The following is a 56,900-nucleotide window of genomic DNA, read 5'->3' as shown; positions in this document are numbered from 1 at the left end:
GGTCAACCTCATCAAGGCCAACATCCCCACCGGGGACTACCTGGCCATCGGCGGTGACTTCAACACCAGCAGCCGCACCGAGTCCTGCCTCACCACCTTCTCGCAGGTGGTGTCCACGGCGAGCCCCTACCCGGCCGACCGCAACGGCAACACCAACACCAACGCCAGCCGCGCCAGCCCCTATGACCACGTGCTCGTCGACAGCGACCTGCGCGCCTACCAGGTGGCCACGGTCATCGGCTCGAGCAGCTTCTCCGCGGGCCTGGTGGCGGACACGCGCGTGTACTCGCCCATCTCCGAGATTTCCCCCGCGCTGAGCACCGACAGCGGCGCCACCAACATGCAGCACATGGCCATCGTCAAGGACTTCTCCATCCCCGGCGACACCACCACCACGGGCATCACCGTCACCTCGCCCAACGGCGGCGAGAGCTGGGCCGGTGGCAGCTCGCACGCCATCACCTGGACGGCCTCGGGCGTGACGAACGTGAAGGTGGAGTACACGCTCAACGGCGGCACCAGCTGGACCGTCCTCACCTCCAGCACCGCCGCCTCCACGGGCAGCTACACCTGGACGGTGCCGAGCACCGCCACCACCACCGCGAAGGTGCGCGTGAGCGATGCCGCCAACGCCGCCGTGACCGATAGCAGCAACGCGTCCTTCACCCTCACCACCTCCACGGGCGGTGGCGCCGCGGTGGTGTTCATCAACGAGATCATGGCCAACGAGCCGGGCTCGGACGTGAACGCCGAGTTCGTGGAGCTCGTCAACTCGGGCGGCACGGCGGCGGACCTGTCGGGCTGGACCCTCTCCGACGCCGCGGGCGTGAAGCACACCTTCGCGAGCGGCACGAGCCTGGCGGCGGGCAAGGCCATCGTGGTGTTCGGCGGGGCCTCGGGCATTCCCACGGGCCTGACCAACGCGGTGGCCTGCACCTCGGGCACGCTCGCCCTGGGCAACAGCGGCGACACCGTGACGCTGAAGAGCTCGGCGGGCACGACGGTGGACACCACCACCTACGCCTCGTCGCTCGCGGGCACGGACGGCGTGTCGATGAACCGCAGCCCGGATGCGACCAGCGGCGCCACCTTCGTGCTGCACACCAGCGTGTCGAGCCTCACGTCCTCGCCGGGCACGCGCGCCAGCGGCACCGCGTTCTGATTCGCTCCTGATTCGCTGAACACGTAACAACCCGGGGCCGGTCTCCACCGCGAGGTGTGGACCGGCCCCGTTTCGTCCCCCCCGGGTGCGGCTTCGGGCGAAGATGGGCCCCCTTTCCGCTGCACCGGGAGCCCCATGGAAACGACAGACCCTCGCATCACCCTCGACGTGCGTGGCCACGTCGCCGTGCTCGGCATCAACCGCCCCGACAAGCGCAACGCCTTCGACCTCGCGATGCTCCGGGCCTTCTCCGCCGCGATGACCCACGCGGACCGCCACCCCGACGTGCGCTGCATGGTCGTGCTCGCCGAGGGAGACCACTTCTCCGCCGGCCTGGACCTGGCCAACGTGGCCCCCGCCCTCTCCAGCGGACAGCCCCTCTACCCCGAGGGCGCCATCGACCCGTGGGGCGTCCAGGGCGCGGTGCGCACCCGGCCGCTCATCGTCGCGGTGCAGGGCCTGTGTCTCACGCTCTCCATCGAGCTCCTCCTCGCCGCGGACATCTCCATCGCCGCCGAGGACGCGCGCTTCGCACAGATTGAAATCAAGCGCGGCATCTTCCCCTTCGGCGGCGCCACCCTGCGCTTCCCCCAGGTGGCCGGCTGGGGCAACGCCATGCGCTGGCTGCTCACCGGCGACGAGTTCGACGCGCGCGAGGCGCACCGCATCGGGCTCGTGCAGGAGGTCGTCCCGCCCGGACAGCAGCGCGAGCGCGCCCTGGCCCTCGCGGAGACGGTGGCGAAGCAGGCCCCCCTGGGCGTGCGGGCCACCCTCGCCTCGGCCCGGCAGACGCTCACCGAGGGCCCCGCGGCCGCCGCGCGCTCCCTGCTGCCCACGCTGCTTGGACTCTCCCATTCGGAGGATGCGCGCGAGGGCGTCCGCTCGTTCGTCGAGCGCCGCGAGGCCCGCTTCACCGGCCGCTGACGGCACGGCGCCGTCCATTTCCCACCACTGGCGGGCGGGCGGTCCGTTCGAGAGGACACACCCGCTCCCGTGGAACAGGTGTCACTCCGGGCAGGCAGCCCCACCGTGCGCGAGCCCTGGTTGCTCGCCCCCAGGAGGTGCCATGGAAACCCGGACCCTGCCGCTGTCCCCAGCTCCCCACGACGAAACGGCGCGCGGTGAAGGCGCCGGCGCCCTCCTGCTCTCCGGTGTCGCGAGCGCGCTCCTCGGCGTGCTGCGCAACCTCGCGCTGGCCGCGAAGTGCCTCGCGCTCGGGCTCGGCGCGCTCCTGACGGGGAAGTTCGCGCGCGGGGGCAACCTCCTGCGCCGGAGCGTGATGGCGCTCGTACAGGTGCCCCTGGAGGGGGTGCTGGGCCTCGGCGGACGCGTGCTGAGCGGAGTGCAGACGGTGCTCGGATGGGAGCCCGTGGGATGCGGGCTCGGCGCGAAGCAGCTCACCGAGCTGCGCAAGGTGTTCGGAGAGGGGCTCGACTACTCGCGCGTGCGCCTCAAGGTCGGACGGCTGGGATTGCTCGCGCTCCCCGGCGGACTCTTCACGCTCGGCAATACGCTCTACGTGCCCCGGGACCTTCCCCGTTCCGCCTCGGGAGCGCTGCTGCTGCCCATGCACCTGCTCATTCGCGGCGTGGGCCACCTCTGGCAATACCAGACCGGCCGCACGGACCACGTGTGCGAGACGCTGTGGGCACGGGAATTCGGCGACGGCTCGGACTGGCGCTCGGCGCTGGACGAGGGCCGCGGCTGGCGCGAGCTGGACCCCGCGCAGCAGGCCCGCTTCCTCCAGGCCGCCTACGCGCGCTCCGGCTACTTCATGGCTCCGGGACAGCGCTTCGTCGACGAGGACACGGGCAAGGACTACACGCAGCAGCTCGAGGCCGCGCTCGAGCAGGTCCGCTCGCGGCGGGGCGCTCCGTAGCGCCGCCCGGGGCGGAGGGGAGGCGCCGGCTCATCCCGCCGTCAGCCGGATCAACGCCCAGAGCACCACCACGTGCAGCGACCAGAGGGTGAGCGCGAAGGGCAGCTGGAAGCGGATGACGCCGTACTCCCGAGCAGCTTGAGCGATTCGTGCATGGGGCCATGGCGTAGCGCACTCGCGGGGAGCGAGACCACCGGCGCCAGGCGCGCTACCGCGGCCTCACGCTCCAAGGGCGGCCCGGCGCTTCAGCTCCGAGCCACCCCGTCATCGCCTACTTCGAGGACTTCGCGCGGCTCGCGTCCTGGGCCAGCGGCTTCACCGTGCGCAGCCGCGCACTCGCCGTGAGCTGGGTGATGATCTTCGCGGCCTTGCCCGCCACGTCTTCCTCCTCCAGGCGGCGATCAATCCGCTGCTCGATGTCCTCGCGCAGGCGGCGGCCCTCGGCGAGCGCGGCTTCGATCTGCTCCCTCACCTGGACCGCGTGCTCATCCGCGGCGGCGCTCCGGTACGGGGCGGTGTTCCGGCGCACCGCGATGCGGCCCGCCGCCCCCGCCGTCGTCCGGCGCCGACGCACCACCGTCCGCTTCTGCGTTCCTTCCTTCCGCTTGTCCGCCATCCGAGCCTCCTGGTGCACTCCTCACCTCCCCGGAAGGTGGGACGTGCCCCCAAGCGCTGGTAGTCCCCTCCCAGTGCAGTCCCCTCGCGGCCAGGCAGACAGCCGGCTCGCACGCCGCTCGCCCCCCTCCGCTTCCCTGCTCCCCAGCCGACATCCCCCGTCATCTACGAAGGTCTTCGTTGACATCTACGAACCCCTTCGTATACTTTCTCCAACGAAGCTGACGGGAGGGAATGCGATGAGTGAACCAACGCTGCCGCGTCCGACGGACTCGGAGCTGGGCATCCTGAGAGTGCTCTGGGAGCGCGGCCCGAGCACGGTGCGCGAGGTGCACGAGGCCCTGAACAAGGGCACCGACGGCACCGGCTACACCACGGTGCTCAAGCTGATGCAGATCATGACCGACAAGGGGCTGGTGCAGCGCGACGAGTCCCAGCGCGCGCACGTGTACACCACGCGAGCCACGCAACAGAAGACGCAACGGCAGCTGGTGACGGATCTGCTGGACCGGGCGTTCGGTGGCTCGCCCGCCCAGCTGGCGATGCAGGCGTTGTCGACGAAGAAGGCCTCGGCCGAGGAGCTCGCCGAGCTGCGCAAGCTGCTGGACACCCTCGAGGGGGAGGAGACGCCATGAGTGGAGCCGTGTCGCAGTCCCTGGGTTGGGCGTTGCTGCACCTGCTGTGGCAGGGCGCTCTCGTGGCGGCGGCGCTCGCCGTGGCCCTGCGCGTGCTCGACCGGCGCGCGGCCTCCCTGCGCTACCTGCTGGCCTGTGGCGCGCTCGCGCTGATGCTCGTGCTGCCCGCCCTCACCGGCTGGCGGCACTACGTCTCCCTCGAGGCAGCACAGCCGCTCGCCGTGGCCCCGGCCCCGGTGATGCGCGCCACGACGGCACCCGTGCCCACGCTCGCGCGCTCCGCGGTGCTTCCGGTGGAGGCCCCTCGCGCCGCCGAGCCCACGCCCGTGATGGAGCGGACGCTGTCGCTCCTGGGCGAGCACATGCACTGGCTGGTGCTCGCGTGGGGACTGGGCGTGGCGCTCTCCTCGATGCGGCTGCTCTCCGGGTGGCTGAAGCTGCGCCGCCTGGTGCGTGAGGCCGGGCCCGCGCCCGCCGAGTGGCAGGAAGCCCTGGAGCGGCTGGCGAAGCGCCTGGGCATGACGCGCCCGGTGCGGCTGCTGCGCTCGGCGGCGGTGGACGTGCCCGCGGCGGTGGGCTGGCTGCGGCCCGTGGTGCTGCTGCCCGTGTCGGCCCTCACCGGCCTGTCCACCCGTCAGCTCGAGATGGTGCTGGCCCACGAGCTGGCCCATATCCGCCGCCACGACTACGTGGTGAACCTGGTGCAGACGATGGTGGAGACGCTCTTCTTCTACCACCCGGCGGTGTGGTGGATGTCGCGCGTCATCCGCGTCGAGCGCGAGCACTGCTGCGACGACATCGCCGTGAGCACCAGCGGCAACGCCGTCTCCTACGCCCGCGCCCTCACCGCGCTCGAGGCCCTGCGCGTGCTGCCCCTCGGCGCGACGAGCCCGGCCATGTCCGCGCTCGGAGGCTCGCTCTCGGAGCGCGTCCGCCGGCTGGTGGTGGCGCCCGCGGCACGCTGCTCGTCGCGGTGGGTGGCGGGAGCCTCGGTCGTCACGCTGATGAGCGGCGTGGCGGTGGCGGCGCCCCTCGCGGCCCTCGTCCTCCCCGAGCGTCCCGCGGCCCCCGCCGAGGCTCCGGCCGCTCCGGTCCCCGCGAGCGCTCCGGTCCCGGCCGAGCCCTCCGTCCCCGGCGCTCCGGCGCTCGCGATGAACACGAGGCCCCTGGCCCGGGGCGTGGTCACCGCCGTGGTGGCCCAGGCTCCGGTGGCGGTGCCCTCGCCGAAGCCGGTGATCGCCGGCAACCCGAATCCCAATCCCAATCCCAATCCAAAGGGGGATGACGACTCGGATTACGACGAGGACGAGGACACCACGCGCGTGGGCAGCAAGCCGCTGTCGGTGGATCAGCTCGTCGCGCTCAAGACGGCCGGCGTCACCCCCGAGCGGGTGAAGGAGCTGGAGTCGCTCGGCTACGAGCCCACGGTGGGCAACCTGGTGCAGTTCGGCCACGCCGACATGACGCCCGAGTACGTGAAGCAGATGACGGACGTGCTGGGCCGCAAGCCCACGGCCGAGGAGCTGGTGGAGATGCGGCACGTCGGCGTCACCGTGGAGAGCGTGAAGGCGCTCGCGGCGGCGGGCTACGGCAAGCTCTCGGCGGACGAGCTCACGCAGGCGGCGGCGGTCGGCGTGGACGAGCGCTTCATCAACGAGCTCAAGGCCGCGGGCTACGACAAGCTGGCCTTCGATGACCTCGTCGAGCTGCGCGCCGTGGGAGTGAATCCCCCGTTCATCCAGGCCCTCAAGGCCGCGGGCTACGACAAGCTGTCGGCCGAGGACCTCACGCAGTTCAAGGCGCTCGGCGTGTCTGCCGAGTACCTGCGCTCGCTGCGCGAGGCGGGGCTCGACAAGCTGCCCGCCGACGAGGTGGTGGAGCTGCGCGCCATGGGCGTGGACGCGGACTTCATCCGCAAGCTGCGAACCGAGGGGCTCGACAAGCTCTCCGTCGAGGACCTGGTGCGCCTGAAGAGCAGCGGCGTGGACGCGGACTTCATCCGCGAGCTGCGCAAGAAGCAGTAACCGGCAGTCCCCTTCCCCTCACCTCCCACGGGCCCACGGCCGCGCACTCCGCGCGCGCCGCCGGGCCCCCTTTTGTCCGAAGTCCCGAAAACCGGAGACCGAACCATGAGAACCTCGAGGACGCCGTACCCGCTCTTCGCCGCCGCGCTGCTGTGGACCCTCACCGCGCTCGCCGCCGTGCCCAACGCCGGCACGTGGACGGCCACCGCCCACGACGACAAGCTTCAGCTCAACTTCCACTTCCAGGAGCACAACAACCTGGGCATCGGCGTCGCCCGCTCGGCCTTCCAGGGGCTGAGCACCGCGGACGGCGACACGAAGTTCCAGCTGGTGCGCGAGGCGGGCACGCTGAGCTTCGAGGGCCGTTTCGCCGCCGGTGAAGGCGCGGGTCACTACCAGTTCAGCCCCAACGCCGCGTACCAGCAGGAGATGGCGAAGCTCGGCTACCCGGATATCTCTCCGGACGAGCAGCTCCAGTTCGCGCTCTTCGACCTGGGCCCGGCGCGGGTGAAGGCGCTGGCGGAGCTCGGCTACACGAAGCTCTCGCATGACGCACTGCTCCAGGTGGCCATCTTCCAGGTGACGCCCGAGCACATCCGCGCCCTCAAGGCCGCCGGCTACGACAAGCTCTCCATGGACGACCTCGTCGCCTCGCGCATCCACGGCGTGACGCCCGAGCACATCCGCGAGCTGGCCGGCGTGGGCCTGAGCAAGCTCGACTTCGATGACCTGGTGGCCACGCGCATCCACGGCGTCACCGCGCAGTTCATCCGCGAGGTGAAGGGCCTGGGCTTCGCCAACCCGAGCCTGGAAGACCTGCTCTCCATGCGCATCCACGGCGTCACCCCCGAGTACGTCCGGGAGATTCGCGAGGCCGGCTACCCGAATGTTACGCTCGAGCAACTCGTGGAGATGCGCATCCACGCAATCGACTCGAACTATGTTCGTTCGCTGTCTGGGAATAAGAAGGCGGGCGGGAAGTAGAAGCGCGCCTCGGGCCACGAGGGGGGTCCTTCAACATGTTGCGTCACTGGGTGCTGAGCGCGGGAGTGGTGTGGGCGGCGGGGGCTTCCGCCGCCGTCGAGGGGCCGGGGCGCAACCAGTTCCTCCACGCGGCACGTGCGAGCGGACCCGTGGTGGTGGATGGCAAGCTGGACGAGGACACGTGGGCGAAGGCCCCCGTCTTCGACGGCTTCGTGCAGCGCTTCCCCGTGGAGGGCGCGGCCCCCAGCGAGCGCACCGAGCTGCGCGTCCTCTACGATGACCGCAACGTCTATATCGCCGTCACCTGCCACGACTCGGAGCCGGCGCTCATCAACCGCAACCTGGGGCGGCGCGACAGCGACCTGTACTCGGACCGGGTGAAGGTGCTGCTGGACACGACGCACGACCACCGCACCGCCTACGTCTTCACGGTGAACGCGGGCGGGGTGCAGTCGGACGGCCTGTACTACGACGATCGCAACTACACCTCGGACTGGGACGGGGTGTGGGACGCGGCGGCGGGCGACACGAAGGACGGCTGGGTGGCCGAGCTCGCCATTCCCCTCTCGCTGCTGCGCTTCCCCGAGGCGCCTGTGCAGACGTGGGGCTTCTCGGTGCGCCGGGACATCGCGCGCCGCAACGAAGAGCTGGAGACGGTGCTCAACCCACGCAACAGCAACGCGACCGTGTCGCGCCTGGGGCACCTCACGGGGATGGAGAACCTCCAGCCGCATACGGCGCTGGAGCTGGTGCCGTACCTCGCGGCGCGCACCGTGGCCCGCCCGCAGTTCTCCGACGAGGCGAGGCCCTGGCCGCGGCTGGTGGACCCCTCGCTGGACGTGGGGCTGGATTTGCGCACGGCCCTCACGAGCAACCTGGCGCTGACGGCCACGCTCAATCCGGACTTCGGCCAGGTGGAGGCGGACCAGCTCATCCTCAACCTCTCCACCTTCGAGGCCTTCTTCCCGGAGAAGCGCTCCTTCTTCACGCAGGGCATGGAGCTGTTCAACTCCGTGGGCGGACAGGGCAGCCCGCAGACGCTCTTCTACTCGAGGCGCATCGGGCTGGAGACACCCATCCTCGGGGCGGCGAAGCTCACGGGCACGGTGACCGAGGGCCTGGAGGTGGGCGTGCTGGACGCCGTCGTCACCAGCCCGTGGAAGCGGGACGTGGACGAGGAGCGGCCGGACCGGAACGTGGGCCTGTACCTCACGCGCCCGCTGCACCTGGGCCCCAACAACGCGCTGCCCACGGACCCGGCGGTGCCCATGAACTACCTGGCGGCGGTGCTGCGCGGCAAGGTGGGCCCGAGCTCGCGCGTGGGCGGCATGGTGACCCTGGCCACGCCGCTCACCGGGGGCTGCTCGGCCGAGGACGCGGCGCTCGACGAGGACGTGCAACCGGCGCAGTGCCTGGCCCGGGGCGGCAACGCCGCGGCGGTGGACTTCGACCTGAAGACGGCCGATGGCCAGTACGGGGTGATGGGACAGCTGGACGGCTCGCAGGTGGTGGGCGGCCTGCCCGAGCTCACGCTGCGCGATGGCACCGTGCTGCACCGCGGGGACACGGGCTTTGGCGGCTTCCTGCGCGCGGGGAAGTACGGCGGCGAGGGCTTCCGCTGGGACATGAGCTACGACTTCACCTCGCCCCGGTTGGACCTCAACCCGAGCGGCTTCCTGCCCTCGCAGAACCAGCACGCGCCGCGCGCCTGGCTGCACTACCAGCGCCCCAACGGGATGGGGCCCTTCAAGAGCGTGTTCGCCAACCTCGGCGGAGGCACGCAGTGGACGACGGATGGCCGGGGCGTGAACCGGGGAAGCTGGGCCAACTTCAACGCGAGCGTGCAGCTGCCGAGCTTCGACGTCCTCGCGATTGAAACGGGTGTGAACGTCGGAGGCTGGGACGTGCGCCAGCTGAAGGGCTCGGGGGTGCCGCTGGAGAACGAGCAGTCGGCCTTCTTCGTGATTGGCGGGGACACCAATCCGAACCGGCCGGTGGCGGCGGGAGGCTTCGCCGCGGTGGCGTACCACCCCGAGATGGGCCCGGTGGCTCCGGCCTGGGGCTGGACGGCGAACCTGTATGGGACGGTGCGGCCGCACCCCTCGCTCGAGACGCGGCTGGAGGCGCTGGTGGATCGCACACCCACCGGGCCGCGCTACATCGACAGCCTGGACGACAACCGCTTCCTGCTCAGCCCGCTCTTGTCGGAGACGCTGTCGCTGACGCTGCGGCAGCAGTGGGTGATGACGCCGAAGCTGACGTTGCAGGCGTATGCCCAGCTCTTCACGAGCTACGGCTCCTACGGCACCTATTACGAGGGCCTGTCCGACGCGGCGCGCTCGCCCATCCGCTTCTCCAGCCTGGTGCCGGTGGCGCACGAGAACACGGACGACTTCCACGACGTGGGGCTGAACCTGAACGTGGTGCTGCGCTGGGAGTACCGGCTGGGCTCCACGCTGTACGTGGTCTACACGCGCGGGCAGCAGCGCTTCCCGGTGGAAGACGGCGTACAGCCCCCGCACACGCTCCTGCCCCAGGGGCTGCTCGCGGGCGCCGCCAACGACGCGCTGATGGTCAAGTGGTCCTGGTACTGGGGGGTGTGAGCCACAGGGGCGGTAGCACGAACATTAAATGGCGTTTAATGTTCGTGCATGGAGGAAACTCGCCCCAACGGACCCGAGTGGGCGCGGCTCTACGAAGTCGCCGCGGGCCAGGGGGGTTACTTCAGCGCACGGCAGGCGCAGGAGGCCGGTTACTCCCTGCCGCTATTGGCCCACCACATGAAGCGGGGCCGTATCCAGCGGGCTCGCCGGGGAATCTTCCGGCTCACGTACTACCCCGCGGGAGAGCATGAAGATCTCGTGGTCCTCTGGCTATGGAGCGAGCAGGCCGGCGTCTTCAGCCATGAAACCGCGCTGATGCTCCAGGATCTCTCGGATGCCCTGCCGGCGGTGTACCACCTCACACTTCCCGCGGCCTGGGCACGCCGACGGCTGCGCGTGCCTGAAAGCGTACGCCTGTACTTCGCGGACATCCGCGCACCGGAACGGCGCTGGGTGGGCAATGTTCCGGTCACCTCCCCGCTCCGCACCCTCGTGGATTGCGTCCGCGCTCACGCTTCCCCCGAGTTCATCCACTCCGCACGCCAGCAGATCCTCGAACGAGGGCTCGTCAGCCCTACCGTACTTCAGAACGAATGGCGTAGGTTGAGTCTACCTGACTTCTAGAGTAATTGATGAGGGGTGAGCATCCGTCAGTACAAGACTCCCTCCGCATTCAAACAGGCTCTTGAAGACCGTCTGAAGGATGCATCCCGGACAAGCGGTAGGCCTCTCGACCGAATACGCCAGCAGCTCGTCTTCGACCGATTCCTCACGCGTGTCTTCACGATCCTGGGGGAGGCCGTCGTATTGAAGGGTGGAGTCGTCCTCGAGCTGCGCCTCGCGCGAGCCCGCTCGACCAAGGATGTCGACCTGCGTTGCGCGGGGAACCCGAATCTCCTGTTGGCCCAACTACGGGAAGCAGGCCAGCTCGACATGGGAGACCATCTCCTCTTCGAGGTGGCGGTCGGGCCTCACGGGGACGTCATTGACGGCGAAGGCATGGTGTACGAGGGACGCCGGTTCCGGGTACAGGGCCGTCTGGCGGACAAACCCTACGGCCATCCCTTCGGGGTGGACGCGGCCTTTGGCGACGTCCTCGTGGGGACTCCCGAAGTCATCGCGGGCAGCGACGTCCTCGCCTTCGCGGGCGTGCCGCGCTCATCGCTGCGTGTCTACCCTCGCGAGACCCATGTCGCCGAGAAGCTGCACGCCTACACCCTCCCGCGCCAACGCGAGAACTCGCGGGTGAAGGATCTCCCAGACCTCGCACTTCTGGCCCAGACCGGCACCTTCTCCCGCGGGCTCCTGCGCACAGCACTCGAGAAGACGTTCTCCTTCCGAGGCTCGCATCTCTTGATGGAGAAATTGCCTCCACCGCCTGCTTCGTGGCTCTCCGCCTATGAGTACATCGCGCGAAACGATCGGCTGCCCTGGAACACGCTCGCGGACGTCTACCGTGCCGCGAGCGCCTTCCTCGACCCAGTCCTGAAGAGCGGTGGGGAGACGTGGAGCCCCGACCGCTGGCGCTGGGAGTGAGGCGCCCTCGTGCCTACTCCAGCGACGGACCCGTGTCCCCCGGCATCAGCGCCTGCCGCGCCAGTGACACCGGCAGTCCGAGCCTCAAGAACCGGTCGTGGAAGTCTCTCAGCGAGAACGTCTGTCCTCGCGCCTCCACGTAGCGCTTGTAGTCCTCGCGCAGCTTCAGAATCTGCATCCGCCCCAGCGCGTAATAGAGATACGTCGGGTTGAACGTGCCGCGCTGCACCTCGCGCAGAGCCGGGAAGGGCTCGAAGTAGGCGATCTCCGCGTACCGCTTCGCCGCCCCCTCCACCGACTCACCGAAGGCGTGCATCGACAGCCCCGCGTGCCACCGCGCGTGCCGCTGCAGCGCCCGGCGCAACTGCCCCAGCCTCACGCCCGGGTCTCCCCCGCCGAAGCCCTCGTCCACCATCATCTGCTCCACGTAGTGCGCCCAGCCCTCCACCAGCGACGCCGGCGCGAACACCTTGCGCACCTCCGTGGGAATCTGGGCTTCGTACAACAGCTGCACGAAGTGGCCCGGCATCGCCTCGTGCACCGTGACGCCCAACAGCCCCGCGTGGTTGAAGTACGTCAGGTGCTGCGCCTTCTGCTCCTCCGTCCACCCCGCTTCCACGTTCGTGATGTTGTAGAAGGCCTCCGTCGCCCGCGTCTCGAACGGCCCCGGCGTGTCCATCGACGCGAAGCCCATTCGCGCGTACGGCGGCGTCTCGCGCACCGCCGGCAACCGCTCCGACGGCAGCGTCATCAGCCCCTTCTCCAGCACGAAGCGCTGGCACTCCTCCAATTGCTCGCGCGCCGTCGGAATCAGCGCCTCCGCCGTCGGATGGTCGTGCACCAGCGCATCCATCACCTCCACCGGGGACTTCCTCGCATCCACCCGCGCCGCCTCCGCCGCCACCCTCGCCTTGTAGTCGCGAATGGCCCGCTCGTTGAGGTCGCGCAGCTGCTCGGCCGTCAGCGCCACGTGCTCCTCCAGCGCCAGCTTCCGCTCGAAGAGCTCCTTGCCCAGCCGGAAGTCTCCGTTCGCCTTCGGCAGCAGCTCCGTCTCCTGCCACCGCGCGAACTCCTCCACCTCGGCCGTGGCCTTCGCCAGCGCGGCGGAGAACGCCTGGTTCAGCTTCCCATCCGCGCGTCCCAGCCCCTGCGCCCCCAGCGCCGCCGGCAGGTCCGAGCGCAGGAAGTTCACCGTGCCCCGCGTGTCGCGCAGCGCCTGCTCGGCCCACGGCTTCGGCACGTCGCGCAGGTTCGCCTTCGCCGCCGCCACCACCCGCGGAATCTGCCCCATCCGCGCCATCAGGCTCGCCACCCGCTCCTCCACCGGAGCGAACTCGCGCTGCGACAGCGACGAGAGCCCGTTCGCGATGGTGCCGTTGTAGAGCATCGGGTTGCGCTGCCAGCCACGCTCCTCCTCCAGCTCCAGCAGCTCCGCGCGCAGGGCGTTCTCCAGGATGCGCACGTCGAATACCGCGTCCCCGGTGAGCCCCGCCCGGTCCAGCTTCTCCAGCCGCGCGAGCCACCCGTGCAGCTCCTTCGCCCGGCGCTCGAAGGCCCCGGCCGAGACGTCCGGCAGCCGGGTGTCGTAGGGGTGCAGGCCCAGGCTCGTCGAGCGCACCGGGTGGGCGGCGTAGTACGCGTCGAGGTACTCACGGGCGAAGCGGCTGTACTCGGCATCCGCGGGCGTGGGCGTCATGGGGCTCGAGGAGGCCGCGGCTCCAGCTCCCGTGCGCGGAGCACAGGCGGGCGCCAGGAGCAGGGCGGCGCAGCAGAGGGTGGTGCGAAGCATCCAGGGGCTCGGGCGAAGAAGGGGCCCGCAGTGTCCCCGGGGCGCGCCGTGCTCGCAACCCGGGCGGGCAGGCGGACCCGCCGTGAAGGGCCGGATTGCATGTTCACCATCGACTGCCGTCCCAGCCCATGAATGCCATCTTCAACATTCAGCGCCGGGCCCCCGTGCACACGAAACGTGCGGGAGAAGTCCTCCTGGGCTAAGGGTCTCCCTGACTGCCAGCCCGGGCTGCGTGCAACCCCTCGAGGCCCGCTCGCTGGAGGAGGTACCGAGTCATGTCCGAACCGCAGCAGCCCCAGAAGAAGCGCTGGCCCTATGTCGTCGGCGGCATCGTCCTGCTCCTCGTGGTGGTGGTGGCCATCGCCCTGTGGCGGCTCGACGCCTTCCTGCTCTCGCGCGCCCGCACCGAGGCCGCGCAGCTCTCCCAGACGCTCGGCCGGCCCGTGGAGATTGGCGACATCGACACGCAGCTCATCCCCCACGTGGGCATCGAGGTGGAGAACGTGGTGGTGGGCGCCGCCGAGGGCGAGCAGGTGCCCCTGGTGGAGCTGAAGAAGCTCGACGTGGCCGTGGCGCTCTGGCCCGCGCTCACCTCGAGCGGCAAGGACATCCAGGTGAAGAACGCCGAGGTGTCCGGGCTCACCGTCAACGTGGTGCGGCTGCCGGATGGCACCACCAACGTGTCGCGGTTGCAGGAGAAGCTCGCCCAGCAGCAGAAGCCCGAGGAGGAGCAGCCCCCCGCCGGGAAGCAGCCGCCCAGGGACCTGTCGGGCGTGCGCGTGGACCGGGCGGCGCTCACCGACGCCACCATCCGCTTCATCGACCGCAGCGCGGCACAGGCGCGCGAGCTGGCCATCTCCGACCTCGACGTGGAGGTGAAGGACCTGCGCGTGGGCAAGCCGCTGGAGGTGGTGCTCCACGCCGCGGTGCTGGCGCAGCAGCAGAACTTCCACCTCACGGTGCAGATGGCACCGCTGCCGGCCACGCTCACCCCGGTGCCCGAGCGCGTGGTGCTCAAGTCCGAGCCCATCGACCTGGCGCCGCTGGGGCCCTTCCTCGGGCCGGAGGTGGGGCTGCAGGCGGGCACGCTGCGCGCGGACTGGACGGCGGACCTCGGCGCGGCGGTGCCCGGCGGCAACGGGCCCACGAAGCTCCAGGGCGGCCTGCGGGCGCAGGGCCTGCGCTTCGCCGGGGCCGAGGGCGGCAAGGCGCTCGACGTGGTGCTGGACACCGACGTGACGGGCGACATGAAGACGGGCGACCTGACGCTGAGCAAGTTGTTGATGGAGCTCGGCCCCGCGCGCCTCACCGGCAAGGGACAGGTGAAGGGACTGCTCACCGAGACGCCCTCGATGCAGGACTTCGAGCTGGTGGGCCAGAACCTCGACCCGGCGGTGCTCGCCGAGTACTACCCGCCGCTGCGCAAGTCGCTGGCGAACCAGGTGGCGGGCCCCCTTGGCCTCGTGGTGCGCGGCGGCGGCACGCAGCAGGCCCAGGCACTCACGGCGGAGCTGGACCTGACGCCCGTGCGGCTGCGCATCCCCGAGCAGCTCTCCAAGGAAGCGGGCGCGCCCATGCGGCTGACGGCCCGGCTCACCGGCGCCGCGGCCAGCGGAGGGGCGCTGCGCTTCGATGCGAAGACGGACCTGACGGGCGTGGACATGCGGCCGGGCCTGCTGCTCGACAAGCGGCCGGGGCAGACCTTCACCGTGGACACGGCGGGCACCTACCAGCCCGCGAGCGGCAAGACGCCCATGAAGGTGGACCTGAGCCGGCTCAACATCGCGATGCTCGACTCCACGATGAGCGGCACGGCGTCCTATGCCCAGTCCGGCAAGGGGGCGAAGCAGACGACACAGTTCTCCCTGGCGCTCAAGAGCCCCAGGCTCAACGCGGACGAGCTGCTGATGACGGACGAGGAGATTGCTTCAGCGGCCGGCGGCACCGCGCCCAAGGAGGACGGGCCCAACGACCCCAAGCGCTTCAACGGCATGCGCGGGGACATGCTCTTCGAAATCGGCGCGCTGCGGATGAATGAGATGGACCTGTCCAACATGGTGGCCGAGCTGAAGATGGCGGACGACCTCATCACCGTGGAGCGCTTCACCACGGGGGTGTACGGCGGCACGGTGTCGGCGGGAGGCAGCTCGGTGCGGCTGGGGCCGGACCCGGCGCAGCGCCCCTTCGAGCTGAAGGCGCAGGTGCGCGGCATGGACGTGGCGCAGGCGATGTCCAAGCGGGTGCCGCGCCAGGTGATGAATGGGAAGTTCGACGGGCAGCTGAACCTGTCGGGCGTGGGCTACGAGACGAAGAGCCTTCAGGAGCGGCTCGCGGGAGGCATCGATGGCACGCTGCTCGGCGGGGCGTTCACCGGCCTGGACATCCCGGCGGCGGTGACCGGGCCGCTGGTGAAGGCGCTGCCCTTCGCGGGCAAGGTGCTGACGGATCAGGGCGTGACGCAGCTCGCGGACCAGCTGCCGTTCGGAGTGACCATCAAGAACGGCGTGGCGCAGCTGTCCAAGCCCATTACGTGGACGCGGCCCGAGGCGGCGATGAGCTTCGACGGAGGCATCCGGCTGGACGGGACGCTGGATCTGGCGGGGACGGTGAACCTCCAGCCGCAGACCATCCAGAAGATCACCGCGGGGAAGGCGGCGCCGACGGGGCCGGTGCCAGTGGCGCTGAAGCTGACGGGCAAGGCGTGGGCGCCGCAGGTGACGGGGCTGGACGTGAGGCCGGCGGCGACGGCGATCGCGAAGATGGCGGCGGCGGGCGTGGCGACGGAGCTGCTGGGCGAGAAGGGCAAGGAGGTGGGGAAGGTCATCACCGGCGGCACGGACGCGGCGAAGGAGGCCGCGAAGGCCGAGGCGGAGAAGCACCAGAAGGAGCTCGAGCAGAAGGCGCAGCAGGAAGCGGAGGCCGCGCGCAAGAAGGCCGAGGACGAGGCGAAGAAGCGCCTCGAGGGCATCTTCAAGCGCTAAGCTGGAGCTTCGATGCCCACCACGCTCGACCGAATCGAGATCGAAGGCTTCAAGTCCATCCGCCAGGTGCGGCTGGATTTGAAGCCGTTGAACGTGCTCATCGGCGCGAACGGCGCGGGCAAGAGCAACTTCATCTCGGTCTTCGGGCTGCTGCGTCACATCGTCGAGGGCCGACTGCAGTTCTACGTCGCGCAGGCGGGAGGCGCCGATGCGCTTCTGCATTATGGGCGAAAGCAGACTCCGGAGTTGATGCTACGGCTCTCCTTCGAGACCAGCAGCTACGAGGCAAAGCTCGCACCTTCCGCAGCTGATTCCCTGATCTTCGCACTGGAATCAGGCATGACCTCCTGGGGGGCAGAAAACCCTCAACCCGGGGCGATAAGCGGGCAAGACGAGGCCAAGCTAAGCGGACACGACGAGAGCGTGCTGCTGAAAGCAGGAACCGAGCAGGACTCAGTCCGGAGCGCGCTCAAGCGTATTCAAGACTGGCGCGTCTACCACTTTCACGACACCAGCGCGTCCGCGAAGGTGAAGCAGACAGGGGACATCGGAGACAACGAAGCGCTCCGCCCCGATGCGGCAAACCTCGCGGCTCTCCTGTTCCTTCTGCGCACGAAGCACCCCGAGAGCTACCGCCGCATCGTCTCGACCCTCCGGCTCGTCGCGCCCTTCTTCGGCGACTTCCGGCTGCGCCCCAGCCCCTTCAACGAACAGAAAATCCAGCTCGAATGGTCCGAGCGGAACTCGGAGGCCTACTTCAACGCGCACGCGCTCTCGGATGGGACGCTGCGCTTCATCTGCCTCGCGACCCTGTTGCTCCAGTCCCACCTGCCCTCCCTCATCCTCATCGACGAGCCGGAGCTGGGCCTGCATCCCTACGCCATCCAGGTGCTGGCCGGGCTCGTGCGAAGCGCCTCGGAGAAGACACAGGTCATCCTCTCCACCCAATCCGTCTCCCTGGTGAATCAGTTCGAGCCGGAGGACCTTGTGGTCGTCGATCGAAGCAAGGGAGAGTCCGTGCTCCGCCGCCTCTCCGCGGAGGACACGAAGGACTGGCTCGAGGGCTACAGCCTCGGAGAGCTCTGGGAGAAGAACGTCTTCGGCGGGCGGCCCGGCTGAGCCATGAAGCGCGTCCTCATCCTCGTCGAGGGACAGACCGAGGAGACCTTCGTGCGAGACGTGCTGTCACCGCACTTCCTCGCGCGCGGCGTGGCCCTGATACCGAAGCTCCTCGTCACCAAGCGGGTCAAATCCGGAGGCCACTTCAAGGGCGGTGTCGTCAGCTACGCCCAGGTGAAGGGAGACCTGCACCGGCTGCTCGCGGACACCGGTGCCGAACGCATCACGACGATGCTCGACTACTACGGGCTCCCCGAGGAGTTCCCGGGCCTCGCCACCAGGCCCCCGGGTACCGGCTACCAGCGCGTCGCGCACGTCGAGCGGGCCTTCCAGGCGGACCTCTCCCATCCGCGCTTCCTGCCCTACCTCGCGCTGCACGAGTTCGAGGCCCTGCTCTTCACGGACCCGGCGCGCTGCGATTGGATCTTCTCGGACGCACCCGGAACCCTCGAAGGCATGAAGGCCATTCGCGCCAGCGTGGCCTCTCCCGAGGAGATCAACGAGGGCCCGACGACGGCTCCCTCCAAGCGCCTCCTGGGACTCTTTCCCGGATACCAGAAGACCCTGTACGGACCCATGGCCGCGGCGGCGCAAGGGCTCGCCCCGCTGCGCGAGGCATGCCCTCATTTCAACCAGTGGGTGTCGGCACTCGAGGCCCTCTGACCCGAGCCACCGCGCACTCTCACGGGGCCCCGGGTGTCATCCGTGGCGCAGGAGTGTCCTGCTCCACCGGCTCACGCGGCCTCGAGAGGAACTCGCGGACGGCCTCGAGCTTCGGCGCGGTGTCGAGGAACACGTCGAGCGGCACGTCGTACAGCAGGCCCACGTTGAGCACGTGCTTGCAGTAGCCCCAGTGGCCCGTCTCCCAGTACGGGAGGCGCTCGTTGTACACGGCCCGCCCCCACTCGCCCGGAGACAGGCGCAACAGCTCCTCGTGGTGCCCGCCCCGCGCGCTGCCGCTCCCCGGCATGCCCAGCTGGCCATGGTCGAGCAGCACCCGCACGCCCTCCTCCGAGCGCTCCACCCGGAAGGCCTCCACCTCCACGAGGCCCCGGCTCTTGCGCACCTCCGTCCAGTCCCTCGGGGCGAAACGCCGCTGCTCGGAGAAGTACACGTGGTGCAGCAGGAAGGCGCCCTCCTCCGGCTCGCTCCAATCGTCCGGGAGCGTCATCGCCACCGGGGTGGCGTGGCGCGGCTGCCCGTCCCGGGACTCCTTCGTCCACTCGGTCGTGAGCAGCTGGAGGAACAGACCGGAGACGCGCGTGTCCGCCAGAGGCGTGTGTCTGCTTCGGTGCCGGGCCATGGTGTGACTCCCAGACGGGGCGCGTACCCGAAACGCACGAGGGGCCCCCTGCCCTCGCTATTCCCCGGGGACGTGTCCACCCGGCCCTCCCACACTCATCCCAGGTATATCCGCAACGTCCGCAAAGCCAGCAATCCCTCGCGGTCCATTCCCAGACAAACAAACCGTGGGCGTTGAGGGAATGACACTGCGTCCGCCCGCCTTCGGACGCTCGCCCCCCGCGCGCGCTCAGGCCGCGGCCGTGGGGAGTCCGGTCCGCCCGAGCAGGCCGCGCAGGTGCTCGCACAGCTTCGTGGTGCCGCGCACGGCCTCGGGGAAGCCCTCGCCGAAGGTCTGGAAGTTGTGGACCATCTCCGGCCACTCCTCCAGGTGGGCCTGGACGCCCTCGGCACGCGCCTTCTCGACGATGCGGGCCCCGTCGTCGCGCTGCAGCTCCGCGCTGCCCACGTGGACGAATAGCGGCGGCAGCCCCGTCAGGTCCGCGTACCACGGCGAGGCGAGGGGCTCCCGCGCGCTCGCGCTCCCGAGGTACCACTTCGCCCAGTGCAGCAGCATGGCCTTGTCGCCCCAGTCATAGGCGGCGTTCACCTCCACGCTCTCCCCGCCGCACTCGAGGTCCACCCAGGGCGCGATGACCGCGGCGCCCGCGGGCAGCGGCGTGCGCTCGTTCCTCAGCGCCACCAGCGCCGCGAGGGCCAGCCCTCCTCCCGCCGAGTCCCCCGCGAACACCACCCGCTCCGGCTTCACCCCGGTGGACAGCAGCCAGCGGTACGCCGCCACCGTGTCCTCCACCGGCGCGGGGAAGGGGTGCTCGGGCGCCAGCCGGTAGTTGAGCCCCAGCACCTTCGCCCCCGTCCCGAGCGCCAGCCGTGCGATGAGGTCCCCATGCGTGCGCGTGGAGCCGAAGACGTACGAGCCCCCGTGCAGGTACAGCACCACGTCGTCGCTCGCGCCCTCGCGGGGGATGAACCACTCGGCGGGGACTCCGCCCGCGGCCACGGGCTCGCGCTGCACGCGCTTCAGCGCCCGCGACGGCATGGACAGAAGCTCCATCTCCGCGCGCTGCTCGGGCGCCGGCAGGTGGACGACGCGCTCGTTGGTGGCCTTCATGAAGGCCACCGTGGCCTCGTACTTGAAGCTCCACCCGGGCCGCAGCGGGCCCCGCTTCAGGCGCCGCGTGCCCGTGGCGAGGCTCGTGCCCAGCAGCGTCGACAGGATGGTGAGACGTCCCATGTGCTTTCCCCCTGGTGCTCGCAGTGTGCACCAGGGAGCGGCCCTTGGGGGAACGGGTGGACCGGGGGCGAGGGGGTCTAGTGCCTCGTGATGCCCGGCGCGGGGGCCAGCATGCGGGGGCCCAGCCTGTCGCGGTCGTGCTGCGCGAGCAGGTCCACCTGCGGCCCCATCGGGATGATGCGCGAGGGGTTCACCGTGTCCTGGCTCCAGTAGTAGTGCACCTTGATGTGGTCGACGTTCGTCGTCTCCGCGAAGCCCGGCGTCTGGTACAGGTCCAGCAGGTAGTTCCACAGGTTGGGGAAGTCCTGGATGCGCGCCTGGTTGCACTTGAAGTGCGAGTAGTAGACGAGGTCGAAGCGCACCAGCGTCGTGTAGAAGCACACGTCCGCCTCGGTGAGCACCTCGCCGCACAGGTAGCGCTGCCGGTCCAGCACCCGCTCCCAGTGCGCCAGCGCGGTGAAGAGCTCGCGGCACGCCAGCTCGTACGCGCCCTGGTTCTCCGCGAAGCCCGCCTTGTACACGCCGTTGTTCACCGGCTCGTAGAGCGCCTCGATGGTGGCGTCCACCTGCTCGCGCAGCTCCTCGGGGTAGAGCGTCACCGGGTGCTCGGCGAAGGCGTCGAGCTCGGTGTCCAGCATGCGCATCAGCTCGCGCGACTCGTTGTTGACGATGGTCCCCTCGCGCTTGTCCCAGAGCATCGGCACCGTCACGCGGCCCGTGTAGTGCTCGTCCGCGCGCCGGTAGAGCTCGCTCAAGTAGCGCGCCCCGTTGAGCCTGTCCGCGTCCGAGCGCGGGTAGCCCCCGAAGCCCCACCCGTGCCGCCCCATGCGCGGGTCCACCACCGTGAGGCCCACCGCCTTCTCCAGCCCCTTGAGTTTGCGCATCAGCAGCGTGCGCGACGCCCATGGGCAGGCATACGAGACGTAGAGATGGTAGCGGTCCGCCTCCGCCGGGAAGCGCCCTTCCCCGCTCGCCGATACCCATTCATGGAAGCGCGTTCGCGGACGCACGAAGCGTCCGGCCTCGTCCGGGGCGTACCAGTCCGTACGCCATTCTCCGTCCACCAGCATTCCCACGCGTGCTCACCTCCGTGCCGGGAACACTCCGCATGCCGCGCTCGGCGGACAACCGTCAGGGCTTGCTGAAGGGGGGGAACGAGCCCGCCCGCCTGCCCCCCTCGCTCACGCCCGCCCCGCCCCCGAGGGAGGGGGAGCGGCCAGGGCGATCTCTAATTCCTTCTGAAGCGCCCGGGCCTCCTGGAGGTCCACACCGTCCTCCCCGTCGAACCGCGCGAGGATGCGCGACAGCACGCGCTCCGCCGCCCCGGGCCGCCCCGTGTCGCGCAGCAGGCGGCCCAGGTCCACCTTCGCGCGCAGCTCGTACAGGACGGCCCCCTGCTCGCGGGCGATGACGATGGCGCGCAGGTAACACCGCATCGCCTCCCCGTCCCGCCCCAGCCGCCGCAGGCACTCGCCGCGCAGACGGTGCAACCCGGAATCGCTGTTGCGATCCCCCGTCTCCGCGCTCAGGGTCAGCCCCCAACGAATCGCCACCAGGGCGTCCCGGACCTGTCCCAGCTTCAGGTGGACCATCGCGAGCAGGCTCATGTGGAGCGGCATGGCCACGAGAAGACCCGCCCGGCGGGAGTAATCGATGGGCCGCAGCATGATTTCCAGCCCCTCTCGCGGCCGTCCCAGCTCGGCCAGGGCCCAGCCGCGCAGCATCGTCGCCCACTCGCGCCACCACACGAAGCCGCGCGTCCTGGCGAGCTCGATGATCTGCTCCGCCAGCCGCAACACTTCCGGCGCCTCCCGGTGAGCGACGCAGGCCAGGGCCGTGAAGAGCTGCGTATAGGCCGTGGTGTAGGGATGGCCCACGCGCCCGGCCATCGCCAGCGCCTCCTGGATGAAGCGCCGCGACTCCCCCATCCGGCCGAGCAACGCCCGCACGAGGGCGCCATAGGCCAGCGCCGTCGTCTTGGGCTCGAGCCAGTATTGCTCGGCGAGCGCCCGCTGCTCCTCGAGGGTGAAGTCGGCGCGGGACAGGGCGCGCTCCAGGCACTCCAGGGCCTCGGGCTGCCGTCCCGTGCAGCAGTGGGTGCTCGCCAGGGTACGGTGGCCCAGGACCCACAGCCCCCGGTGCCCGTGGCGCCGCCCCAGGTCCACGAGCCGCTCCGCCAGCTCCTGCGCCCGTGGGTATTCAGCTCGCGCGAAGTAATAGCTGATGGGCGACCACCACAGCAGCTCGAGCCGCGGCAACGCCTCCCCCACCTGCCCGATGAGCTCGCGGATGCGCGCGTACATCCGCTCCACCTCGGGCGCGAAATAGCCCTGGGCCTGCATCATCGCCACGCCCAGGAGCATGCGGATCCGCAGCTCCTCGTGGAGGCGGGAGTCCCCCTCCGGCAGGGAAGGCAACAGCTCCATCGCCCGGGAGAGATGGCCGCGCGCCTCCTGGCCCGCCATGCGCTCGACGCCGCGCCGTCCCGCCCTCACCCAGTATTCGAGCGCCAGCGCGTGCTCCCCCGCCTCGGTGAAGTGGTGCGCGAGCACCTCGGGGCGCTCCTCGCACAGCTGGGGAAGGTGCTCGGCCTGGACCCGGGCGATGCGCCCGTGGTGACGCCGCCGCGCGCTCCGGGACAGCGACTGGTACGCGGCCTCCTGGAAGAGCGCGTGCCGGAAGAGGTACCCGGGCTGCCCATGCCACACCTGCTCCTGGAGCAGCCCCGCCTCCACCAGCCCGGCGAAGTCGCGCCGCAGCGTGGCCTCCTCGCGCCCGGCCAGCTTCCTCAACAGCATGAAGCAGAAGCCCCGCCCCACCACCGCGCACAGCTGCGCCAGGGCCTTCTGGCGCGAGGGCAGCAGATCCAACCGGGCCAGCAGCAGCTCGTGCAGGGTGAGGGGGATGGACGCCGAGGCCCCTTCCTCCAGCCGCAGGCGCGTCATCTCCTCGATGAAGAGGGGGATGCCGTCCGTCGTCCCCACCAGCGCCCGCACCGTGTCCTCCGGCAGCTCGCGCTCTCCGGCGACCTCCCGCACCAGCGCCGTGGCGAGCGCGGCCGGCAGCCGCTCCAGCTCCACGCGGTGGAACCCGGCGCGCAGGGCGCCCTCCTGCTGGAATTCCTCCGGACGCGCGCTGAGCACGACGAGGAGCCTCGCGCTCCCGGCCCGCTCCTGGAGCATCCCCAGCAACTCGAGCAGGCACGAGTCGGCCCAGTGCACGTCCTCGATGACCAGGAGCACCGGCGCCCTCCCGCGAGCCAGCTGCACGAGGATGCGCGCCAGGGCCTCGAAACCCTTCTCCCGGGCGCGCTCGGGGGTGAGCTGGCGGACCGGGGAGTCCTCGGGGATGGGCAGGGCCAGCCGCGCGCCCAGCAGGTGCAGGTCCTCCCGGGACAGCTCCACCCACTGGACCAGCGCCTCCAGCCTCTCCAGGCGCCGGGCCGGGGAGTCCTCCGGGGCGAGGCCCGTCACCAGCTGCAGCAGCTCGGCGCACGGGTGCGGGGCTTGCGCGCAGAAGCGGGACCAGCACTGCACCTGCAGCAGGAGGTCCGGCGGCGCCACCCGCTCGCACAGCGCCTCGATGAGCCGGGACTTGCCCAGGCCCGCCTCGCCGCTCACCAGGACGAAGGCGCCCTGCCCCCGCCGCGCCTCCTCCCAGCGCTTCAGCAGCCACGCCCGCTCGCGCTCGCGTCCCAGCAGGTGCGAGAGCCGCCCGGCCACGCGCGAGCGCTCGAAGCGTGAGGCCACCTCGCGCGCGCCCCGCACGCGGTGGGCCTCCAGCCGCACGCTCCCCGAGAGTCCCTCGAAGACACCCTCCCCGAGCGGCTCGGCCAGGAATGAGCCCCGCACGAGCCGCCACGTGCTGTCGCTGACGGCCACGCCCCCGGGCCCTGCCCTGCGCGAGAGCCACGCGGCCACCTTCGGCGCCTCGCCCTGGAGCCGCGCGCCCACCGCCATCAGCTCCGTGTGGACGCCCGCGCGCACGGCCAGGCCGGAGAGGGGCAGGTGCGGCAACCGGCGCTGGAGCGAGTCGCGCAGCTCCCGGGTGAGCTCGAGCGCCGCGCGCACCGCGTGATCCGCGTCGTCCTCCCGGCCCTGACTCCACCCGAAGCACGCGAGCACCTCGCCGCCGAGGGACAGGGCCACCGTGCCCCCGTGCCGCTCGAGGCGCTCCACGCACGACTCGTGGAAGGCCAACTCCAGCTCGCTCACGTCCTCGGTGTCGAGCGGCGCTCCCCCTTCCGCGAGCCCCAGGAGCTGGCAGGACACGAGCGACACCTGACGGCGCTGGGGCTCGGCGGAGCTCGCGCGTCCCGCGTGCCCGGCCCCGAAGAGACGCCCGCGCAGCTCCCGCACCTCCTCGCGCAGCTCCAGGGCCGAGGAGAAACGCCGGGCCGGCTCGCGCGCCAACGCGGTGGCCAGCAACAGCGCCACCCGCCGCGGCACCTCCGGGCGGCGCACGCGGATGGAGGGCACGGGCAGCGGAGACGTCACCCGCTCGCGCAGCTGCGACAGCGTGTCGGCCCGGAAGGGCGTCTCGCCGGTGAGCAGCTCGTACAGCACCACGCCGGCCGCCCAGAGGTCGGTGCGCGCGTCCTGCGGCTCGCCGAGCCACTGCTCCGGCGCCATGTACGCCGGCGTGCCGCCCTCGGGCTGCAGCTCGGAGCGCACCGGCTCCACGGCGAGGTGGGACAGGCCGAAGTCCAGCAGCTTCACCTCGCCCCGCCGGGTGAGGAAGACATTGCCGGGCTTGAGGTCGCGGTGGACGATGCCCCGCTCGTGCGCGTGCGCCAGGCCCGAGGCGATGGCCTCGAGAATCTCCAGCGCGCGCGGGAGCCCGGGACGCTCGCGCCGCAGCAGCCCGGCGAGCGACTCCCCCTCCAGACACTCCATCACCAGGAAGGGCACCGGCGGCTGTCCGGGCACACGGCTCCACTGGGCCACGTCGAAGATGCGGACGATGTCCTCGTGGTCGAGCCGCGCCACGGCCCTCGCCTCGGCGAGCGCCAGCGCCTCGAAGCCCGAGCGGGGCAGCAGGAACTTGAGGGCCACCTCGCGCCGCAGCGTCGTGTCTCGCGCGCGGAACACCTGCCCCATGCCGCCGCGGCCCATGGACGCCAGTACCTCGAAGCGCCGGCCGTCCGCGCCCCCGAGCCACTCCCCGGGGACCGGCAACCGGGACGACGGCTCGGCGTGGAGCACTTCCTTCAGGAACGAGTCCCCATAATCGGATTCCAACCGGGAGCCCTCGGCGGCTTCGCGCACGTTCGTGGGAGCCCACGCATGCACGTCGTCCTGGAATGCCCGGCTGCTCATCGCCACCCCCTGACCGCTTCCGCGGCCGCACCGCGCCATGGAGAAGGAGTGACGGGGGCCGGAACGTGAGGGATGAAACGCCGTGAAACACTTCCGGGCGCGTCCGCTCGCTACCCGACCTCACGAGTGCCCTGCATCCGACGCTGGCACGCGGTCTGCAAAAACCCGCATGAAACCGACCGGGCTCCAATGAGAGGACTCGGGTGTTGCAAGGGACACGGGTTGCCCCGCCGGGGCAGGAGGAAGCGATGAGCGAGTCGGTGACCGAGCACGTCCGAGAGAATCCGGTGAAGGCGCCGGTGGCCCGGGTCCCGGGCACCGAGCGGCACCGGGTCGTCATCATCGGAGGAGGGACGGCGGGCATCTCCGTGGCGGCGAGGCTGGCGCTCGCGGGCCAGAAGGACGTAGCCATCATCGAGCCCAGCCAGCACCACTACTACCAGCCGCTCTGGACGCTGGTGGGCGCGGGCGAGGCGCGTGTCGAGGACACCATCCGCGACGAGGCCCGCTACATCCCCCGGGGCGTGACGTGGCTCCAGGACTGGGCCGAGGAGATTGATCCGGTCGCCCGGGCGGTGAGCACGCGGGGCGGCAAGCGCGTCGAGTACGACTACCTCGTGGTGGCGCCCGGCATCCAGCTGGACTGGGACAAGGTGCGGGGCCTGCGCGAGGCGCTCGAGCAGCGGCCCAACGTCTCGAGCAACTACGACGTGCGCTACGCGCCCAAGACGTGGGAGATGATTCGCGCCTTCAAGGGCGGCACGGCGCTCTTCACCCACCCGGCCACTCCGGTGAAGTGCGCGGGCGCGCCGCAGAAGATCATGTACCTGGCCTCGGACCATTTCCGGAAGCAGGGCCTCTCGGACCAGGCGCACGTCATCTTCGCCTCGGCGGGCAAGACCCTCTTCGGGGTGAAGGAGTTCGCCGCGGTGCTCGAGCAGGTGGTGAAACGCTACGGCATCGACACGCGCTACCAGCACAACCTCGTCGAGGTGCGCGGGGAGAAGAACGAGGCCGTCTTCACGTGCGCCCAGGCGGACGGGGGCACCGCGGAGGTGGTCATCCCCTATGAGCTCCTCCACGTGTGCCCACCGCAGAGCGCGCCGGACTTCATCAAGCGCAGCCCGCTGGCCTGGCAGGACGGGGGCACGAAGGGCTGGGTGAAGGCGAACAAGTACACGATGCAGCACCCGGACTACCCGGAGGTATTCGCGCTGGGGGACGCCTCGGACCTGCCCACCTCGCGCACGGGGGCGGCCATCCGCAAGCAGGCGCCGGTGCTGGTGGAGAACCTGCTCGCTGTCATGGCCGGGCGCGTGCCCACCGCGAAGTACGACGGCTACGCGTCCTGCCCGCTCACCACCGGCTACGGCAAGCTGCTGCTCGCCGAGTTCGACTACGACGGCAAGCCCACCCCCAGCCTCCCGCTCATCGACACCCTCAAGGAGCGGCGCGACATGTGGCTGCTCAAGAAGTACGGGCTGCCCCAGCTGTACTGGAAGCTGATGTTGCGCGGCCGGGCCTGACCCCTCCGGCGTGATTTTCCCGCAACTGGTACGACCATCGGACCAGTTGGCGGAAAACGCGGCCGGGAGGGGCTATGAAACGGGGCGAAACACCCTGTTTCACCCACCCGGCCGCCCATGCCCACCTCGCGCCCCCCGCCATCCGCTGGCTCCCCGCTCGTGCTTCCCGCCCTGGAGGCACTGGCGGGCCCCGTGCTCGTCCTCGACGCGCAGCAGCGCGTGTCGGCCGCCACCCCCGAGGCACATGAGCGCCTGGGGGCCACCGCCGTCCGGACGGGAACACCGCTGCCGGAGGCACTGGCGCTGACCGAGGGAACGCGGGGACTGGAGGCGCTGCTGCACCACGGGCGCCAGGTGGAGGCCACGGTGCGCGCTGGCGGGCAGGTGCACGTGATGCAGGTGCGGGCCCTCGCCCTGGAGCAGGGCGCGAGGCGGCTCGGGTGGGTGGTGCTGCTCGGCGCGGAGACGGAGGCCGAGGGCCCCGGGGACTCGGCCGAGGAGACGTTTCACGGCATGTGGACGCGCGATGCGGGGATGAAACGCCTCTTCCGCATCGTGGAGAAGGTGGCACGCACCGAGTCCAGCGTGCTGGTGCGAGGCGAGTCGGGCACGGGCAAGGAGCTGGTGGCCAACGCGCTGCACGCCATCTCCGAGCGGCGCAAGGGGCCCTTCCGAGCCATCAACTGCGCCGCGCTGCCGCCGAGCCTCCTGGAGAGCGAGCTGTTCGGCCACGTGCGAGGCGCCTTCACGGGAGCGGTGCGGGACAGTCCGGGCCACTTCCGGCTCGCGGATGGAGGCACGCTCTTCCTGGACGAGGTGGGGGAGATTCCACTGGAGCTCCAGGGCAAGCTGCTGCGGGTGCTGGAGACACACACGGTGATTCCGGTGGGCGGGCGCTCGCCGGTGCCGGTGAACGTGCGCATCGTCGCGGCCACCCATCGGCCACTGCGGCGCGAGGTGGAGGCGGGCCGCTTCCGGGCGGACCTGATGTACCGGCTGCGCGTGGTGCCGCTCTTCCTGCCCTCGCTGCGCGAGCGCCGGGGCGACGTTCTCCCCCTGGCGAGGCGCTTCCTCGACGAGCTGCAACAGAGCGGGACGCGGCACGTGGAGCGCTTCTCGCCGGGAGCGAGGAGGCTGCTGGAGTCGCATGGCTGGCCGGGCAACGTGCGCGAGCTGCGCAACGTGATGGAGTACGCCTACGTCATCGGCGAGGGCCCCGTGTTGCACGAGGCCGACCTGCCGCCCGAGTTCTCCGAGCCGCGCCCGCCGGAGAACCCCGCCGTACCCGTGCCGGCACCGAGGTCCCCCCCACCCCCGTCCCCGAGCCTTCCCAGCGAGAACCTGGATCCGGCCGAGCTGAAGGCGGCACTGGCGCGGGCGGGAGGAAACCGGACGGAGGCCGCCCGGATGCTGGGCATCAGCCGGGTGACGCTGTGGCGCCGCCTGAAGGCCGCGGGAAACACCCCGAAACGCTGAACCGTTTCAAACCGTTCCAGGGTGTTTCAAACCGTTTCACCCCGTTCCCAAGCTCCATCCCAAAGCCCACTCCCTCGCCCTCCGGGAGAGGGCCGGGGTGAGGGTATCGAGGGTCCCGGGTTCGTCTCGCCGCCCTGGCACGGGGCTCGCAATGAGCCCGGGCATGCTCTTCCGGCAACTCTTCGACGCCGAGACGTGGACGTACACCTACCTCATCGCGGACGAGACGACGCGCGAAGCGGCGCTCATCGACCCGGTGGCCGAGCAGGTGGAGCGGGACCTGAAGGTGGTGGGGGAGCTGGGCCTGAAGCTGGTGCTGGTGCTGGAGACGCACGTGCACGCGGACCACGTGACGGGAGCGGGCCGGCTGCGCGAGCTGACGGGGGCGCGGGTGGCGGCGAGTCCCTCGGGGGCGCCGTGCGTGGACCGGCAGGTGCGGGACGGCGAGGAGCTCGCGCTGGGAGGCCTGCGCATCCAGGTGCTCGCGACGCCGGGGCACACGGACGACAGCCTGAGCTACCGGGTGGGCACGAGGCTCTTCACGGGGGACGCGCTGCTCATCCGCGCCTGCGGGCGCACGGACTTCCAGAACGGCGACGCGGGCCAGCTCTACGACTCCATCACGGAGAAGCTCTTCACGCTGCCCGAGGAGACCGAGGTGTATCCGGGCCACGACTACGCGGGCCTGACGGTGAGCACCATCGGCGAGGAGAAGCGCCACAACCCGCGGCTGGCGGGCCGGAGCCGCGAGGAATTCATCGCGTTCATGAACAACCGCAAGCTGGAGCCGCCCAAGAAGCTGGACATCGCGGTGCCGGCCAATCGCGCCTGCGGCAAGCCGGCGGTGCAGCAGGCCACGGCCTGAGCCAGGGACACGGGGACACACGATGAGCGCACTGTACGAGCAGGGCACGCCGCGGGCGGAGGGCTACCGGGACGTGGAGGTGAAGGCGCTGGCGGCGGCGCTGGACTCGGCGAGGCGGGTGGACGTGCGGGAGCCCTCCGAGTTCGACGGGATTCTCGGCCACATCGCGGGCACGGAGCTCGTCCCGCTGCGCACGGTGGAGGAGGCCGCCGCGCGTTGGCCTCGCGACGCGGAGCTGGTGGTGGTGTGCCGCTCCGGAGGGCGCTCGGCGAAGGCGGCCGCGCAGCTGGCGCGCCAGGGCTTCTCGCGGGTGATGAACCTGAGCGGGGGCATGCTGGCGTGGAACGAGGCGGGCCTGCCCGTGGCGCGCGAGGCACCCGAGCCCCGGCTCACCGTGAAGGACGTCCTCGACACGCTGAGCGCGCGCACGCGGGAGCTCGGCGGAGAGCTTCCCGCCTGGAGTGGCCCGCCCACGCACGCGCGGCTGCTGTCGCTGCTCGAGCAGGTGCAGGCGCCCGGTCAGGTGGCGGTGAGGGACGCGAGCGCCTTCGCGCAGGTGCTGCGCGAGTGCCGGGACCTGCTCGCGGTGGCCCGGGCGGAAGCGAGCGCGGGATGATGGCGCTCGGCATCGCCGCGTCGCTGCTCATCGGGGTGTCGCTGGGGCTGCTGGGCGGCGGCGGCTCCATCCTCACGGTGCCCCTGCTGGTGTACGTGCTCGGCGTCGAGCCGAAGACGGCCATCGCCATGTCGCTGCTGGTGGTGGGGGTGACGAGCGCCTCGGCGGCGGTGGTGCACGCGCGGGCCGGCCGGGTGTGCTGGCGCACGGCCTTTCTCTTCGGCGCGGGAGGCATGTCCGGCGCGTTCCTCGGAGGACGGGGCGCGCGGTTGCTCCCGCCGGGCCTGCTGCTGCTGCTCTTCTCCGGCGTCATGGTGGCGGCCGCCGTGGCCATGCTCCGGCGCAAGGAGGCCCCGGGCACGCCGTCCGTCCCGGAGCCCGCGCACTTCCCGGTGTGGCGCGTGCTCGCGCAGGGCGTGGGCGTGGGCGTGCTGTCGGGGCTCGTGGGCGCGGGGGGCGGCTTCCTCATCGTGCCCGCGCTCGTGCTGGTGGGGCTGCCCACGCCGGTGGCCATGGCCACCTCGCTCGTCGTCATCTCGCTGCAGTGCCTCGCGGGACTGCTCGGGCACCTGGGCCACGTCCAGCTGCCCTGGGGACTCACCGCCGCGGTGATTGGCACCGCCGTCAGTGGCAGCTTCCTCGGTGGGCGCCTCGCGGGCCGCGTCTCCCCGGCCACGCTGCGCAAGGGCTTCGCCGTGTTGGTGCTCGGCATCGCCTGCTTCATGCTCGTGAAGCAGCTGCCGCCCCCGGTGAAGGAGCAGCTCGCCCCGCTGCTCGCCACCCCGTGGCCGTGGGTGGTGCTCCTGGGCATGGTGGGCGCCGTCGCCCTGCCCTACACGCTGCTGGGGCGGAGCCACGCGGGCCGGCCGGGCTCGGGCCGGCACTGAGCGAATCCCCTACCGCTCGCACGCCCGGTGGCTCCACGGCGGCACCCTCGACGTGCGCCCCACGCCGGGCCGAGGCGCGCCCTCACACGCGGAAGCTGGTGGCCACCTGCTTGAGCCGCTCCAGCGTGGTGTTCACCTGCACCACCGCCTCCTCGGCGTTCATCGTCGACTCCACCACGTCGCCCATCATCTGCGACAGCGTCGTCATCACCTCGGTCATCTGCCCGATGCCCGCGTTCTGCTGCGTCACCGAGGCCACTATCTGCTTGGCGGCCTGGCTGCTCTCGTGCACCACGGTGGTGATTTCGCGCAGCCGGTCCGCCGAGGTGAGCACCTGCGTAATCCCCGCCTCCATCTGCTGGCTGTCCTGCTCGGCGATGGACACCGCGCGGCGGATGGCCTGGTTGATTTCCAGCAGGATTTTGCCGATGCGCTGGGTGCTCTGCACGGACTGGCCGCTGAGCGCTCGCATCTCCCGCGCCACCACCGCGAAGCCCCGCCCCTCCTCGCCCGCGCGCGCCGCCTCGATGGTGGCGTTGAGCGCCAGCACGTTGGACTGGTCCGCCAGGTCCCGCACGCTGCCGATGATTTCTCCCGCGCGCGCCGCCTGCTCGGACAGGTGCGCCACGCTGCGCATCAGCGCCTCCACGCGCTCGCGCAGCTGCCGCAGCCCCTGCGCGCTGCTCTCGATGGAGTTGCGCCCCGACACGCTGAAGGCATCCGCCTGCGCCGCCACCCGCAGCACCATCTCCGCCCGGCTCGCCGCCAGGTTGGACGTCTGGGCGATCTCCGTCATCGTCGTGCCCGCCTCGGACAGGCTGCGCGACTGGTGGCTGAGGAACGCGAGCTGGCGCTTGCTCGCCTCGGTGAGCAGCGCCACGGCCTGCGTCAGCTCATTCACCACGCCCTCGAGCGTCACCGGCACGGTGCGCAGCCGCGTCACCAGCGCGTTGATGCCCCGCGCCAGCTGGCCCAGCTCGTCGCTCGAGTCCACGTCGAGCTGCTGGGTGAGGTCTCCCTCGGTGGCGATGCGCGTCGTCACCTCGGTGAGCCGGGTGAGCGGCCCCACCACGCCCCGCGTCACCCAGGCCGACAGCCCCCCCAACACCAGGATGCACAGCACCCCCAGGGAGAGCACCCAGCGCTGGCGCCAGTGCTGCAACTCCGTCATCTCGTCGAAGGATTGCTCCAGCTCGGCCTGGGCCCACTCGCCCGAGCCGCGCAGCAGCTGCTGCAACGTGGCGTGGCGCTCGAGCGCCTGCGCGAAGGCCGCCTCCGCGCCCGGCGCTCCCCGCGCCGCCAGCTCCACCGAGCGTTGGGCCTGGGCACCGAACGCCGCGAGCGCCTCGCGCAGTGACTGGAGCCGCGAGGCCTCCATCACCGGGTTCTGCTCCGCGTGCGCCAGCTCCTCCTGGAAGTCCCGCATCCGCTCGTGCAGGGCCGCCAGGCGGGAGACCTCGCGCGCCTGGTACGCCTCGCGCACGTCCCACTTGAGCGAGGACGCCATCGCATCCAGGCTCCGCAGCGAGGCGAGTGCCGGGGTGTAGCCGATGACGATGCGCGTGCCCACCCGCGCGGCGCCCTGGCCCACCATCACCGACAGCACGAGGATGGCCAGCAGGAAGACGGTGGCCACCAGGGGCAGGAGCGACACCTTCTGCCTGAACGTCATCGCCCCCCCCTCCCGAGAACACGGCCGGGGAGGCCTCCCAGACTCGGAGGCGTGCAACGCCTGGACATGGCTCTCCTTCATCAGCGGGCCGGGGTGGCTCCGCGCTCACCACGGGCGGCGAGGGACACCGCCGCACGGCCCCGAGAATACCCCGGAAGCGCTCCCCGGGCGCGTACGGCCCACCGCCTGGAGGTTCCCCTCCCCCCGGGGCGACGGTGACCCGGCCCGTCTCGTCATGGGCTCCTCCGCCTGGAGGGGGGGCGGCCGGGCGGGAGGGGGGCCTACGCGGGTGCGTCCTCGCGGCGGACGCCCTCGATGGAGAGGGCGAAGTCGGCGCCAAAGGCCTGGGCGGGGGTGAAGGCGCCGCGCCGTTCGCTGGCGAGCACCTCCTCCACGGCGCGCACGGTGGACTTCGCGGTGAAGGCATAGCCCTCGGGCGTCTGCAGCCACGCCGCCACGCGCCGGCCGTCCGGAGCGCGGGCCTCGGCCCACACCTGGCTGTAGCCCGTCTGGCGCAGCTGCTCGTCCGGGCCGCGCACGTTGGACTCGACGAGCCGGGCCAGCCGTCCGCGCACCGCGTCCACGGCCAGCAGCCGCCGGAGCACGGGGAAGGTGAAGCGCAGCGCGTGGGCCACGGCGGCCGATTGGGCCATGTAGGTGGTGATGTGGGGAATGCCGGTGGAGTGCCAGGCCGTCACGAGGTCGCCCCAGGGGATGGGCATGACGGTGCGCTCCTGGTCGAGGAAGCGCACCTGGCGCACGCCCTTGCCCATGGGCCAGGGGCGCAGGTGGCCACCGCGGCGCACGAAGCCGCCGGAGGGCAGGCCCTCGAGGGCGGACTTGGTGGTGCCAGCGCTCGCCTGGGAGACGACGGCGATGGCCAGGTCCAGCTCGTGGGCGCCGGGGAGCTTGTCGGCGACGTAGCGGGCGAGACAGTCGGTGGGCACCACGTCGAAGCCCACGCCGGACATGAGCACCACGCCGCGGTCCTTCGCCTCGGCGTCGTGGCGGAAGGTGTTCTCGAAGACGGGAATCTCGCCGGTGATGTCGAGGTAGTGCGCGCCGGCGGAGAGACAGGCCTGCACCATGGGCTCGCTGGTGTGCACGAAGGGGCCGGCGGCGTGCACCACGAGGGGCAGGCCCTGGAGGGCGGACACCAGGCCGCGCGCATCGTCGAGCCCCACGGCGACGGACTCGAGGCCGAGCCGGGAGGCCAGGGGCGCGAGCTTCTCGCGCGAGCGGCCCGCCAGCACGGGCCGGTGCCCGCGGCGCACCGCCTCCTCGGCGATGAGGACACCGGTGTAGCCGGTGGCGCCATACAGCAACCAACGGGGGGGCGTGTTCGTCGGAGGATTCACGAGGCGGCACCCTATGCCATGGGGCGGAAACGTTCAGCCCTGCAAACTCCACCGGTGGACACCTGGAGTCCGCGTTGGGGTGCCATGGACACTGGGCCTCCCCGTTCAGCCGGGCCGCGATGGGAGGCGGACATGCCGTACGACAGCCTCGTCCGAGCGGGGTGGGTGCTCGTGAGCAGCGTGCTCCTCGGGGCCTGTGCGAGCGCTCCGGTTCGCGGCACCTCGTTGGGCTACACCCTCGACTCGCCCTCCGCCGCCTGCCGGCACAGCCTCTCCGCCTGCATCGCGCTCTACGGGAAGGAGGTGGCCTCCGTCAGCGCCGTGCTGCGGGTGGCGCTCGACAGGACGACAAGAGACTCCATCGACAAGGCACTCGCCGAATGCGCCGACCTGGCCCGCTCGGAGGTTCTCCTGCGGCACCAGGGGGATTTCGAAGGACTGTCTCCCAACGCCGACGAATGCAATGAGCTCGCGAAGAACGCGAAGCGCAAGGGCATGACGTGGGCCATGCAGCTCGGCACGGAGATGCACGAGGTGGCCCTGGAATGCGCCGGGCAGCGGCTGAGCGAGCTGCGGCCGAATGGATTCAGCCTGGAGCCGCGTTATCGCTACGACACGAAAACGGGACGTTGGAAGCGGGTCAGCCCCGAGGAGGAACGGGCCCTGGAGGAGTCAGGAAACATCGGCTAGTTGAAGGGCTCGCTCAAACCCGACGTGGTCATCCACCAGGGTGACCCGCTCCAGCCCCAGGAGGTCTATGACTTCAAATTCCCCTGCGTGAACACCGACGAGACTCCTCCATGGAGCAAGTACCCGGATGACCATCCCTATGCGCGTCTTGATCAAGGCAAGGTGTATGAACGGATATTGGCGCCGAAACCCGCGCGCGTCGTCCCTCGACTGGGAGTCATTCGATGAGTGAGTCCATTCCGAGAATCCGCATCTACGCGGAGCGCGGATACTTTCTGTTTCGTGATGGCTTGAGCCTCACGTTCTACATGCGCCACCCGCATGTGCGGATAGCCGCGGGGGTCGTCCGCTCCCTGGACACGTACCTGCGTGCGATAGGACAGAACGGACTGAGCGACTATTCGGAGCGGGCGGGTCAATGGCAGAAACTCGATGACGCAGGTTGGGCACGTATCCGAGACGAGCTACTGAGCCGCCGCCAGCTCCGAGTCCAACTGGCGGATACATCTGGCGAACAGCCTTATCGGTTCGAATACACGGGGAGCTCACTCGAGCCCCTCCCCTGGGACAGTGACGGCTCGAACCTGGTGTCGGCGGTGTCCTTCTGGCTGCCCACCGAGTACCTCGAGCAGCACGGCCCGGGCCGGGTGCGCGAGCTGGCGCTGGAGCTGGCGGCCCCCCTTCCCCTCTCCTCGGGCCACGCCGGACTCTCCTTCAACAGCGAGCGCAACCTGTTGGGCGCAGTGGAGGAGGTCCAGGAGTATTGCTTCCGCTACCCGGGCATGGACATTCCCGACCCCTCCCTCCTCGCGTCCGACATTGGCACGCGGGTGAAGGGAGTGCACTGGCTGAACTTCCTGGGCCAGCCCGTGCTGGGCGAGCTGGGGGGAGCCGCGGGCCTGCGGGCACGGCTGCACTCGCCGGGGACCACCGTGCAGGAGTTGGAGGAGGAGCGGGTCGTCGTCACCCTGGGCCCGAGGCCCGAGGCGGGCGATACCGAGCGGGGCGACGTGCTGCCCGCCTACCGGGAGCTGGCGCGCGTGCTGGAGCCCTGGCTCTACCGCACCGTGTCCCGCTTCGCGCACCTCGAGGTCCCCGAGCACGTCCACCGCTGGGAACGCCGGTTTCTCGACTGACCTCGCCGGTGCCTTCGCCGGCCCCAATGATGGGCAGTGGTTGGTCGCGTACGGTTCCGCGCGCATCGCGCCCCCGAGTCGGCTAGGACAGGGGGCCATGAGTGAGCCGAAACCCGCCTCGCGCAAGAAGAAGGACACTCTGGAAGTGCGCGTGCGGCGCATCCACCGCCGCGACCTCAACCGGGCCTGGGAGTTCCTCAAGCTCGTCTTCCGCGACGTCAACCGCGAGACGGTCGAGTACCAGCGGCCCCGCTCCAAGCGGCGCTTCCTCGAGGTGTACTCCTCGGAGTGGATAGAGCAGCTCGTCTACGAGGTGAACGGGGACATCGTCGGCTACTCCGAGTGCGCCTACGAGGCCACCGGCGACGACAACTGGGTCAACCCGCGCTGGTTCGAGAAGCGGGGCATGCGGCCGCTCTTCGTCGAGGAGCTCGCCGTGCACCCGGACTACCAGGGCCGGGGCGTGGGCAGCTTCATCATGGAGCAGCTCCAGCACCTGGCGCGCACCCGCGGCTGCACCCACCTGGTGCTGGAGGTGGCCGAGAACAACGAGTCCGCGCTCTCCTGGTACCGCGCCCGCAACTTCTACAAGCTGGATGCGGCCATCTTCCTCGCGCAGAAGGTGCCCGGCGAGCCGGACCTGCTCCCCCCGCGCCGCATCAAGCCCCGCATCGCCCACGCCCCCGGCGCCGGCCCCACCACCGGCCTCATGCCCGAGGAGGTCAGCGGACCGGCGCTCGCCGGCAGGAAGCCCCGGGCCCCGCGCGCCTCCGGGGGCGCTCGGAAGAAGACGGCCAGCGCGGCCCCCGCCAAGAGCGCGCCGGAGACGGACGCGGAGTAGCCCCTCAGAGCGCCCAGCCCAGGCCCACCGTCATGCGCGCGGCCACCGACCAGCCCCGGAGCTCGGAGCCCGTACCGAGCAGGCCTGCTCCCCCCGGGAGCTCGGTAATCCTCGAGGGCTCGACAATCCTCGAGGTGAAGGGCGTGGTGCGGCTGTTCCGCGCCACCAGGCTCGCCCCCACCTGCACCGTCAGCCCCGGCGACAGGATGGCGGTGTAGCCCACGCGCACGCTCCCGCTCCCGCCGTAGTTCACCGTCCGGGAGCTTCCCTCGACGGCGAGGAGCTCCTCCTGCCCTGGCACCATGATGAACGTGTTGCGCGTGGACTGGCGCTGCGTCGACAGCTCCAGGTGAGGCCCCACCCAGAAGCCCTCGGGCGCATGGCCGGTGAAGTAGAAGTGCACGCCCGGCGCCACCCCGGCGGCCCACGAGCGGGCGGAGAAGGTGGCGCCCTTGGGCACGTCGTACTCGGAGCCATGGAGCAGCAGAGTTTGCAGCGCCCATGCCACGGGGCGCTTCCGAGAGCGAAGCCGCCTCCCGCACGGCGCGGGACGGACAGCATGGCGCGCGGCCCCTCCGGAGCCACGAGACAATCCGTCACCGCCCCGAGGGGACGCGGGAAAAGCCGTCACGCCCGCTCGGAGCAGGAGCGGGGCGCCCGGCGCACGCGGGGCGGCGAAGGCTCAGGGGCCGCTGACGTGGTGCGCGCTGGCGTCCTGGCGGGACTGGCCGGAGAGGTAGGCGTCCTCGGCCTTCACCAGGAGCGCGTGGATGGCGGCGGCGGAGGGCGCCTCCACCAGGGCCTGCCGCAGCCGCGAATCCCTCAACAGCGCGGCGATGCGCGCGAGCACGTTGAGGTGGGTGCCCGGCGCGTGTGTGGGCGAGGCGAGCGTCACGAAGAGGCGCACCGGCCGTCCATCCCGGGCCCCGAAGTCCACGCCCTCGGGGTCCACGGCGACGCAGACCGTCATCTGCCGCAACCGCTCGGAGCGGCAGTGGGGGATGGCCACCCCCTCGCCAATGGCCGTGCTGGAGATGCGCTCCCGGGCCTCGAGCTGCGCCTCGAGCTGCTGCACCGGCGCGCGCGACCTCGCCGCGAGCATCCCGGCCAGCTCATGCAACACCCCACTCCTGTCGCGGGCCCGCAGGTCCGGACAGATGCAGTCCTCCGACAGGAAATCGGTGAAGCGCATCACTCACCTCCCCAGGGAGCGCGCGCCATGCGGCGGTCCGGGCGCCCTCCAGCACATGCTCGGAATGGTGGGACGCATCGGCAACCCCCACCGTTCCGAGACGCCGCCCCACCCCTCCCGCGCTGTCGGCTGGCGCACCCGCAGGGCCCCGCAGCGAGCGGCGCTCCGAGCGGCCCGCAGTTGCGCCACCGGCTCGGCGGCACGGGGAGCGTGGGCCCGTTGGGGCTCCTAGGAGTCGAGCGCGGGGTTCCACCCGTAGAAGCGCTGGAGCTCGGCGTAGAGGTCCGGGGTCTTCTCGCGCATCTGCTGGGGCTTCTCGAAGAAGGACTCGGTGGCGACGGCGAAGAACTCGGCCTCGTTGAGGGCGCCGTACTCATCGAGCACCTGACGCTCCAGGCGCTGGCCCTGGCGCAGGGCGAGGAAGTGCTCGCCCATGACGGAGGCCCAGGCGCGGTAGTGCGAGTAGCGGCGCAGCTGGGGGGTGCCGTCGAAGGCGCCGTCCTCGCGGTCGAGCACGTGGGCGAACTCGTGGGTGGCGGTGGAGTGCCCGTCATTCGGGTTGCGCAGGCCGGCGAGCACGGACTGCCACGAGAGGATGACGGTGCCCCAGTGCCTGGCCTCGCCGAGCACCACGCCGGTGCGGTCGGGAATCCGGAAGGCGTCCGGGTAGACGATGATTTCGCGCAGCCGGTCGTAATAGGAGAGGTCCAGGTGGACCACCAGGCGCACGGCGGTGGCGGACACCACGGCGCGCACCTCGTCGGTGAGGGTGAAGCCCCCGGCGCCGATGAACTCCTTCTCCCAGGCGAAGAGCTTGAGCTGCTCGAGGAAGCGCTCGCGCAGGGGCGGGGCGAGCTGCGGGAAGAAGGGGACGCGAGCCTCCAGGTAGCCGAGCCACTCGGGAGGGAAGGGGCGGAGCAGCAGGCGGCGGCGGCGCAGGGCGCGGAAGAGGCCGGGCATGGGCGCGAGGCTAGCTCAGGCCTCGATGAACCGGGTGCCGGTGATGCCCTCGCTCTCCAGGGCCTGCTTGACGCGCTCGGAGACGATGAGGATGACCGTCCAACCCCAGGGGCGGAAGACGTCGGCGTCTATCTTCTCCGGGTCCACCTTCAAACCCGCGACAACCCGGTACTGGCCCTCCTTGTCTGGACGGTTGTCCTCGGGGAGCCAGTACTGCACCTCCTCGCAACGGGCATCGTCGATGCAGCGGATGACGCGCAGGGCATTGAGGAGGAAATAGGGCTCGGTGAAACCCTGCACGCGGGTGGGGATGAATTGGACCTCCCGCTCGAGGCCCAGGCGCTCGAAGAGCGAGACGACGCGGCCGTTGACCAGCGGAACCGTCAGGCCCGTCAGGGTGAATTCGAGGGGATGGCCGGGCGGGTCCATGTGGAGCAACGGCGCTGCCTCCAGTTCGACGACCTCCCCATACTTGAATTGCCAGGGGTTTATTTGCTGCCCATTTTCATCCACATCCGGAGTGCTCAGATGCCACCGTCCGGGGATGTACAGGTTGTCCCGCAATTCGAAATATCGTCTTGACGTGTTCATGGCTTCTTCGAGATGAGTTTGTTGAGCCTTGAGCCGGACTTACAGACAGATATCGGCTGCGAGCTTGTCCAATGCATCTACGAGTTTCGCTCGGCACTCCGTTTGGACCTGGCATATCCCAAGCGCGGACTCCAAGCGCGTATAGACCTCTCGGTGGTACGCCTCGGGATGAGGGCCCACGTGGCCGATGAGATAGACGATGTTCGCGGGATCATCGAGGCTCATCCCCGCGCGCGCGAAGAGTTTCTTGAACGCAGGCGTCCAGGGGCCACCGCTGGCGTCGGAGATGTCGTTCTTGTCGGTGGCGATGTGGTGTCCCTTCGCATCGCTCTTGTCCGATTCGGGCCGGCAGTCACCTGACGTCCGGGCCGCGGCCACTGCCGAAGCGAGCGCGGAGGCCGCCGTATTCGCGGACACGCCCATGAGCACCACGGTGCCATTGGCCACGCTCACCTGCGCGCGAGTCCCCGCTCCCACGATGAAGCTTCCCCGCGCGGCCCCTCCCGGGAAGGAGAAGCGTGGAGGCGAGAAGCGCGCCCACAGTCCCCCTCTGGGCACCTCTGGCAGCCCCTTGGCGAGCTTCGCGCCCGCCACCGTCACCAGCACCCGCAGTCCCACACCTCCTATAGCCTTCCCGAAATGCTCGGCCGCCGCTTCCAACTGCTCCGGGGTCCTCGCGGCTTCCGCCTCCCGGTACAGAGTCAGGCAGGCCATCCCCACGGTGTAGAGCTCCGCCGCGGTGTAGGTCATCAACAGTCCGACGGTGACCGCCGCGGCCAACGCCTTGGAGAAGACGGGCTCGGGCGCCACCCATGCCGCCATGTACAGCATCATCGACAGGGCCAGGGAGTAGGCGACGGCCGGAGAACTGAGCAGCTCCATGGCGGCCTCGCGCACGCCGTCGCCCATGTAACGGGGCGACAGTTCGAGGGCCTGGAACCACCGGCTGTCCTCCAGGGAGGACAGCAGCGGCAGTGCTGAAGGGCCGAGGAGCTCCTCGTAGCCCGCGCGCAGCCTTCTCTCCAGGTCCGAATACCGGGCACCCGGCGATGGCCCCAGAAGGGTGCCCGTCATGGCCGCCCCCACCAGGAACCGCTTCGCGGGAGGCGGCCCCGACAGCGACCTCGGTACCGGGAAGGCCTCCTCCAGGGCCTCGATGAACACCCGCGCGTCCTCGACGGAGAGCCGCGCCAGGGCCAGGTCCGGTGGAAGGCGCTTGAAGGAGAGCGCGAGCCCACGGCCAGGAACGGGGCTGGAGGCTTCGCTCACCGTCACGGGCTCCAGGAGCGTGAGGCGCGATTCGCCTTCAGGCGGAGTGGCTCGCGACGAGAGCGGCAGCAGCAGGCAGAGGACGAGGACGGCACGCGGAAACATGCCGTTCCACTCTACGCCTCACCCCGTGCCCCGAGCGGGGTGTCAGCGCACCAGGGCGAGCCGGCGCGCGGGCACCGCGGCGGGGGCCACGGGCTTGGGCTCGGGGGGCACGAGCACCTCGCCGAGCTCCTCCACCACGCGGGCGAAGAGCTGATGGTCATGGCAGCGCAGCACCTGGCGCTCGCCCTCGGCGGTGCGCACGGTGAGCCAGTACGTGTCCGCCGCCACCACCAGCCGCGCGATGGAGGCGAAGACGAGCACCGTGGCCACCACCAACGCCGCCGTCACCCGGAACGAGCCCGGCTGCAGCAACAACGAGGGCACCACCAGCGCCGCCACCGCGCCCACCAGCAGCGGCAGCTTGAAGCCCGGGGCCTCGTGCCGCGTGCCGAAACCGCTCAGCTCCTCCAGGCGCCACGAGCGGCCCGCCGCCTCCAGCCGCTCGCTGGTGAGCCGGAAACCCTCCGCCGCCACCAGCACCCGCTCGCCCGAGGGGGTCCGCGGCTGTGGCGCCAGCGAGGGCACCACCCTCAACACGGGCCTCCCACGCGACTGCGCCACCGGCCAGGACTCATGCTCCATCATCCGTGCCTCCCGCGTTCACCACGCATTCCCCAGGCGTCCGCCACACCGCGCAGCAGCCCCTTGAGCTCCTCCAGCGGCGTGCCCAGCGCGTAGCAGCCGCACGCGCCCAGGTTCATCGCCAGGCGCCGCAACCGCTCGTCCTCGAAGGGCAGCAGCACGAAGACAGGAGCCGCTCCCGCCTCATTCCCAGCCACCTGCATCACCCGCGACACGGTGTCCTCGCGCTGCACCAGCGCGAGCACCACGTCCGGCCGCTGCGCGCCCCCCGAGGGACGCAGGGCAATGCCCATGTCGCTCAGCACGTCGCTCAACAACGAGCGCAGCGACTCGTCCGCATCCGGCCCGAGGATGACGCAGCTCGGCAAGGGGTGGCGCATGGCGGCTCCTCCCCCTCGTGCATCAGCAAGTCACATGCCCTTGGCCCCTTCCCTCGGGAGCACCTCCGACGCACCGCGGCGCGGCGTGGCAGCGTGCAAGAGCGCCCTGGCGGATTGCCACGCCCGCCTCAGTGGACGGTGTGGTTCTGCGAGGCCGGGCTCAACGCGCCTCCGGACACCGACACCGTGGCCGCGCCCGGTTGCGAGGACTTGAAATAGAAGGTCGCCTCGGCCTGCGGCCCCGAGAGGTCCACGGTGGAGAGGGCCGCCGCGGTGCACGCCGGGTCCGCGTGGAAGGTGACGCCAGCGCCCACCGGACCCGAGGCCGCCAGGGAGAACGTCCCCGCCGAGGGCACGAGGTTGCCCGCGGAGTCCTGGCTCTGCACGGTCACCCCGCCCGAGCAGGCGCCGGTCGCGATGTCATACGCGGGTGTGAGGAACGTGAGCGCCGCCGCGGGCCCCACCGCCACCACGTCCACGGAGAAGGTGCGGCCGGCCGCCGTGGCCGGGTCGTAGCCCGCGCCGGAAACGGTGTTCGAGGTGATGACATTGCCCGTGCCAAAGTCGGCGATCGCCGCCTGGTACGTGGGGTTCGTCGCCGCGCCGTTGCTCAACACGTTGCTGGCCACGCGGATGCGCGTGGGCGTCGAGGGAGCGGCCCCGCCCGGGCCCTCCAGTTGCGAGAGCGAGATGCCGATGTCGTTGTCCGCGAGGGTATTGCCCTCGATGACGAGCCCGGTGCTCAGCGCAGTGCCAGCGCCGTAGTAGCTGCCCCCCGAGACAACGATGCCCGCACCGGCGTCCCCCGAGGCGCCGGTATACGCGTTCCCCGAGACGCTGTTGTCCGTGACGCTCCCCCGGGCCCCGTTGCCCACCTGGATGCCACTGCGGGCGATCTGCGCCACGGGCCCTCCGCCTTCCACCGTGTTGCCGTCGATCGTCACCTCCACGGCGCCGATGGCCAGGATGCCGGCCTTCTGGTACCCCGAGACGCGGTTGCGCAGCACGTCCACCCGGAAGGGCCCACGGCTCGCGTCGTCGTTGCGCACCTCGATGCCAAAGCCCTCCTGACAGCCGCTCGTGCTCGAGCCCTTCGCGAGCCCGCTCACCGTGCTGTCCACCACTTCTCCCGAAGCCCCTTCGAGCAGGATGCCGCGCAGCCTCGCCGCCCCGGCCTCACAGACATCCGCCAATCCGCTCGCGGTGACGGTCACGTTGCGCACGCGCGCCGTGCTCCCCCGGTTGCGGAGGACGGCGCCGGTGAAGTGGCCGCCCGATGGCTCCACCGCCGTGAGGGTATGTCCCTGGCCATCGAAGGCATGGCCGTCCGGGATGAACAGCGGCAGGTCCGTGGTGCAATCCGCCGCCAGCGAGACGCGTCCGGTCTCGAGCGCGAAGGCACACGCGGGCCGCGTGCAGTCGGGACCCGTCCAGCTCACCGGGAAGGTGTGCGAGGCACTGAGCCCCACGGCATTGGTGACCGTCACCGTCACCGTGGGCGGCACACCGGAGGGCAGGCAGGAGGGAGACACCCAGAGGGCCTCGCCGCGCTCGCCGCTGCCCAACGGGCCACTCACGGTGCCCGCCGTCGTGGTCCACGCGAAGAACAAACCGCCGCGCGAGTCCTTCGCGGTGGCACCCAGGCGCAGCACCTCGCCCGGGCCCACGGACGCGGGCGACGCGGAGAGCTCCTGCAGCGAGGGAGGCGTCGCGGGCGGCTCGTAGGTGACAGGTGGATGGCCATGCTCGTCGCAGCCCGCCCCCACCAGGGCCAGGCCCACGACGAGGAGCGCCAGGTGCTTCGCATCCGCTCGGCTCATGGTGTCGCGACTCCTCTTCCAGACTCGAAACAGGATTCACGATACCGCCCGGCCTGACGCGCACCCCCGGCTCAGCGCGGCCGAGTGACCAGCTCTGGACGCCCGATGGGACTCACGCCCCGCGCTGACGTCTCCTCCAGAGGTGCGGCGCAGAGGACGCGGGGGCCTCCCCGGAGCTGACGAAGTGGACTACGACGGGCCCATGGACTCCCCTTCCCGAGCCCGGTGGCTCGCCTTCCCGCGCGTGCTCTGGCTCTCCCTGCTGGCGGCGCTGGTGCTCTCCCTGCCCACCGTCTGGGTGGGCTTCGTCAGCGACGACTACATCCACCTGCTCATCCTCGAGGGCCATGACGCCATGGGCTCGCCCTCGGACCTGTTCCGCTTCGCGGGCGGGGATGCCGGGCACCTCCGGCGCCTGATGGACCACGGGCCCTACCCCTGGTGGACGCTGCCCGAGCTCAAGCTCGCCTTCTGGCGGCCCCTGTCGAGCGCGCTCGCCAACCTCGACTACCACCTCTTCGGCCGCGACCCGGTGGGCGGGCACCTGCACTCGCTGGCGTGGTACCTGGGGATGGTGGCGCTCTTCGGCGCGCTGCTGCGGCGCTTCCTGCCGGGGAGACTCGGAGCGCTCGCGCTGCTGCTCTTCTCCATCGACGGCGCGCACTTCATGGTCGCCGGGTGGATCGCCAACCGCAACGCGCTGGTGGCCTCGGTGCCCGCGCTCTTCGGCCTGTGGATGCACCTCGAGTGGCGCGAGCGGCACCGGACGTGGGCCCTGCCCCTGTCGCTGGCCGGGCTCGCCGTGGGGCTGATGGGCGGAGAAACGGCGCTGGGCGTCTTCGCGTACGTGCTGGCCTACGAGCTGCTCGGAGAGAAGGGCGGCGTGAAGGAGCGGCTGCGCGCCATCGCCCCGGCGGCGCTGCTCGGACTCATCTACCTGGGGATGTACAAGCTGCGAGGCTTTGGCGCCTACGGCTCGGGCTCCTACGTGGACCCGGTGGGCGAGCCCGTGCGCTTCCTCGGGGCCGCGCTGGCTCGAGTGCCGACACTCATGGGCGGACTGGTGCTGGCGGTGCCCGCGGACTTCTGGTTGCTCGTCCAGGCCCGGCCCGTGCTGGTGGGCCTGGGGCTGCTCGGGCTCGGCCTGCTCGTGGCGCTGGTGCGCGCCGCGTGGCCGTCCGTCGACGCCGAGGAGCGCCGGCACTGCCGCTGGCTCTTCCTCGGCGCGGCGCTGTCGCTGCTGCCGGTGGCCGCCACCTTCCCCGCCAACCGCCTGCTGCTCGTGCCGGGGCTGGGCGCCTCGGTGGCCGTGGCGCTGGTGCTCGTGTCCTCGTGGCGCGCGAAGGCCGAGGGCTCGCGCTCCCGAGGCGTGGCGGTGGGCGCGGGCGTGCTCGCCTTCTCGCACTTCGTGGTGGCGCCCCTGCTCTGGCCGTTGATGACGCTCGCCTTCCTGCAACTGCGCAGTGGGACGGAGCCGATGCTCCAGACGCTCGAGCGCGAGCTGGACTACCAGCGGCTCCCCGGGCAGCGGGTGATCGCCCTGCCGATACCGGCGCCGGCCGTGGGCATGTACGTGCCGATGGTGCTGGCCACGCGCGGCATGCCGCCACCGCACGCGTGGTGGCAGCTCTCCCTGTCCCCCGAGCCGCACGTGCTCACCCGCACGGGGCCGGACTCGCTCGAGCTCTCGCTCACGCGGGGCCACTTCCTCACCAGCGAGTTCGAGGCGGTATTCCGCGGCCCGGCCCATCCCCTGCGCCAGGGAGACCAGGTGAAGCTGGAGGAGCTGACGGTGACGGTGCTGGCCGCGGACGAGCAGGGCGCCACGCGGCTCGGCTTCACCTTCGACAGGCCGCTCGAGGACCCGTCCTTCGTCTTCCTGCGCTGGAAGGACGACGCGCTGCGGCCCTTCACGCCGCCACCGGTGGGCGAGCGCGTCCCCCTCTGAGCACCGTCCGCGCGCTCAGGGCTGGAGTCCGTTCACGCGGGGCGCTCGCGCCAGTTGGATGTAATCTCCCTTGGCGAATTCCAACAGGAAGGCGGTGCATTTTTTGGCCAGCAAGACCGGAAGAACACTCGCATGCGGCGTTGCGCTCCTGCTCCCCCTGAGTGGAAGCGGCACTGCGCCCACCCCTCCACCCCCTACGCGGAAGTGGGTTGGCCCAGAACTCCCCAACCCTGCAGGTGGCACGATTCAGACCGCCATCTACTACGGGCCATGGCAGTGCCGCCAGGAGTGGCTGGACGACTGCCAGGCCAGATGCTCCTCACTCGGTTACAAATTGATGGGCTGCATATGGCTGGCCGACATCAAAACAGACACCCAGACGCGGTTTCTTGGCTTTCCTCTATCGGCGGGAGGACGTCTGGCCATCAAACACTGCTGCTGCGATTATCCTGTCGCGGCAGATCAGGACCAACGGCGCAGCGCCTGGAAAAACGGGACGGATGCCTTTCGGCGGAAATGGGCCGGTGAATTCGGGCAGTGGCCTACCGAGCCCAACGAGGAGAACTGGCCTGGTCACCATATTCGAGACATCCGGCACGGTGGCGACCCACTGGCGGATGGCAACGTGCTGCCCGCACCGCCGGATACCCATCTCGTGATCAACTCGGCCTATATCGCTTGCTACTCCGGAAAAGGAGACTGGAACAAAGCGGGGCCCCACTGGCCGTATACGGACTGACTTTCATGCCGATGGAACATCTGCTCGAAGAGATCTCCCGTCATCACTTTCCCAATCCTCCCGCTTCCCCTGGGCAGATTGAAGCATTTGAGAAGCAACAAGGGTGGCGCCTGGATCCGGATCTGCGCGCATTCTACCTTCACTGCGATGGGGCGACACTTTTCCAGCGCTCAAACTCTCCTTGCCGATTCCGCGCGTTGTCCCAGCTCCGCCGCGCCCGCGTGGATATGCGAGGCTCGGACACTGACGAGTGGGGCCTGGCATCCTGGTATGTCATCGCAGATCTCCCCGATAGTGATCGCATCATCATCGATGTGAGCACACCTCTCAACGGCCTCTACCCCATCATCGACGGCTTCCATGAAGCCATGTTGGTACCGGAGGAGTGCAAGCAGATTACAGACTCCTTCTCTCGTTTCCTGGAGCAGATGCTGCATCACCAAGGACGCGCGTTCTGGTTGACTCATCCCGCGGACTGAGCCAGTCCTGAACTCGCCATGGACGGATTCCCTTCACATCGAGTTTCGAACATGATCAAAGCCTGGGCGTCTACGGCGCCGAATACGAGGCTCTGATTCACGTGCACCACACGCGGCTCATCGGCCAGGGTGTGAAGACTCCCGAAAAGAAGGACTTTCTATTGCTCTGCCCGAATTGCCATGCGGTGGCACACCGGGGGCGAGCACTCGACCCGCTCACTCTCGACGAACTTCGAGAGAAAGCGGCAACGCTGCGTGCCAGGTGGGCGCGCGCTTCCCCCTCTGAGCACCGTCCGCGCGCACAGGGCTGGTACTCGTTGGGCGTGCCCAGGCGCTCGCCGGGGTTACGGACAACCCAGGCATCGCATCGCTCCCCTGCCCGCTCCCCCCGCGCACGCCCGGCCCTTCGCCCCCGAGCCCCGAGCCGCCCTGCACCCCCGTCCGGGGGGGATGGCCTGGGCGATGCCGACGGTTTCCACCCGTCCGGCCTTTTTCACGGGTCAGCGAGGACCGACCATGAGTGACCCCCTGAAGCGACAGATTGAACAGGCGGCCGAGTGGCTCGCCGCCAGCCGTCACCTGGTGGCCTTCACGGGGGCCGGCATCAGCACCGACTCGGGCCTGCCCGACTTCCGTGGCCCCGATGGCGTGTGGACGCGCCGCGACGCGGGCCTGCCACCGCCGAAGTGGGGCAAGCCCGCTTCCCAAATCCGCCCCAACGTCGCGCACCACACGCTCGTCGAGCTGGAACGCCTGGGCAAGCTGCGCTTCCTCATCTCGCAGAACGTGGACAACCTGCACCTGGAGTCCGGCTTTCCCGGCGACAAGCTCGCGGAGCTGCACGGCAACGGCCAGCTGATGCGGTGCCTGGCGTGCGATAGCCGCTTCAGCTTCAGCCAGGTGGGGTGGGACCGGCGCGTGTGGGGCGAGGGCTACCGCACCCAGCCTCCCCAGAAGGGCCAGCCGCGCTGCCCCATCTGCAAGGGCCGCATCATCTCGTCGGTGGTGAACTTCGGGGACCCGCTGCCCGCGAGGGAAATCGAGCGCTCCCTCGCCGAGTCCGAGAAGTCCGACGTGTTCTTCGCCATCGGCTCGTCGCTGGTGGTGTCTCCGGCCAACGAGATGCCGCGCGTGGCGCTGGAGCTGGGTGCCCGGCTCATCCTGCTCAACCGGGGCGAGACGCCCTTCGACGAGCGGGCCCACCTGCGCATCGACGCGGGCATCGGCGAGGTGCTCCCCCCGGTGCTCGAGCGCGTGAAGGAATTGCTCGGCGCCGACTCGCGCCCCTCCGGCGCCAGCTGACACAACGGGTGGCACACGTGGCACGGCTGGCACAGGCCCCGCGGCACGGGCACAACCCGTGCCGGCACTCCGCACCGAGGCACGACCAGCACCCGCGCGGCCGGCACGGGCCCCACGTCCACCGCCTGGGCGCATGGGCTCGAATGAGGCTTTTCTAGAGGGGAAAAGGCCCCTCGCGAGTGCCTCGCCATGGCCGCCGCGCACGTCGCTGGCGCGCGGTACGGCAGCACTCCGGACTCGCGCGTGGGCTCTGGCACGCTCTTTGGAATGGCTCCCTGCATCCACAGCAGATGCAAAGACAAACCAGACAAGGAGCCACGAACATGTTCACGAAATCCGCCAAGACCCTCTCGCTGTCCGCCGTGATGTCGCTGTCCCTCGCCGCGTGCGGCGGTGGCCTGGAAGAACCCGCCATGGATGCCATGAACGACGGCCCGAGCCAGCTCGGAGTGAGCGAGGCGGCCTTCTCGGGCAACTGGACCTACTCCTGGGGCGACACCAAGATGAGCTCGGTGGACATCGGGACCTCGGTGGGCCGCACGTGCTTCCTGACGGGCATCGGCGGCCACCTGCGGCCGATTGGCGCCTACCTCTACTCGGGCGGCACCTACCCGGCCATGGCCGGCGTGCGCAAGGCGGCCAACGGCAACTACGAGCTCTACGTCCAGCCCGAGGCCGGCAAGCACCTCATCGCCTACGCGCGGTGCGTGAACAGCTCGGCCGGCCGCATCGAGGTCAGCTGGAGCACCGGCGAGCAGTCGTACTCCGGCGACAAGGTCATCGCCGCCGCGGCCAGCAACCGCCAGTGCTTCCTGCAGGACGTGAAGAACTACGCCGTGCCGCTCAAGGACAGCTCCGGCGCCATCTACTCGTACGGGTGGGCGTTCGACGACAAGCCGAACCCGGACGAGGTGCGGGTCTTCAACGACGGCTCCTACTGGAAGCTCACCCTCAAGCCCGGTGCCCATACGTACCCGGTGAACATCCACGCGACGGCCGTCTGCCTCGACATCAACGAGTTCGACGGGGCCTGGACGTGGAAGGCGGGGGACCCGGGCACGGCGCAGCTCAACCTCACCAGCGTGAGCGGCGCGACCTGCGGCCTCAACGGCCTCAACGGCCACTTCGACGCGGCCCTGGGTGATTGGAACGACGCGGTCTACATCACCACCTCGGGCAGCCAGTTCGTGCTGAACATGGAGAACGGCAAGCGCGGCTGGGCCGCCTGCATGAAGTGAGCGGCCCCACCGGGGGCGAGCCCTCCGGGCGCGCTTTTCACGGACTGGTACGACCATCGGACCAGTTGCTCCAAACCGAGCCCGGCAGGCCCCTGGCTTCGCGCTTCACCGCGGGCGCTTCCGCCGCCCTGGACGGTGGAGGCGGAAGCGGCTGGGAAGTGACCCATGGGGGTGGGTATCCCACCCCCTTTTCCCTCTGCGCCAGGGCGTTTCCCCGGGCCTGTCCCTCGGGCCAGGCATGTCAGACCCGTCCGGTAGTGTTGCTTCATGCCCAACACCGGCAAGGAAGGGTCTTCCGTGGCTGATATCCGTGAGAATCCGTGCGTCTCCGTCAACAAGCTCGGCCAGTACCTCACCGCGCGTCCCGCGCTGCGCAAGCGCATCATCCACGCGCAGAAGCACCCGTGTGACCCCAAGTACCTGCGTTACCCCGAGGCCGCCCAGGCCATCATCGAGTTCCTCTGCGGCGGCCGCGACGAGTGCATCCTCCGCTACCACCAGCACCGCCTCCTCAACGCCATCCCCGAGGACGACTTCGACGCCCACCGGCTCGCCCTGTGCGCCGAGGCCCTCCAGCACTTCCTCAAGGCCTCGGGCGAGCTGGCCCTCACCCACGCCGTGGCCAGCCCCGCCGACGAGGGCCTTCCTCCGCTCGCGCTCGCGGGCGTGTCCATCAACGTGCGCCCGGAGCTGCTCCTGCGCAGCGTGGACCGCCACGGCGTGATGCGCTCGGGGCTGCTCAAGCTCTACTTCTCCAAGCACACGCCGCTGGACGACGCCTCCGGCCAGTACATCGCCACCGTGCTCCAGCTCTTCGCCGAGCAGAACCTGAAGCAGCAGGGCGAGGTGGACCACCGGCTGGTGCGCGTCTTCGACGTGTTCGCCGGCAAGGTGTTCGTCGCGCCCAAGGCCCAGCAGCGGCGCCTGGGCGACGTGCACCTGGCGTGCGAGGAGATCGCCGCGCGCTGGGACATGAACTGAGCGCCCGGGGGCGGGCCGTGATGACTCGGGCGTGGTGACAGCAGTCACCAGGACGAACGCGAGTCACCAGGGTCCGCTCCCCCTTCCGCCCCCGGGACCCCCCGGCTCGTGGGCGTTTCCCGAGGGAAATGGGCACTTTGGGCGCTCCTGTCGGGCCGCGTGGGCATTGGCACACCTCCTGCTCTGGGTTGGGCACGTCAGCGCGAGCCACCGCGCACCCCAACCCCGGAGAAGCCCATGACCACGCCCATCGCCGCCGCCCGCCCCTCGCTCACCCGCTCCAACTCGGCGCCCCTGCCCGGCACCGGCTCCAAGCCGGCGCTCACGCGCACCCACAGCGCCCCCCAGCTCACCCCGCCTCCCAAGAGCGCTCCGGCGGCCTCCAAGCCCGGCTCCCTCCACTCTCAGGACGTCATGGAGCCCGCGAGCAAGACGCAGGCGGCCGCCGCGAAGCAGAACCTGCTCGGGAAGTACGTGGGGAACGCCACCGACGCCGCTCACGCCTCAGGCGCCGCGGGTGCCCTGGGCAAGCTGAAGGCGGGCGGAGGTCTGGCCGCCAGCGTCGCTGGCATCGGCGCCAACGCCGCGGGCCTCGCCGGCGCCATCCAGAATGGCGAGGGCGCCCAGGCCATCTCCAGCAGCGCCCTCGCGCTGGGCAAGAGCGTGCTCACCACCGCCAAGGGCGGGCTCGACCTGGCCGCGATGATTCAATCGGGCAAGGAGTTCAAGAACCTGAAGGACGCGGCCCAGGCGGCCCTCGGCACCCACAGCCAGGCGGGCAAGAACATCGCCGCCAAGGCCGCCGAGGCGGTGCTCTCCGGCAAGCCGCTGCGCGGCGTGGACGTGCTCGGAGCGCTCGCCGGCTCCAAGGGCACGATGGCCAACCTGGGCGTCACCGTGAAGCAGGGCGCCGCGGATGCGCTGCGCGCCGTGGGCGGGGACACGCTCGCCGGGAAGCTCGAGGGCGGCATCACCAAGGCGGGCGGGAAGGTCGCGGCGGGTGGCGCCCATGGCCTCACCGACGCGGCGAAGACGGGCCTCAAGACGGGGGATGCCATCGTCGACGCCGCCAAGGGCGCCGAGGCCGCGGCGAAGCTGGGCGCCAAGGGCGCGGGCACGGCGGCCAAGATGGCCGGCCGGTTCGCCCCGGGCCTCAACATCGGCATCGCCGCCATCGACACGGCCATCGCCGCCAAGACGATCGCCGACCCCAAGGCGAGCGTCGCCTCGAAGGTGACCTCCGGCATCACCGCCGCGGGCTCCATCGTCGCCGCCACCAACATCCCCATCGTCTCGCAGGTGGGCGCGGCCGTCTCCACGGCGTCCTCCGTGGCTGGCGCGGTCGTCAACAACCTCGGTTCCATCAAGGAAGGCGCCAGGAAGCTCGGCGACGGCCTCAAGCACTTCTTCGGCGGCAAGTAGCCCCTCCCCTCCACCCGTCCGAGCGCACGCGCCATGAGCCCCCATTCCTCCCTTGGATTTCCGCGGTACTCCTCCCTGTGCGAGCAGGTCCAGGAGCGCTTCCTGGAGCTGGCGCACGCCCACGCCACCGAGTGCTACCGCTACCCCAGCGAGCCGATTTCCTGGGGAGACGAGGTGCTGCTCGACCTGGCGGGCTACTCGCAGGGCCACCTCATTCCCTTCAGCCTGCGCACGGAGGTGTGGCTCGCGGTGCAGCCCGAGCCGCTGCTGCCGGGCCTGTACGAGGCGCTCGTGGGCCGCTCGCCCGGCGAGGGACTGGCGGTGGACCTCACCGTGCCCGAGAGCTACCCCATCGAGTCCCTGCGCGGCATGCCCGCGCGCTTCGTGGTGCACATCCGGGCCGCGCGCCAGGTGACGTACCCCGACGTGGAGAGCCCCGGGTTCCTCCAGGCCTTCGGCCGCGGCGGGACGCTCGCGGAGGAGTCGCTCACCTCGTGGCTGGAGGACGCGGGCACCCTCGCCGAGGTGGAGCAACTGGCCCGAACCGAGCAGGTGGCCTGGCACCCGCTGGCGGTGGACCACGTCATGAGCCGGGCGAGCATCCACATCGAGGGCGCCTGAGCGCGAAGCCCCCGCGCCCGGGGTTCAGACACCGAGGCCCGGTCCTCGCGGAGGCGCCTCCCGGGTGTCCTTCCACCATAGGATGAGCGCACCCATGCCGCCCCCCTCTTCCCTCCACCCGGAGTTGCAGTCGCTCCGCTGGATTCCCAGCATCCCCTTCAACCGCTTCATCCTGCCCCTCATGCGGGGCCTCCAACGCCTCATCCCGGCGCGCGCCCCGGAGGGCATCACCGTCGAGAACGTCTGGATTCCCGGCCCGCCTGGTGCGCCGGACGTCCGCGTCCGGAAGTACGAGCCTCCCCAGCGTGCTCCGGGCAGCGCGGCCCTGTTGTGGATTCACGGGGGCGGCTACCTCATCGGCAGACCCGAGCAGTCGGACACCGTCTGCGCCCGGTTCGCCCGGGAGCTGGGCATCCTGGTGGTCGCCGTGGATTACCGGCTCGCCCCCGAGCACCCGTTCCCCGCACCGCTGGAGGACTGTTACGCGGCGCTCTCCTGGATGCACGCCCAGGCCGGCGCCCTGAAGATAGACGCCGACCGGCTCGCCATCGGAGGAGACAGTGCGGGCGGCGGACTGGCGGCGGCGCTGGCGCAGCTGACCCGCGACCGGAAGCAGATCAAACCCGTCTTCCAATTGCTCCTCTACCCGATGCTCGACGACCGGACCGCCACCCGCGCGGACCACAAGGGCACCGGGAGATACATCTGGACGCCGGGCAGCAACGTCCTCGGGTGGACCAGCTACCTGGGCCAGGCGCCCGGTGCCCCCACCACCCCGAAGCACGCCGTGCCCGCGCGGATGGAGGACCTGACGGGACTGCCGCCCGCCTGGGTGGGCGTCGGGACCCTGGACCTGTTCCACGAGGAGGACGTCGCGTACGCCCGCCGGCTCCAGGCCAGTGGCGTGCCCTGTGAGCTGCACGAGGTGCCCGGCGCCTTCCACGCCTTCGAGCTGTTCGCCGGGGATGCCGCCATCTCCCGGGACTTCATCGCCCGGCAGGTCTCCGCCTTGAAGCGGGCCCTCGCGGCTCGCGGCTGACGCCCAGGTGCCGGTTGCGCGGCGCCGCTCCAGCGCGGCCAGGTAAGTCCTGTCAGGGGGGGAGGCTCCGGGCGCGTTTTCCCGCAACTGGTCCGATGGTCGTACCAGTCGGGACGAAACGCGACCGGAAGGTGCCTCGTTCTTCGCGCCGAGAGCACCCTGACAGGACTTTCCCCACCTGGCTCAGGCCGCCGCGGGCACGGCGGCCCGGGCTTCGGACGATCCCAGGTGCAGCGGCAGGGCCTTGAGCCCCCGCAGACCGATGGAGCCACGCCAGCGCAGCTGCTGCTCGGGCACGGCGAGCGTCATCTGGGGGAAGCGCCGCACCAGCTGCTGGAGCGCGATGGTGCCCTCCAGCCTCGCCAGCGGTGCCCCCAGGCAGTAATGCGCTCCCAGGCCGAAGGCCACGTGGCGGTTGGGCTTGCGGGTGATGTCGAGCGTGTCCGCGTTCTCGAACGCCGCTTCATCCCGGTTCGCCGAGGCCAGCAGGGGCATCACCGTGGAGCCCCGGGGAATCACGTGCCCCTCCAGGTGGATGTCCTCCCGGGCGAAGCGCGGCGAGGGCTGGTCGACGGGGTTGCCGTAGCGCAGCAGCTCCTCGACCGCGGAGCCGATCAGCTCGGGATTCTCGCGCAGCTTCTGGAGCTGCTCCGGGTGCTGCAGGAGCGCCAGCGTCCCATTGCCGATGAGGTTCACCGTGGTCTCATGCCCCGCCAGCAGCAGCAGGAAGATCATGGAGATGAGCTCGTCCTCGCTGAGGCGATCCCCCTGCTCCTCCGCCTGCACGAGCGCCGTGAGCAGGTCATCCCGGGGCTCCGCACGGCGCAGGCGGATGAGCTTGCGGAAGAAGCGCATCATGTTGAAGGCGTTGGGGGTCTGGGACAGGAACCCCAGGGGGCTGGTGAGGTTGTCCAGCAGGCCGCCCATCTGCCGGTGGAACGTCAGCCGATCCTCCTCGGGAACGCCCATCATCTCCGAGATGACCGTCAGGGGCAGGGGGAGCGCGAAGCCGGCGATGAGGTCGACGGTCTGCTGCTTCTGGGCCGCGTCGAGCAGCTCGCCCACGATCTTCTCCACCGTGTGCTTCATCTCCTCGACCCGCCGGGGGGTGAAGGCCTTGTGCACGAGGTCCCTCTGGCGGCGGTGATCGGGCGCGTCGCTGGAGAGCATGTTCTTCTGGAAGATGCGGAACAGGCGGGGCACCCACCAGCGGTCCAGGGGATCCCTCCCCCCCACGGCGTTGCGGCGGTCATTGGCGAGGCGTGGGTCCGTGAAGGAGCTCACGACATCGTCGTAGCGCGTGAGGTAGTAGGCCTTGCCGAAGATGGGGTGTTTGATGACGACGACCGGCGACTCCTTCCGCAAGCGGGCATAGGTCGGGTACGGGTCGGCCCGGATCTCCGGGGTCGCGAGTTTGATTTCAGGGGTCATGGGCAGTCTCCCGGGTGCGGGTTCTTCAGCTCTTGCGCAGCCAGAGCGAGCGGGGCCCGCGCAGGAAGAACGAGCCGCCGTAGTCGACGCGCTCGGGCTGGCGGGACGCGAAGCCCAGCCGCGGGGCGCGGGCCATCAACTCCTGGAGCGCCACCGGGGCCTCCAGGCGCGAGAGCGGCGCCCCCAGGCAGAAGTGGATGCCGTGGCCGAACGAGAGCAGGCCCGTGGTGTCGCGCTGCAAATCGAAGCGCTCGGGGTGGGGGAACTTGCGCGGGTCATGGTTGGCGGAGGCCATCAGCACCATCACCGTCGAGTCCGCGGGCAGCTTCCCACCGGCCAGCTCCACCTCCTGGGTGGTGCGGCGCATCAGCCCCAGCACGGGCGAGTCGTAGCGCAGCGTCTCCTCGGCCACGGCGGCGCAGGCCTGGAGCGAGGGGTCGCGCCGCAGCGCCTCGTACTGCTCCGGGTGCCGGACGAGGGCGAGCAGGGCATTGCCGAGCAGGTTGGTGGTCGTCTCGTTGCCGGCGATGAGCAGCAGGATGGCGAAGGAGTTCACCTCCTGGGGAGTGAGGGGCTCGGCGCCCTCGCCGCCCCGCACGAGCAGGGAGATGAGGTCGCCCTTGGGCTCGCGGCGGCGCTTCTCGGCGATCTCCGTCATGTAGGCGGACATCTCCTGGCCGCTGCGGACGGCTTCGTCCGACGCCTTCCCGGTGCGCAGGGACTCGGAGGTGGAGGAGATGAGCGAGTCGCTCCAGCGCTTGAAGTCGCGGCGCCGCGCCACCTCGATGCCGAGCATCTCCGCGATGATGGTGACGGGCAGCGGAGAGGCCAGCCCGTCCATGAAGTCGAACTCGTCCTGGGCGGCCATCTCCGCCACGAGTCCCCGGGACAGCTCGCGCACGCGGGGCTCCAGCTCGGAGATGCGCTTGGGGACGAAGGCGCGGCTCACCATGCCGCGCAGGCGCGTGTGGATGGGCGGATCCGAGGAGATGAGGTTGGACACCGAGCTGAACTCGCTGATGGCGGAGCGCTCCTCGCGCCGCTTGCCCGCGACGCGGATGTCGACGGAGGAGAACAGGGCCGGGTTCTTCAGCACGTACGCCACGTCCTCGTAGCGGCTGAGCACGTGGACCTGGAGGCTCTTCATCCAGAAGAGGGGCGCCTTCTCGCGCAGCTCGGCGAAGTAAGGGTACGGGTTGTTGATGACGTCGGGGTGGAAGAAGTCGAAGTGGTCCAGCAGGCTCATGGGGGGGCTGCTCCTTGGGGGGTGGACGACAGGAGTGGAAGGGGGACTCAGCGGGGACGGGGGGCGGCGCCCTCCAGGAAGCAGCGCAGCACGGGCGCGAGCAGCTCGTCGGCGGGCGCGGGCTGCTTCGCGATGAGCTGGCGCAGGACGAGCCCCTGCATCAGGTCCAACAACATCGCGGGGTAGTGGCGGGCGTCCTCGGGCCGCAAGGCGCCTTCCTTCACGCCCTGGCGGCCGAGGTGCTCGAGGCGCAGGGAGACCTCGCGCCACATCTCCAGGTGCCGGTCCATGTCTCCCTCGCGGGAGGCGCCGCGCCGCAGCGAGTCCTCCAGCAGGAGGGAGAAGAGGCGGAAGTGCGTGCGGGAGTGCTCCAGGATGCAGCGGAGGAAGCCGTGCAGCCGCGCCCGGTAGGGAGAGGACTGGCTGCGCTCGAGCTCCGCGTCGAGCAGGGCCAGCAGCTCGCGCCCGCGCACGTCGCGCAGGGCCTCCAGCAGCTGCTGCCGGTCCTCGAAGTAGTTGTAGAGCGTCCCCACCGAGACGCCCACGCGCGCGGCGATGTCGTCCATGCGCGCGGCGTGCAGGCCCTGCTCGGCCAGCACCTGCTCGGCCGCGTCGAGGATGGAGGCCCGGGCCTCCTCCTTCATCCGCAGCCGCAGGGACGTGGGTTTGACTCGTGAGGTTGTGCGAGCGTTCATCGGATTGAACCAGTCTACAGAATCCGGAATAGCTGGCTCAATCAGTAGAAACCGAGGGGCCGGGTGGACGCCCGCCCGGCAGCCCGGGGGGTCAACAGTCTTGTCGGACCAAATTTGGACCAAATCCGAAGGCGTACAGGCGGGATGGGAGCCGTGTTGAGGGTGAGGGATGGAGCAGAGGGGGTAGGCACACGTCGGCCCAAGCGGCCCACCCAGCAGGGGGGGCGGCAAGGGGCGTGGGCTTCTAGGGCACCGTGACGGCTTGGGGCTCAACACCACGCGCGCTGGGCGAGCCCCTGCGCTGGAGCCACTCTCGCCCTCGACATGGGCAGTCCCAGGTGCTCCACAAGTGGCACTCACTCGTAGTCGACTACGAGTGAGACGCGGAACTCTCAGGAGCTGCCACCCTTACGAATGGACTCGGTCAGCCGGTGGACGCCCGTGGTCGGGTTGCGGCCCGGTGCCGCCTGCCGCTCAGCCTCCACCTCCAGTGCCTGTGCCCGGCGGACGGCGTCTCCATATCCCGGGTGGAGCTTCTGAAAATCGAGTTCCTTGTCGTAACCCGGCAGGTGGCGCCGCAACGCGCCCTGGGCCTTGTCCCGCTCGAGGTGG

The 56,900-nt window shown here is 70.5% G+C and carries 49 protein-coding genes (1 of these 49 running past the window's edge); 29 read left to right on the top strand and 20 right to left on the bottom strand.

All coding sequences use genetic code 11. The features are described from left to right. From ACJ8AN_RS09180 to ACJ8AN_RS09170, 3 genes are all read left to right on the top strand, one after another. Positions 1-1,162, top strand: partial view of a lamin tail domain-containing protein gene (locus ACJ8AN_RS09180; protein WP_407754887.1) — the 3' portion only. The gene continues 548 nt to the left of window position 1, outside the view; the window shows 1,162 of its 1,710 coding nt (coding positions 549-1,710); its start codon lies off the left edge, out of view; the stop codon is at positions 1,160-1,162. A gap of 135 nt (positions 1,163-1,297) precedes the next feature. Beyond that, positions 1,298-2,086, top strand: coding sequence for a crotonase/enoyl-CoA hydratase family protein (locus tag ACJ8AN_RS09175; protein WP_407754886.1), 789 nt, complete (start codon positions 1,298-1,300; stop codon positions 2,084-2,086). 142 nt (positions 2,087-2,228) lie between these two features. Beyond that, on the top strand, positions 2,229-3,041 hold the full coding sequence (locus ACJ8AN_RS09170; RefSeq protein ID WP_407754885.1) for a hypothetical protein: 813 nt from the start codon (positions 2,229-2,231) through the stop codon (positions 3,039-3,041). A gap of 271 nt (positions 3,042-3,312) precedes the next feature. On the opposite strand, the gene ACJ8AN_RS09165 is transcribed toward ACJ8AN_RS09170, so the two are convergent. Further along, on the bottom strand, positions 3,313-3,657 hold the full coding sequence (locus tag ACJ8AN_RS09165; RefSeq protein WP_407754884.1) for a hypothetical protein: 345 nt from the start codon (positions 3,655-3,657) through the stop codon (positions 3,313-3,315). Between the two features lie 238 nt (positions 3,658-3,895). Here ACJ8AN_RS09165 and ACJ8AN_RS09160 point away from each other — a divergent pair, with 238 nt between their 5' ends. The 6 genes from ACJ8AN_RS09160 (at position 3,896) to ACJ8AN_RS09135 (ending at position 11,438) form a co-directional block, all read left to right on the top strand. Continuing rightward, positions 3,896-4,291, top strand: coding sequence for a BlaI/MecI/CopY family transcriptional regulator (locus ACJ8AN_RS09160; protein ID WP_407754883.1), 396 nt, complete (start codon positions 3,896-3,898; stop codon positions 4,289-4,291). After that, complete coding sequence (locus ACJ8AN_RS09155) at positions 4,288-6,315, top strand: M56 family metallopeptidase (protein ID WP_407754882.1); 2,028 nt, start codon at positions 4,288-4,290, stop codon at positions 6,313-6,315. Before ACJ8AN_RS09160 ends, ACJ8AN_RS09155 begins: the two co-directional genes overlap by 4 nt. A 105-nt stretch (positions 6,316-6,420) precedes the next feature. Next, entirely contained in the window at positions 6,421-7,299 is an 879-nt protein-coding gene (locus tag ACJ8AN_RS09150; protein ID WP_407754881.1) for a 4-hydroxy-3-methylbut-2-enyl diphosphate reductase, read from the top strand. Between the two features lie 35 nt (positions 7,300-7,334). Beyond that, a complete protein-coding gene (locus ACJ8AN_RS09145; RefSeq protein WP_407754880.1) occupies positions 7,335-9,902 on the top strand; it encodes a DUF5916 domain-containing protein in 2,568 nt (855 codons plus the stop codon). 48 nt (positions 9,903-9,950) lie between these two features. Continuing rightward, on the top strand, positions 9,951-10,526 hold the full coding sequence (locus ACJ8AN_RS09140; protein ID WP_407754879.1) for a type IV toxin-antitoxin system AbiEi family antitoxin domain-containing protein: 576 nt from the start codon (positions 9,951-9,953) through the stop codon (positions 10,524-10,526). A gap of 15 nt (positions 10,527-10,541) precedes the next feature. After that, a complete protein-coding gene (locus ACJ8AN_RS09135; protein WP_407754878.1) occupies positions 10,542-11,438 on the top strand; it encodes a nucleotidyl transferase AbiEii/AbiGii toxin family protein in 897 nt (298 codons plus the stop codon). A gap of 13 nt (positions 11,439-11,451) precedes the next feature. Here ACJ8AN_RS09135 and ACJ8AN_RS09130 read toward each other — a convergent pair whose 3' ends face one another. Beyond that, complete coding sequence (locus ACJ8AN_RS09130; protein WP_407754877.1) at positions 11,452-13,227, bottom strand: DUF885 domain-containing protein; 1,776 nt, start codon at positions 13,225-13,227, stop codon at positions 11,452-11,454. A 275-nt stretch (positions 13,228-13,502) separates the two neighbouring features. On the opposite strand from ACJ8AN_RS09130, the gene ACJ8AN_RS09125 reads away from it, so the two are divergent. The 3 genes from ACJ8AN_RS09125 to ACJ8AN_RS09115 are packed head-to-tail and all read left to right on the top strand — an operon-like array spanning position 13,503 to position 17,990. Continuing rightward, positions 13,503-16,208, top strand: a complete 2,706-nt coding sequence (locus tag ACJ8AN_RS09125; protein WP_407754876.1) for an AsmA family protein — start codon at positions 13,503-13,505, stop codon at positions 16,206-16,208. Positions 16,209-16,220: 12 nt separating this feature from the next. Next, positions 16,221-17,327, top strand: a complete 1,107-nt coding sequence (locus ACJ8AN_RS09120) for an AAA family ATPase (RefSeq protein ID WP_407754875.1) — start codon at positions 16,221-16,223, stop codon at positions 17,325-17,327. Between the two features lie 3 nt (positions 17,328-17,330). Further along, on the top strand, positions 17,331-17,990 hold the full coding sequence (locus ACJ8AN_RS09115) for a DUF4276 family protein (protein ID WP_407754874.1): 660 nt from the start codon (positions 17,331-17,333) through the stop codon (positions 17,988-17,990). 19 nt (positions 17,991-18,009) lie between these two features. On the opposite strand, the gene ACJ8AN_RS09110 is transcribed toward ACJ8AN_RS09115, so the two are convergent. The 4 genes from ACJ8AN_RS09110 to ACJ8AN_RS09095 form a co-directional block, all read right to left on the bottom strand. Further along, a complete protein-coding gene (locus tag ACJ8AN_RS09110; RefSeq protein ID WP_407754873.1) occupies positions 18,010-18,630 on the bottom strand; it encodes a hypothetical protein in 621 nt (206 codons plus the stop codon). A 228-nt stretch (positions 18,631-18,858) separates the two neighbouring features. Continuing rightward, positions 18,859-19,863 (bottom strand): alpha/beta hydrolase, encoded by a 1,005-nt coding sequence (locus ACJ8AN_RS09105; protein WP_407754872.1) that lies wholly within the window; start codon positions 19,861-19,863, stop codon positions 18,859-18,861. A 77-nt stretch (positions 19,864-19,940) separates the two neighbouring features. Further along, entirely contained in the window at positions 19,941-20,933 is a 993-nt protein-coding gene (locus ACJ8AN_RS09100) for a glutathione S-transferase family protein (protein ID WP_407754928.1), read from the bottom strand. A gap of 111 nt (positions 20,934-21,044) precedes the next feature. Then, a complete protein-coding gene (locus tag ACJ8AN_RS09095; RefSeq protein WP_407754871.1) occupies positions 21,045-25,181 on the bottom strand; it encodes a protein kinase domain-containing protein in 4,137 nt (1,378 codons plus the stop codon). Positions 25,182-25,429: 248 nt separating this feature from the next. Here ACJ8AN_RS09095 and ACJ8AN_RS09090 point away from each other — a divergent pair, with 248 nt between their 5' ends. From ACJ8AN_RS09090 to ACJ8AN_RS09070, 5 genes are all read left to right on the top strand, one after another. Continuing rightward, a complete protein-coding gene (locus ACJ8AN_RS09090; RefSeq protein WP_407754870.1) occupies positions 25,430-26,707 on the top strand; it encodes an FAD-dependent oxidoreductase in 1,278 nt (425 codons plus the stop codon). Positions 26,708-26,824: 117 nt separating this feature from the next. Then, entirely contained in the window at positions 26,825-28,183 is a 1,359-nt protein-coding gene (locus ACJ8AN_RS09085; RefSeq protein WP_407754869.1) for a sigma-54 interaction domain-containing protein, read from the top strand. A 163-nt stretch (positions 28,184-28,346) separates the two neighbouring features. Further along, positions 28,347-29,048, top strand: coding sequence for an MBL fold metallo-hydrolase (locus tag ACJ8AN_RS09080; RefSeq protein WP_407754868.1), 702 nt, complete (start codon positions 28,347-28,349; stop codon positions 29,046-29,048). Between the two features lie 22 nt (positions 29,049-29,070). Next, positions 29,071-29,664: a rhodanese-like domain-containing protein gene (locus ACJ8AN_RS09075; protein ID WP_407754867.1), complete on the top strand. Its 594-nt coding sequence runs from the start codon at positions 29,071-29,073 to the stop codon at positions 29,662-29,664. Continuing rightward, positions 29,661-30,551 carry a sulfite exporter TauE/SafE family protein gene (locus ACJ8AN_RS09070; RefSeq protein ID WP_407754866.1) on the top strand — a complete coding sequence of 297 codons (891 nt, stop codon included), beginning with the start codon at positions 29,661-29,663 and terminating at the stop codon, positions 30,549-30,551. The genes ACJ8AN_RS09075 and ACJ8AN_RS09070 overlap by 4 nt, the downstream gene beginning before the upstream one ends. An 82-nt stretch (positions 30,552-30,633) precedes the next feature. Here ACJ8AN_RS09070 and ACJ8AN_RS09065 read toward each other — a convergent pair whose 3' ends face one another. After that, positions 30,634-32,223: a methyl-accepting chemotaxis protein gene (locus ACJ8AN_RS09065; protein ID WP_407754865.1), complete on the bottom strand. Its 1,590-nt coding sequence runs from the start codon at positions 32,221-32,223 to the stop codon at positions 30,634-30,636. 281 nt (positions 32,224-32,504) lie between these two features. Further along, the gene (locus tag ACJ8AN_RS09060) at positions 32,505-33,581 is read right to left on the bottom strand and encodes a saccharopine dehydrogenase family protein (protein ID WP_407754864.1); all 1,077 of its coding nucleotides are present in this window, start codon (positions 33,579-33,581) and stop codon (positions 32,505-32,507) included. A gap of 132 nt (positions 33,582-33,713) precedes the next feature. Between ACJ8AN_RS09060 and ACJ8AN_RS09055 the strand changes: the two genes are divergently transcribed. The 3 genes from ACJ8AN_RS09055 (at position 33,714) to ACJ8AN_RS09045 (ending at position 36,248) form a co-directional block, all read left to right on the top strand. After that, the gene (locus ACJ8AN_RS09055; protein WP_407754863.1) at positions 33,714-34,271 is read left to right on the top strand and encodes a hypothetical protein; all 558 of its coding nucleotides are present in this window, start codon (positions 33,714-33,716) and stop codon (positions 34,269-34,271) included. Positions 34,272-34,495: 224 nt separating this feature from the next. Next, positions 34,496-35,407 (top strand): DUF3396 domain-containing protein, encoded by a 912-nt coding sequence (locus tag ACJ8AN_RS09050; RefSeq protein ID WP_407754862.1) that lies wholly within the window; start codon positions 34,496-34,498, stop codon positions 35,405-35,407. A gap of 97 nt (positions 35,408-35,504) precedes the next feature. Next, positions 35,505-36,248 (top strand): GNAT family N-acetyltransferase, encoded by a 744-nt coding sequence (locus ACJ8AN_RS09045; protein ID WP_407754861.1) that lies wholly within the window; start codon positions 35,505-35,507, stop codon positions 36,246-36,248. A 4-nt stretch (positions 36,249-36,252) separates the two neighbouring features. On the opposite strand, the gene ACJ8AN_RS09040 is transcribed toward ACJ8AN_RS09045, so the two are convergent. The 8 genes from ACJ8AN_RS09040 to ACJ8AN_RS09005 all read right to left on the bottom strand — a co-directional run bounded on the left by ACJ8AN_RS09040 (position 36,253) and on the right by ACJ8AN_RS09005 (position 43,147). Beyond that, complete coding sequence (locus ACJ8AN_RS09040; RefSeq protein ID WP_407754860.1) at positions 36,253-36,756, bottom strand: hypothetical protein; 504 nt, start codon at positions 36,754-36,756, stop codon at positions 36,253-36,255. A gap of 174 nt (positions 36,757-36,930) precedes the next feature. Beyond that, on the bottom strand, positions 36,931-37,440 hold the full coding sequence (locus ACJ8AN_RS09035; RefSeq protein ID WP_407754859.1) for a PTS sugar transporter subunit IIA: 510 nt from the start codon (positions 37,438-37,440) through the stop codon (positions 36,931-36,933). Positions 37,441-37,668: 228 nt separating this feature from the next. Beyond that, entirely contained in the window at positions 37,669-38,400 is a 732-nt protein-coding gene (locus ACJ8AN_RS09030; protein ID WP_407754858.1) for a M90 family metallopeptidase, read from the bottom strand. Positions 38,401-38,415: 15 nt separating this feature from the next. Next, positions 38,416-38,991 carry an imm11 family protein gene (locus ACJ8AN_RS09025; RefSeq protein WP_407754857.1) on the bottom strand — a complete coding sequence of 192 codons (576 nt, stop codon included), beginning with the start codon at positions 38,989-38,991 and terminating at the stop codon, positions 38,416-38,418. A 39-nt stretch (positions 38,992-39,030) separates the two neighbouring features. Then, on the bottom strand, positions 39,031-40,365 hold the full coding sequence (locus tag ACJ8AN_RS09020) for an AHH domain-containing protein (protein WP_407754856.1): 1,335 nt from the start codon (positions 40,363-40,365) through the stop codon (positions 39,031-39,033). A 42-nt stretch (positions 40,366-40,407) separates the two neighbouring features. After that, positions 40,408-40,950, bottom strand: coding sequence for a DUF6232 family protein (locus tag ACJ8AN_RS09015; protein WP_407754855.1), 543 nt, complete (start codon positions 40,948-40,950; stop codon positions 40,408-40,410). Continuing rightward, on the bottom strand, positions 40,947-41,327 hold the full coding sequence (locus ACJ8AN_RS09010) for a DNA-binding response regulator (RefSeq protein WP_407754854.1): 381 nt from the start codon (positions 41,325-41,327) through the stop codon (positions 40,947-40,949). The genes ACJ8AN_RS09015 and ACJ8AN_RS09010 overlap by 4 nt, the downstream gene beginning before the upstream one ends. A 128-nt stretch (positions 41,328-41,455) precedes the next feature. After that, on the bottom strand, positions 41,456-43,147 hold the full coding sequence (locus ACJ8AN_RS09005) for a right-handed parallel beta-helix repeat-containing protein (protein WP_407754853.1): 1,692 nt from the start codon (positions 43,145-43,147) through the stop codon (positions 41,456-41,458). 202 nt (positions 43,148-43,349) lie between these two features. On the opposite strand from ACJ8AN_RS09005, the gene ACJ8AN_RS09000 reads away from it, so the two are divergent. The 9 genes from ACJ8AN_RS09000 (at position 43,350) to ACJ8AN_RS08960 (ending at position 52,916) form a co-directional block, all read left to right on the top strand. Beyond that, positions 43,350-45,095, top strand: coding sequence for a hypothetical protein (locus ACJ8AN_RS09000; RefSeq protein ID WP_407754852.1), 1,746 nt, complete (start codon positions 43,350-43,352; stop codon positions 45,093-45,095). Positions 45,096-45,165: 70 nt separating this feature from the next. Next, complete coding sequence (locus tag ACJ8AN_RS08995) at positions 45,166-45,834, top strand: hypothetical protein (RefSeq protein WP_407754851.1); 669 nt, start codon at positions 45,166-45,168, stop codon at positions 45,832-45,834. Positions 45,835-45,839: 5 nt separating this feature from the next. Next, on the top strand, positions 45,840-46,313 hold the full coding sequence (locus ACJ8AN_RS08990; RefSeq protein ID WP_407754850.1) for an SMI1/KNR4 family protein: 474 nt from the start codon (positions 45,840-45,842) through the stop codon (positions 46,311-46,313). Positions 46,314-46,829: 516 nt separating this feature from the next. Beyond that, positions 46,830-47,615 carry an SIR2 family NAD-dependent protein deacylase gene (locus ACJ8AN_RS08985; RefSeq protein ID WP_407754849.1) on the top strand — a complete coding sequence of 262 codons (786 nt, stop codon included), beginning with the start codon at positions 46,830-46,832 and terminating at the stop codon, positions 47,613-47,615. A 323-nt stretch (positions 47,616-47,938) separates the two neighbouring features. Then, on the top strand, positions 47,939-48,853 hold the full coding sequence (locus tag ACJ8AN_RS08980) for a hypothetical protein (protein WP_407754848.1): 915 nt from the start codon (positions 47,939-47,941) through the stop codon (positions 48,851-48,853). Between the two features lie 297 nt (positions 48,854-49,150). Further along, positions 49,151-49,834 (top strand): hypothetical protein, encoded by a 684-nt coding sequence (locus ACJ8AN_RS08975; RefSeq protein ID WP_407754847.1) that lies wholly within the window; start codon positions 49,151-49,153, stop codon positions 49,832-49,834. Positions 49,835-50,071: 237 nt separating this feature from the next. Continuing rightward, positions 50,072-51,256, top strand: coding sequence for a hypothetical protein (locus ACJ8AN_RS08970; RefSeq protein WP_407754846.1), 1,185 nt, complete (start codon positions 50,072-50,074; stop codon positions 51,254-51,256). A 33-nt stretch (positions 51,257-51,289) separates the two neighbouring features. Beyond that, positions 51,290-51,877, top strand: a complete 588-nt coding sequence (locus ACJ8AN_RS08965) for a hypothetical protein (RefSeq protein ID WP_407754845.1) — start codon at positions 51,290-51,292, stop codon at positions 51,875-51,877. 94 nt (positions 51,878-51,971) lie between these two features. Next, positions 51,972-52,916 carry an alpha/beta hydrolase gene (locus tag ACJ8AN_RS08960; RefSeq protein WP_407754844.1) on the top strand — a complete coding sequence of 315 codons (945 nt, stop codon included), beginning with the start codon at positions 51,972-51,974 and terminating at the stop codon, positions 52,914-52,916. A 183-nt stretch (positions 52,917-53,099) separates the two neighbouring features. On the opposite strand, the gene ACJ8AN_RS08955 is transcribed toward ACJ8AN_RS08960, so the two are convergent. The 4 genes from ACJ8AN_RS08955 to ACJ8AN_RS08940 form a co-directional block, all read right to left on the bottom strand. Then, positions 53,100-54,347 carry a cytochrome P450 gene (locus ACJ8AN_RS08955; protein WP_407754843.1) on the bottom strand — a complete coding sequence of 416 codons (1,248 nt, stop codon included), beginning with the start codon at positions 54,345-54,347 and terminating at the stop codon, positions 53,100-53,102. Positions 54,348-54,372: 25 nt separating this feature from the next. Further along, the gene (locus ACJ8AN_RS08950) at positions 54,373-55,593 is read right to left on the bottom strand and encodes a cytochrome P450 (protein ID WP_407754842.1); all 1,221 of its coding nucleotides are present in this window, start codon (positions 55,591-55,593) and stop codon (positions 54,373-54,375) included. Positions 55,594-55,640: 47 nt separating this feature from the next. Continuing rightward, positions 55,641-56,288: a TetR/AcrR family transcriptional regulator gene (locus tag ACJ8AN_RS08945; RefSeq protein ID WP_407754841.1), complete on the bottom strand. Its 648-nt coding sequence runs from the start codon at positions 56,286-56,288 to the stop codon at positions 55,641-55,643. 392 nt (positions 56,289-56,680) lie between these two features. After that, positions 56,681-56,900, bottom strand: a 220-nt coding sequence (locus tag ACJ8AN_RS08940) for a hypothetical protein (protein ID WP_407754840.1), incomplete at its 5' end; no start/stop codon positions are given.

The organism is Archangium sp., from assembly GCF_045802675.1.
GTDB lineage: Bacteria > Myxococcota > Myxococcia > Myxococcales > Myxococcaceae > Archangium.
Note: the sequence above shows the minus strand (reverse complement) of the source record. Positions and strands in the feature narration are given on the sequence as shown.

Coding starts and splice junctions, on each gene's coding strand:
- ACJ8AN_RS09175 (WP_407754886.1), top strand. CDS start 1,298: ATGGAAACGACAGACCCTCGCATCACCCTCGACGTGCGTGGCCACGTC.
- ACJ8AN_RS09170 (WP_407754885.1), top strand. CDS start 2,229: ATGGAAACCCGGACCCTGCCGCTGTCCCCAGCTCCCCACGACGAAACG.
- ACJ8AN_RS09165 (WP_407754884.1), bottom strand. CDS start 3,657: ATGGCGGACAAGCGGAAGGAAGGAACGCAGAAGCGGACGGTGGTGCGT.
- ACJ8AN_RS09160 (WP_407754883.1), top strand. CDS start 3,896: ATGAGTGAACCAACGCTGCCGCGTCCGACGGACTCGGAGCTGGGCATC.
- ACJ8AN_RS09155 (WP_407754882.1), top strand. CDS start 4,288: ATGAGTGGAGCCGTGTCGCAGTCCCTGGGTTGGGCGTTGCTGCACCTG.
- ACJ8AN_RS09150 (WP_407754881.1), top strand. CDS start 6,421: ATGAGAACCTCGAGGACGCCGTACCCGCTCTTCGCCGCCGCGCTGCTG.
- ACJ8AN_RS09145 (WP_407754880.1), top strand. CDS start 7,335: ATGTTGCGTCACTGGGTGCTGAGCGCGGGAGTGGTGTGGGCGGCGGGG.
- ACJ8AN_RS09140 (WP_407754879.1), top strand. CDS start 9,951: ATGGAGGAAACTCGCCCCAACGGACCCGAGTGGGCGCGGCTCTACGAA.
- ACJ8AN_RS09130 (WP_407754877.1), bottom strand. CDS start 13,227: ATGCTTCGCACCACCCTCTGCTGCGCCGCCCTGCTCCTGGCGCCCGCC.
- ACJ8AN_RS09125 (WP_407754876.1), top strand. CDS start 13,503: ATGTCCGAACCGCAGCAGCCCCAGAAGAAGCGCTGGCCCTATGTCGTC.
- ACJ8AN_RS09120 (WP_407754875.1), top strand. CDS start 16,221: ATGCCCACCACGCTCGACCGAATCGAGATCGAAGGCTTCAAGTCCATC.
- ACJ8AN_RS09115 (WP_407754874.1), top strand. CDS start 17,331: ATGAAGCGCGTCCTCATCCTCGTCGAGGGACAGACCGAGGAGACCTTC.
- ACJ8AN_RS09110 (WP_407754873.1), bottom strand. CDS start 18,630: ATGGCCCGGCACCGAAGCAGACACACGCCTCTGGCGGACACGCGCGTC.
- ACJ8AN_RS09105 (WP_407754872.1), bottom strand. CDS start 19,863: ATGGGACGTCTCACCATCCTGTCGACGCTGCTGGGCACGAGCCTCGCC.
- ACJ8AN_RS09100 (WP_407754928.1), bottom strand. CDS start 20,933: ATGCTGGTGGACGGAGAATGGCGTACGGACTGGTACGCCCCGGACGAG.
- ACJ8AN_RS09095 (WP_407754871.1), bottom strand. CDS start 25,181: ATGAGCAGCCGGGCATTCCAGGACGACGTGCATGCGTGGGCTCCCACG.
- ACJ8AN_RS09090 (WP_407754870.1), top strand. CDS start 25,430: ATGAGCGAGTCGGTGACCGAGCACGTCCGAGAGAATCCGGTGAAGGCG.
- ACJ8AN_RS09085 (WP_407754869.1), top strand. CDS start 26,825: ATGCCCACCTCGCGCCCCCCGCCATCCGCTGGCTCCCCGCTCGTGCTT.
- ACJ8AN_RS09080 (WP_407754868.1), top strand. CDS start 28,347: ATGCTCTTCCGGCAACTCTTCGACGCCGAGACGTGGACGTACACCTAC.
- ACJ8AN_RS09075 (WP_407754867.1), top strand. CDS start 29,071: ATGAGCGCACTGTACGAGCAGGGCACGCCGCGGGCGGAGGGCTACCGG.
- ACJ8AN_RS09070 (WP_407754866.1), top strand. CDS start 29,661: ATGATGGCGCTCGGCATCGCCGCGTCGCTGCTCATCGGGGTGTCGCTG.
- ACJ8AN_RS09065 (WP_407754865.1), bottom strand. CDS start 32,223: ATGACGTTCAGGCAGAAGGTGTCGCTCCTGCCCCTGGTGGCCACCGTC.
- ACJ8AN_RS09055 (WP_407754863.1), top strand. CDS start 33,714: ATGCCGTACGACAGCCTCGTCCGAGCGGGGTGGGTGCTCGTGAGCAGC.
- ACJ8AN_RS09050 (WP_407754862.1), top strand. CDS start 34,496: ATGAGTGAGTCCATTCCGAGAATCCGCATCTACGCGGAGCGCGGATAC.
- ACJ8AN_RS09045 (WP_407754861.1), top strand. CDS start 35,505: ATGAGTGAGCCGAAACCCGCCTCGCGCAAGAAGAAGGACACTCTGGAA.
- ACJ8AN_RS09035 (WP_407754859.1), bottom strand. CDS start 37,440: ATGCGCTTCACCGATTTCCTGTCGGAGGACTGCATCTGTCCGGACCTG.
- ACJ8AN_RS09030 (WP_407754858.1), bottom strand. CDS start 38,400: ATGCCCGGCCTCTTCCGCGCCCTGCGCCGCCGCCGCCTGCTGCTCCGC.
- ACJ8AN_RS09025 (WP_407754857.1), bottom strand. CDS start 38,991: ATGAACACGTCAAGACGATATTTCGAATTGCGGGACAACCTGTACATC.
- ACJ8AN_RS09020 (WP_407754856.1), bottom strand. CDS start 40,365: ATGTTTCCGCGTGCCGTCCTCGTCCTCTGCCTGCTGCTGCCGCTCTCG.
- ACJ8AN_RS09015 (WP_407754855.1), bottom strand. CDS start 40,950: ATGATGGAGCATGAGTCCTGGCCGGTGGCGCAGTCGCGTGGGAGGCCC.
- ACJ8AN_RS09010 (WP_407754854.1), bottom strand. CDS start 41,327: ATGCGCCACCCCTTGCCGAGCTGCGTCATCCTCGGGCCGGATGCGGAC.
- ACJ8AN_RS09005 (WP_407754853.1), bottom strand. CDS start 43,147: ATGAGCCGAGCGGATGCGAAGCACCTGGCGCTCCTCGTCGTGGGCCTG.
- ACJ8AN_RS09000 (WP_407754852.1), top strand. CDS start 43,350: ATGGACTCCCCTTCCCGAGCCCGGTGGCTCGCCTTCCCGCGCGTGCTC.
- ACJ8AN_RS08990 (WP_407754850.1), top strand. CDS start 45,840: ATGCCGATGGAACATCTGCTCGAAGAGATCTCCCGTCATCACTTTCCC.
- ACJ8AN_RS08985 (WP_407754849.1), top strand. CDS start 46,830: ATGAGTGACCCCCTGAAGCGACAGATTGAACAGGCGGCCGAGTGGCTC.
- ACJ8AN_RS08980 (WP_407754848.1), top strand. CDS start 47,939: ATGTTCACGAAATCCGCCAAGACCCTCTCGCTGTCCGCCGTGATGTCG.
- ACJ8AN_RS08970 (WP_407754846.1), top strand. CDS start 50,072: ATGACCACGCCCATCGCCGCCGCCCGCCCCTCGCTCACCCGCTCCAAC.
- ACJ8AN_RS08965 (WP_407754845.1), top strand. CDS start 51,290: ATGAGCCCCCATTCCTCCCTTGGATTTCCGCGGTACTCCTCCCTGTGC.
- ACJ8AN_RS08960 (WP_407754844.1), top strand. CDS start 51,972: ATGCCGCCCCCCTCTTCCCTCCACCCGGAGTTGCAGTCGCTCCGCTGG.
- ACJ8AN_RS08955 (WP_407754843.1), bottom strand. CDS start 54,347: ATGACCCCTGAAATCAAACTCGCGACCCCGGAGATCCGGGCCGACCCG.
- ACJ8AN_RS08950 (WP_407754842.1), bottom strand. CDS start 55,593: ATGAGCCTGCTGGACCACTTCGACTTCTTCCACCCCGACGTCATCAAC.
- ACJ8AN_RS08945 (WP_407754841.1), bottom strand. CDS start 56,288: ATGAACGCTCGCACAACCTCACGAGTCAAACCCACGTCCCTGCGGCTG.